We start from the raw sequence: 57671 nt of genomic DNA on the forward strand, positions 1-57671 counted from the left end.
ATAAATACAGTGATAACAAGGCGTAAATTTTGACATGTAGTTGTTCTACTTGAAAAAATTATAACGCAGTTAGCGCTTTATTTAGCTCGCTAGAATGGTTAAATATTTAAGTCGATTGGTATAACTAGGAGTTAGGGTGTATTCGAAGCTTGTCGCTCAAAGCCAGTGACGTTTTACCTAACTTCCTAACCTATCAATGTAAGTATCTTTTCATACCCAGCCACAGCCCATACAATAAACAACACTATCAGTGCTAATGTTACAGCCGCTGAAGCGATATCTTTCGCACGCCCTGATAGCACGTGGTATTCAACACCTACTCGATCTGTTAATGCTTCAATTGCTGAGTTTAGCAACTCAACAATCAACAATAACAAAAAGCTGATTACAAGAAGTGCCCAGTGCTGCAATGATTGTGCTAGCCAAAATGATAACGGCAATAATACTAGCCCTAGCGCAAGCTCAGTGCGAAAGGCCGATTCTTCCTTAAATGCAGCTTTAAAACCTTTAATTGAGCACTTGGTTGCTTTAAAAATGCGCCCAATCCCTATGCCGTTGGGTTTGTTTACTAAATTAATTTCTGGTTTAGTCATTTTATGATCTTTAGCGTATAGCTTTTGCTTATCGGGTGATGGGCCAAACACATTACCTTAATCCATGCCTTGAGTTAATAACTGCCAGGCTGTCGCCATATACTGGGTATATGCTTGCTCTGCCTGCGCATCAACTTCGACAAATTGCGGTGGTGTTGTCGGTAAAAGCTGAGTTTTATCCCGCTCATTGACCCTATAATACTCATAAAGTGCCGATAAATCACCACGCCAAAGCTGCTCATTGTGACGTATTGTTTGAAAACCAAATACCCTTCGATCTGGCGCTGCATTAAATAATGATTGTCCCATGCTATAAAACTGAGTATTTGCTGGCGCAATTAAATCTAATAATGTTGGAGCGATATCCATATGGCTTGCCACTTGTTGTGCTGGCACTAAATCTGCGCTAACACCTTTGCCATAAATCACCATCGGCACATGGGTTAACTCATATAAATTTGGACGCTTGTGAAAGTTACGACGACTATAATGATCCCCTGTAATGACAAATAATGCATCTGGATAGCGTTGCTCCATCTTAGCCACAAACTCACCCAGCATTTTATCTGCATACCACAAGTGCCCTAATACATACGGATCTAATAACTCCCCTTCTAATCTATTTATCTCTGCAGGGTAATCTGCAGCCGACTTATAAGGGTAGTTATATTTGTCTAAATCGAGATTAAACGGGCCATGATAACTACCAGAGAGAATCACATTAAAACTTTTCTGTGTGGTTTTTTCTGCCACTAAATCAAATAACTGACCATCATCAATGCCCCAGACTCCTGCACTACCTTTACCGCCAGCATCGGTAGCTGAATAGACCTTATCAGCACCTTGAGATAGAACGTACTCACCGACATTCTGCCATGATAATAAACCACCATAAAAAAACTGGCTGGTGTACCCTAAATGCTCTAATTGATTAAATAACGATAACTTGCTGCTTGGTTTTTGTGGCCCAATCAAACTCATATTAACCCCTGCATAAGGGATCCCAGATACAATACTGGATAGCGAATTCATAGTACTGCTAGCTGCAGGTAAAACGTTATCTAGGTAAATACCTTTACTAGCTAGATTTTTTAACTGATTGGTTAAATTAAGCGAAGCATACTTCTGTTGTAACGGCCAAGAATCATAGCTTTCCATAACAATCACGAACACGTGTGACGGTGCAGCTAACAAAGGTGCTGTAGTATATTGACTCAATGCGTTTAAAGGTAAGACATCAAGCACTGAGTTATGATTTAAATATGGATTTTCGCCGTCTACGCCATGATTTTGTAGATCGTTGTAATCTTTAATGGCATATAAAAAGCTGCGAAATGGATTGATCACTAAATTATTAATAAATGGGTCCGGCGTTACCGCAGACCACTTCCGTGATGCCGGACGTGACTCAAAAGAACCTCGAATAGCACAGATAAATAACACCACTATGATGCTAATTAACAACGTACGCTTCCATTTACAGTCAGTAAAAATGCGCTGTAAAAAGCTATTCGACTGCTTATCAACGCGATGACATAACTTAAATGCAATTACTAACAGTGTAAATAACCCCAGTAAACTTCCCCATGGCCGATATTGTTCAATCACGGTTAAAGCAATTGCTTGCTGATCATCGTGCAACCCTTCAAACATAAAGTAATTGAATTGACTGCCGTACTCTGAAATATACGTAATACTAGTTATACAGAGTAAAATAGCGACTACAAAAAAGAGTTTACCTGTAAAGTTACGCACCATTCTTACCCAATGACCTAAACGCATCGGCTGTAAAATACAATTTAATAAAAAGGGGATGCTAAAACACACACCACTGGCTGCTGAGTCAAAAGCAAATCCTGTTTCTAAGGTGTTTAAAATGACATCAAGATCTATTGGTGTAGTGATTCGGTCATGAAAGTAGACTAAAAAGAAAATCCGAAAGCTCATAAACAATAAAACACCCGCTAGCCATAATGTAGCGATGCGCCAACTTTCGTTAACAAATGAAAACCAACGGCTTGAGCCTGCAAGTGATCCTGCAAGTGATGAAGCTAACACTATACTGTCCTTAAAGTAGTATGTTCCCAGGGCGGGAATATTACCGATTTAAGTTACAGTAACAATATTTTTTTTGTAATTATTTGTAATAAATATTTAATAAAAAAACAGTAACAAGAAATTAACTAGCCATCTAGATTATGTCGATTGTTAGCATTAATACGCTATTGTTTATTGGCATGACTACAATTGCCAACTTGGCTTACTTGCTGATTTGTTTGATAGGTTTTATTGATTAAGCGTAATTTAAGAGCAAGCAAGTTATGCATCGCACTTTTTAATCCCACTTTATTGCTTAGCCAATAAGGAATTGCACCACCAGGATTGGCGTATATTTCATATGTTATGGTTAACAATGATTGCCCTTCACTGCTATGTTGGGTTAATAACCAATGTGCTTTTAGATCAGTGATACGGATCACAGCTTGGCGCTTTGCAAACTCCCCTGTTTTTGCTGCAATCGTTAACTTCGTCTGAGTGTCGTTCAGTTGTTGGTAGCATGAGTAACTCACCATATCGCGATCAGCGAGCGGCCACGGCGAGTCAAACTCGGTATGTACAATAGTTTCTGAGGGGCTTAGTCGTTCCAACACTTTCACATGGGTAACATTATCAATCCATAACGGCGCGCTGTCAGTATCACTTAGCAATGTCATAAAGTCATTGGCCGTGACGCCTTCAACAGTGATCTCTGCCTGCACTTCAAAAATACCATTGTCATGTTTTTTGTAGTACACACTTGCACCATCATGCTGTTTCCAGAGTTGCCAATGCTGAACATCACTGAGCGCATCGGCACTAAAGAGCAGCATTAGTAATAATACCCGCCGTACCATGTGTATTCCCTATGTACTGGCTTAAAGGCGATTACTGCCAGTAAGGTGATATTTTATATGAAGCTAAACGGCTTTGTTCCATTGCGTCGACCAAGAATTCAGACTTTCTTTCAAGCCAGCTTTGAATTTTTGCCAGCTCTTCATCATCTTGTCCTGCACATAACTGCTTTAGATACTCAAGCGTGCTGAGCTCGTACATGCCGTGTGAAATATCTAACCATGGAATACGAAACTCACTGCGTTCATCTTTTTCGAATAACGAACCTAAACAGTTGCCACTGAGTAAGCTGTTTTCTAAACGCATGCGTAAATCCAAGTAATCCTTAACTGTCAGTGTTTTTTGTTCTGGAAGTAATTGATGAAGGTCTTGCCAATCTTTTTCAAATAATCGATTAGCAATCTCAGCGACTGGTTTTTCAGCTGCTTGAAACTGTACTTGCCCCCAACTTTTACGCCATTGCTTATCCACCAGCCAGGTGGTTAAAGACAATAATAAGCGGTTATAGCGAGCGCTATGAAACAACCGATTAATATCATCAATACTTGGCTGTAGCTCTTTTAAGTCATTAATAACTTGCGTTAACTCAGGTGCACTGTTGATTTTTTTATAGTATGCGTGGCGCTTGGATGTGTAGGTTTTTAGTTGAATCGCGTTTTCAACCCATGCTAATTCACTTAATAGCCATTTTAGCTCGGTGCGTAATAGCTCGGTGGTGCTTTTATCAACAATATCGTCAAACAACCAGAACGTATGACGGATTAAACTAATTCCATCGGTCACTCGTTTCAGAGTTTTTAAACTCGGTTTATCGAAATAACACTGTTCATGTTTTTGTACAAAACGAATACCAAAGCCAATTGCGGCTATAAGTGCTTGCTCTTGTGTTGCATATTTAGGTAACGATACAAAGCCAATTGATTTACTTGGCTTAAGTGGTTTTTCATCCGCAAGGCGATAACCACGAGCCGCTTTAGAATATAACCCTAAACGAATATTACTTTGACTCACTAACTTATCAGCTAAAGCAAATAATTCATCGCGGCTGCCTTCAACCAGTTCAATTTCAAGCTCACAAATTGGCTCCATCAAACCCGATGCAGATACTTCGCCTTTATCTAACACGACCTCAATTTTAGCGCCACTGTCGGTTTCAATAAGCCAAGTACGACGAATAAAGTTAGTACTAAAAATAGGATAAAGATTAGCGGAAATTGCACTTATTTGCATACCATGCGGCCAAATACTGGCATCAAATGCAGTTATATTTGGTCGGCTACTTTCCAGCGGTAAATTATATTCAGGTCGTTGATGCAACCCGCCCATAACTTCTCCAGCAAGCTTGATAGTTTGCTCACATTGATTATCAGCACAGCGGGTACGAAAACCGATATCGAGCGCTCTTAATTCACGGCTTGGCGTGTCAAAATAAGCATTTTGTAAACTACGCGAAGGTTTATTAGTAACCGTTTTTGCAAATTGAGTAATTAACGCGGGGATCAGTGGGATTACGGCGTCTGACACCAAAAACTTCAGTTCTATCTCAGTATCCATTAGGCTTGAGGATTACCTTTAAAATAAATAAGAGCTCAAAATAAACAAAGCTGCTCAACATTGCAAATTTTTTAGCTTATTTGAATCATGAAACAGCAGCCATGATTACAATATCAGTCTTGCTATTAGGGCGCTAAATCCATACTATCTCAATACTTAACTATGAATAATACGATTGCTGTCCCACAGACGGTTACATTAACAGGGTAGATTGATGTTTAAACATTCTTTATTAGCTTTGCTATTCGCGGCGGCCGCATTTATGAGTCACGCAGAAGAAAGCAATTCAGCTAGCGATGCAAACACCGCTTATATAGTCGATAATCTTTATACATTTATGCACTCTGGCGCGAGTAAAAATTACCGCATTGTTGGCTCTGTTGATGCTGGTACAAAATTAACCCAGCTATCTGCTGAAGAAAATGGCTTTGTTAAAGTTATTGATGATAAAGAACGAGAAGGCTGGGTAGAAGCTAAATTTGTTTCTAAAACTCCTGGTATTCACCAACAATATCGCACGCTCAGTGCTGAAATGGCATCAATGCAAGAGCAACTTCGTCAAGCACAAATTGAATTGCCGCAGCTGCAAGAGCAAAGCCAAACTTTAACTGACCAAAATAGTGCTCTATCAGAGCAGATTACTAAATTAAAAAGTACCTTAGAAGTTGAACGCACTGAAAAACAACAAGCCGGTGCAAAAGAAAAACGTCAGCTACTAACTTATGGCGGAGCAATTGCCTTCATAGGTTTATTTTTAGGTATTATTTTGACTATCGTATTATCGCGCCGTAAACGTTACGACGGCTGGGCTTAATCGATAACCACTATATTTGATATTAAAAAAGCACCCTTGGGTGCTTTTTTAATGCGTGGGGTAAACCCGCGCCTACGTATTGGTAGCAGCGAGTTTACCTCGCGACTGTTTATACCTTTACACAAACAAACCTATTTAACCACCGAGGGCATAAAGGCGCTGCGCGCTACACAGAAAAACCAAAGTAAAAAATCACTTATTTCTTCTCTGTGAACTCTGTGTTCTCGGTGGTGAATTAATCACTGACAGAACTTGAATCTATTGCGCGGGGTAAACCCGCGCCTACGCATTGGTAGCTGCGAGTTTACCTCGCGATAAAGCCCATTATTTACCACTGAGGGCACAGAGGCGCTACGCGCTACACAGAGAAACCAAAGTAAAAATCACTTATTTCTTCTCGGTGGTGAATTAATCTCTGAAAGAACTTTAATCTAATTGCGTGGGGTAAACCCGCGCCTACGTATTGGTAGCAGCGAGTTTAAATTTAAGTATCGAGTCTGAGCCCAGTGTCTTGTTTAATTTTTTCGATCACCATATAAGTGTGGTGCGTACCAACTCCCGGTATATCGACTAAATCACCAAGCACTTGACGGTATTCATCCATATCCGAAACCCGAATCTTTAATAGGTAATCATAGCCACCAGCAACCATGTCGCACTCAACAACTTGCTTGATTTTTAAAATATGTTCACGGAACACTTTAAATACCGCAGTATTTGACGTCACTAACGACACTTGCACATGCGCGACTAAGCTTTGATTAAGTTTGGCTTCGCTCAACTTGGCAAAGTAACCTTCGATATAACCTTCTTGTTCAAGCCGTTTTACTCGATCAAGACACGGGCTGGGACTTAAGTTAACCTGCTTTGCGAGGTTAACATTAGAAATTCTGCCGTTTTTTTGCAGAACGTCTAAAATTGCTAAATCGATACGATCGAGCATGCGTAATCTATTCGGACTTGTCATAACAGAATTTTATGCGGATAAGTTTAAAGTATGCCCTGTAAATTATCGTAAAACGCTAAATTTAACCAGCATATTCTGCTGGATTTTAATTAGAATGCACGCATTACGTACATAAAAATCGGGCAGCGAAATTTTTTAGCTGCAAGACTCCATACACCAGAGGGTTGCTTATGTTATTTGACGGCGATTTGACAACAACGTGTCCAATCAGACAAAAAATCCGTGACTTTTATCGCATTGACGAAAATGCTGTAATTGATCATATTTTACCGCTTGCTGAAGTAGGCGTAAAAGCTCGCAGCCGTGCTTGGGAACGTGCTCGCCAGATAGTTCACACTATTCGTCGCGATCAAGATGGTCAAAGCGGTGTTGATGCGCTACTTAATGAGTTCTCACTCTCTAGTGAAGAAGGTGTGGTATTGATGTGCTTAGCTGAAGCATTGCTTCGCGTGCCAGATAAAGCCACTCAAGACACGCTAATTCGCGATAAGTTAGCAAAAGGCGACTGGAGCTCTCACTTAGGCAGCAGCGACTCACTATTCGTTAATGCGTCATCTTGGGGTCTATTAGTGACCGGTAAAATGGTTAACTACACTGATAAAACCAAAGAACAGCAGTTTGGTGTACTGAAAAAAACCATTGGTCGTTTAGGCGAGCCGGTTATTCGTAAGTCAGTAAACTTTGCCATGAAGATCATGGGTAAGCAGTTTGTTATGGGTCGTACAATTAACGAAGCCATCGAACGCGCAGCAGAAAAAGAGCAAAAAGGCTATGTATATTCATACGATATGCTTGGCGAAGGCGCTCGCACCATGAAAGATGCACAGCGTTACTTTAATAGCTATATGAATGCGATTCATGCTATTGGTAAAGCGGCAAATGGCCGTGGCCCAATTAAGAGCCCTGGTATTTCAGTGAAACTGTCTGCGATCCATCCTCGTTATGAGTTCACTCATAAAGAACGTGTCATGAACGAAATTGTGCCTAAGCTTAAAGAGCTGGCCATGGCAGCTAAAAGCTACGATATTGGCTTTACTGTTGATGCTGAAGAAGCTGATCGCCTTGATATTTCACTTGATGTAATCGAAGCAGTATTTAGTGATGATGACCTAGCTGGTTGGCATGGTTTTGGTTTAGCTGTGCAAGCGTATCAAAAACGCGCAATTTTTGTGATTGAATGGTTAACTGAGCTTGCCAGCCGTGTTGGTCGTAAAATGATGGTGCGTTTAGTTAAAGGTGCCTACTGGGATACCGAAATCAAAACCACACAACAAGATGGTTTAGAGCACTTCCCAGTATTTACTCGTAAGGCAACAACCGACGTATCTTACAAAGCATGTGCTATCAAAATGCTAGAAGCACGTGATGTACTTTATCCACAGTTTGCAACCCACAATGCCTACACTGCGGCAACAATTTTAGAAGTTGCTAAAGGTGATAACCAAGGTTTTGAATTCCAACGCCTGCACGGTATGGGTGAATCATTATTCGACCAAATCGTAACTGAAGAAAAAATTCAGTGTCGTGTTTATGCCCCTGTAGGTCAGCACGAAGATTTATTGGCTTATTTAGTGCGTCGTTTACTTGAAAACGGTGCTAACTCATCGTTTGTTAACGCCATTGTTGATACCACTAAACCTGTTGAATCGTTATTACCGGATCCGGTAGAAACACTGCAAGGTTTGCGTAACAAGTACAACACGCAAATTAAGATGCCAATTGATTTATACGGCGCTGAACGTGCTAACTCAAAAGGTATGGATTTAACCGATATCAATGTGATCACGCCATTCAAGGAAAATCTTGATAATTGGTTTGCAGAGCACCGTATTAGTGAAAGCGATATTCCTGAAGGTTCAATTGCAGTTAAAAACCCTGCCAATCATCAAGAGATTATCGGTCATATCAAGCTACAAAATAGCGATGATATGCTCACTCTACTAAGCAATGCAGAAACCGCCTTTGAGTCGTGGTCACAAACGCCAGTTAAAGAGCGCGCAAACCTATTACGCCGCATTGCTGATATTCTAGAACGTCATCACGACGAACTTGTGGCTATCTGTATCAAAGAAGCCGGCAAAGTAGCACAAGATGGTATTGACGAAGTACGTGAAGCGGTTGATTTTTGTCGCTACTACGCTGCTCGCGCCGAAGAGCTAAGTGAAGATGAGCGTTTTGAAGCCCGTGGTGTGATTTTATGTATCAGCCCATGGAACTTCCCACTAGCAATCTTCTTAGGTCAAGTTGCTGCAGCAATCGTAACTGGTAACACTGTTATTGCAAAGCCAGCTGAACAAACTAGCTATATTGCACTGCGTACTATTGAGCTTATGTTATCTGTTGGTTTACCAGAGCATGTGGTACAGCCTGTTATCGCACGTGGTAGTGAAGTAGGAAAAACCATTGTTCCTGATGAACGCATTCAAGCGGTTATGTTCACAGGCTCTACTGAGACCGGTACCATCATTTCTCAAACACTTGCTGCACGTAATGATCTTCAAGTACCGTTGATTGCCGAAACAGGCGGTCAGAACTGTATGATCGTAGATTCAACAGCACTGCCAGAGCAAGTCGTTGACGATGTGATCAGCTCTGGTTTCCAAAGTGCTGGTCAACGTTGTTCTGCACTGCGTGTATTGTTCATTCAAGAAGATATCGCAGATAGCGTAATTGAAATGATCAAAGGCGCGTTAAAAGAGCTACACATTGGCGATCCATCATTACTATCAACCGATATCGGCCCTGTAATTGATGAAAAAGCCTTGAAGAACTTAAACGAACACGTTGAGTACTTAAAAGGCAACGCAACACTGCATTATGAGTGTGATATTCCAGATAACAGCGAAAACGGAGCGTATTTCTTTGCGCCACGTTTATATGAAATCAAAGATCTATCTGTACTGAAACGTGAAGTATTTGGCCCATGTGTGCATATAATTCGCTTTAAAGGCACAGAACTTGATAACGTGATTGACCAAATAAATAACACTGGGTTTGGTTTAACCATGGGTATCCATTCACGCATCGAAGAGCGTTGTGAATACTTAGCAAAAATGTCGCGTGCCGGGAACGTCTACGTTAACCGTAATATGATTGGCGCGATTGTTGGCGTACAACCGTTTGGTGGTCGTGGTTTATCTGGCACCGGACCTAAAGCAGGTGGCCCTAACTACTTAACTCGTTTAGTTAAAGAAAAAGCATCGCCTGAAAACGTGCAAATGACTAACTTGACGCCAGACGAGCTTGACACTCACCACTATTCAGGTGCTGCTGAGCAAGTCGAGAAGTTAATGGCAAATTCAATGCGCGATGAAAAAATTTGGCGCGCAACACCACTGAACGATCGTGTTTCAGCGGTACGTCAGCTATTAGCTAAAGTTGCCACAGTCGATATTATCGATGAACTAGCCGACGATTTAGCATTGACACTTGCCGATGCACGTGCCCAGCTTAATCGCCTTGAAAAGCACATGCGTAAGTTTACTACTTTGCCGGGGCCAACAGGTGAATCAAACACCCTTCACCTTGAAGCGCGTGGTTGTGTGGTTTGTTATGCAGATAAGAGTACCTCGTTTAACTTCTGGGCTATTTCGATCATCACAGCTCTTGCTGCTGGTAATACCGTGATCACCGTAGCATCTGAGTTATTCTATGACGAAGCGGTAGCCTTTAAAGATAAATTTATCTCAACTGGTATTGCTGAAGGGGTATTCCAAGTAGCTAAGCCGAATCAGTTACAAGCTATTTTGGCGCACCCTCATTTAGCAGGTGCTGTTGTTGCAGCGCGCTCATCGCGCTTAGGTTACTTCAGTCAACAGCTGGCACAACGTAAAGGAGCTATCTTGCCAGTGATCAGTGCTGAGTACTACGACACGCTAATCAAACGCTTAGTAACAGAAAAGACCATAAGTATTGATACAACTGCTTCGGGCGGTAATACATCACTAATGACTTTAGTTGAAGATGACGAGTAGAGTTTAAGTAGATATTAACAAAGGGCGCTAATTAGCGCCCTTTTTACTACTTATCCAGTAAAAAGTTTGCTAGTTTTGTAGTACGTTATTTATTATGAAGTAAACACATTGAAAATTATCCCAATCGATCAGCTTATGCCAGGTATGTTTGTGCATAGCGTAACTAAACAAACTGGTAAAATTAAAATCAAAAACCAAGGTTGGGTAAAAACGCAAGCAGGCGTGCAGCAGCTTATAAAAGCCGGTATCTTAGAAATCGAAATTGATCCTGATAAAACCATCGTTGAACTCACTCCTACAGCCACAACAAACGATATAAAGGTTGAACCGCCTAAACAACGTGATCCTTGGTCTACAACACACAGTGTTGAGCAAGAGATGGACAAAGCATTTAAGCTCTACAGCGAAGCAAAACAACTGCAAAGCAAAGCATTTACCGATATAAAAGCCGGTAACACTATAGATATTGCCCCCTTTAAAGAATTAGCTAGCGGCTTTATTGATTCGGTATTTCGTAATCAAGATGCCCTAGCATGCATCACCCGTATGCGTGAAAAAGACGCCTACCTACTAGAACACTCGATCAACGTCTCGATCTTAATCAGTATTTTTGCCAAACACTTAGGTTTTGAACGAGCGCTTATTGAAGAACTTGCCACCGGTGCGCTGTTACATGATATTGGTAAAATTCAGATACCGGATGACATTCTTAATAAGCCGGGTAAGTTAACCGATCAAGAATATAAAGTGATTCAGGATCATGCGCGCTTTAGTAAAGAAATTTTAGAACTGGCGGGCCTTAAAGGCATTGCTGTCGATATTGCAGGCTTTCATCATGAGCGACTAGATGGCACGGGTTACCCGTTTGGCAAGCGAGCTGATGAAATAAGCCAGTACGTGCGTATGGCATCGATTGTTGATGTCTATGACGCACTTACCGCAGAGCGTGTTTATAAGGCCGGCATGGAGCCAATCAAGGCCTTTAAAATACTCAAAGACGGTTGTCCAGATAGCTTTGATGGCGAGTTACTGACTAAATTTATTCAGTGTATTGGCGTTCATCCAGTTGGCACGTTAGTTAAACTGTCGAGTCAAAAAGTCGGCCTAGTGACCAAAAGCAACCCTAGCAGCCCTCTTAAACCTCAAGTGAAAACTTTTTACAATGCAAAACACGCTCACTACACACAAGTTCAAGATATAGATCTGGCGCACAACCGAACTCAAGATTCGTTAGAATCCGCCATTAAACCAGCGGATTTCAACATTGATTTAATTAAATTTTTCAAAAATTCAATTTTGCCGTAATAATCGCCGAAAACGAAATTGGCCTGCGCGAAGTAGCTATCTAATCTTCACTCGGGCCAATCTTGCAGCGCTTTTAAGCTAAATTCATAATCATCAAAGCTCAGCACCGTTTGCTCTGGAGTGATCTCTAATACTCTTAAGTCCCCAATGCTATCCCCCTCATACAACTCCCGATTATTGAGCTTAACCCAACGTTTATCAGGTGATGATGAGTAAATATGCGCTTGGTATTTAATTTCTGGCATCAATGCCAACAAAGCATCAGGTAGTAACTCAATCGGCTCAGCATAAGATGAATTTTTAGTGCCTTGCGTTACTTGATGAGATTGGGTGCTTTGAGTATCTTCGATAGCGCGAGCAAAGGCATTTTTAAGCGCCGTTGGCACAGTTTCAAGTTCTTCATCGCTTACCGTTGCAACCGGCTTTGATTTCTCACTAGTCGGTTCGCCAAGAGGCTTCCCCAATACTTTGTATTTACTCATATCGATATTGCTAGCGCTATTGTTAATCATTGGCTGCATTTGCACTGCATTAGGATTATATTGCTGCTGAGGCGCTGCATATACTTGCTGATAACCATTAGGAGTTTGCACCAGTATTGGCTGACCTTGCGGATAAGCTGGTGCAGTATTTACTGGCACTTGCACCCACTGATATTGCCCTGTTGCTTGTTGGTATTGCTGAGGTTGAACAAATTGCGGCTGAGACATCGGCTGCGTGCTAGCAACTTGCGCTGGGCTAGTTTGTACTGGATTTGTTTGCACAGGTATCGATTGCTCAGGCTTCACTGTGGCAGGCACAGGTGTTTTGTCACCAACAGGCTCCACTGATTGATCCTGAACACTCGTTACCATTTGTTCAGGGGTATTTAAATGATTTTTTTGTAACCATTTACCAATTGAAAACCCTGCCATCAAGGTCAGTAAAAAAGCAACCAACAAGCCAAGCGAAATCGCAATAAAACGATAACGCTGTAGTTCTTGCTGCTGTTTTAATTGCTCAGCGTTTCTGTCATGTGCTGACGCTTCATCATGTTGTTCTGATTGTTTTAAGGCATCTAATAAATACGACATATATGACCATTAATTAAAGAATGAACGACAAACCAATACCCAGACTGAGCACAGTTAAAAATGCCAACGGATAGAGCCAATTAAACGACGACTGCTGCTCTATGCTAACGGAACTTAATGCACTCGGCGGTAACGCTTCTTGTGCTGAGCGCATTACTATATCACTATCAATCATCGTTAGCTGCTTAGAAAAAGCTCCCATTAAACAGCGTTCACATAATAAATTTACTAAACGCGGAATACCTGCAGTAACTAAGTGAATCGTTTTTAACGCATCATTTGAGAATAGTCCCCGATCACAACCTGCAACATACAAACGATGTTTAACGTAAGCAAAAGTTTGTCCTTCAGTTAACGGTAGTAAATGATAACGAGCAGTGATCCGCTGCGCTAACTGACGCAACTCATTACGCTTTAATAAAGCCTGTAATTCTGGCTGACCAACCAATACTATTTGTAGTAATTTTTTATGATTTGTTTCTATGTTAGTTAATAAACGAAGCTGTTCTAGTACGTCAGGGGCTAAAAGCTGAGCTTCATCAATAATCAAAATAGTGTGGCCACCAGCTTGATGATTTGCTTCAAGATGCTTTTTAATTGCATCAGTTAAGGTTTTTAACGTCGCATTTTGCTCGTCATAAACAATATGAAATTCATCGCAAATACTCGCTAACAGTTCCAATTGTGACAGTGCTGGATTATGGATCAACGCCACTTGTGTGTTTTCAGGTAACTGCTCTTGCAAACTGCGGGTTAAGGTCGTTTTCCCTGTTCCCACCTCACCGGTTAACAATACAAACCCACCGGCTTCACCTAAGCCATAAGTTAAATGCGCCAACGCCTCTTTATGGCGTTCGCTTAAAAATAAGTACTGTGGATTTGGCGCGATTGAAAACGGTTTCTCTGACAAGCCAAAATAGCTTAAATACACCCTAAATTTCCTTACTGATTAAATCACGGCCTATAATGGCAAAAAAACAGCGTAAGTGAAAACCTTGTTAGCGTTTTATTAGCTAAATAACGTAAAATAGTTTGCACAGTTAATATTCAGGGGAAATTATGCAAGTTTATTTGGTCGGTGGAGCAGTTCGTGATGAGCTATTAGGGCGAATCATCAAAGAGCGCGATTATGTGGTGGTCGGTGCAACTCCTGAGCAACTGATCAAACAAGGCTATCAACAAGTTGGTAAAGACTTTCCCGTTTTTTTACACCCAAAAACTAAAGAAGAATACGCACTAGCTCGTACCGAGCGAAAACAAGGCCAAGGTTACACGGGCTTTGTCTGCGAGTTTTCAGCAGATGTTACCTTAGAAGACGACTTACGCCGCCGCGATTTAACCGTTAACGCTATTGCAAAAGCACAAGATGGCAACTTAATTGATCCTTATGGCGGCAAGCAAGATTTAGACAACCGCATTTTGCGCCATGTATCTGACGCATTTAGCGAAGATCCACTACGTATATTACGCGTTGCCCGTTTTGCAGCTCGTTATCATTATCTTGGTTTTACGATTGCCGAAGAAACCCAGCAATTGCTAACACAGATGATCAACCAAGGTGAGTTACAAACACTCACCGCAGAACGGATTTGGCTAGAATGTGAAAAATCATTAACGGATGGCGCATTTGCTGAGTTTTTGAATATTTTAGCGCAGTTAGGCGCGCTTAGTGCAATCAGCCCTGCCTTAGCAGGTAACTGGAGCGATGAGTTATATCAACAACTAAAAAACCGTTACGCTTACGCACAAAGCCAAAATATAACCGATCAGGCATTATTGTTTGCACAAGCCACTGCATCATTGACGCAAGAAGAGATTAAAATTCTCAGTCAAACTATTCGTTTACCAAATGACGTACGCGATTTGGCATTACAACTTAATGCCCACCAAGCAACCTTAAGTAGCCAAACAATCACCGCACAGCAACTACTCAGTTGCTGCAATCAACTCGATTTATGGCGCCGCCCTGAACGGTTCGAGGCAGTTCTTAAAGCCGTTGAGATTAACCAAGCAGCATCACTGGCTAATCAAAAATTATTAACAGCAACCAAAGCAGCTAAAGCAATTAACCCTCAGCAATTTATTACGCAAGGCATTAAGGGCGCAGCAATAAAAACCGCGCTAGAACAAGCGCGGTTAGAGATATTGCAGCAGTATTTCAATTAACTAAGCTAGCTACTTTTCATAACGTACAAGGCGTAAATACACGGATGACTCTTTAGCATGCAAACTGTTAAAGCCTCTGCCAAAGGTGTATACCCAAGCTGAAGTTTTATCGGCAATACCTGAAGTATTTGTCCAATAGTTTTCACTTTTATTACCTAAAAATACAGACTGATTAATACTTGGGGTAACACAGCTGTGCTCTAAAATACTAGCAAGCTCTTTATTATTAGGTACTTGCCAATCTGTATATGCACCTGTTCGGTCATTCACTGCAGCTCTTAGCGCCTCTTGCCAATTTACTTTTACAGCACTATTAATACAGCTGTTGGTGGCAACATCATAACCTTGTCCATAACTACAGGTTTGCCACATTAGCCCGGTTGCACTGTCGCTAACGGTGCCATCAACACTAACTGTAAAACGGGTTGCGGGTGTTGTTTCGGTCACTCCAGTGTAACAAGTCTGCACAGCCATCACGGCAGGACTAAGTAGCAGTAAGCCAACTAATAATGATTTCATTGCGATGCTCCTGCAGTTCTAACCAAGCGCACAAACGCGGTATTACCTTTTGGATAAGCCAGATCATTGCCGTTACTCATATCAAAAACATACGCTTGCGATAAACTGGTACCATCGGCCGAAGTTTGTGAGGTCCAATAAATTAGTCCATCCTCTAATAAGTTGCTATTAGGCGTATTAGGAAAATAATTCTCATCAAGCAATATTGATTGTCCATGCTTGCCATAATTAAGTAGCGTTAATAGCTCTGTGTAGCTAGGCACTCGCCAGTTGGTACCACCACAATAATCGAGTGTATTGACGGCATTAATATACACCTGCAAATTACAGTTACTACTACTTGGGCAAGTACTATTCGGTGTCCCTTGTACACTCCCCGTTTGTACGCCATCGCCACTATTTAAATACCATGTGTAGTGATTTTGACCTTCACGCAACGCCGTATTTGGCAAAGTGCCTGTATTAGGGCTTTTTACTTCCCAAATCAAACCCGTTACGTTATCGCGAACACAACTAAAATTAGCGGCGCTATCTAATAATTCATCGGCAAACTGGTTAAGTTTTGTAAAATCAAAAGCCTGTTCACCTTTACCCACTTTCTCGATATGCGAGCCAACCCCACTATCGCGGCCAACAGAAGCATCTTGGCGAGGAAAGTCAGGGCTCGTACAGGCTATTTCTTGGGTGTTGTTGTAACATTTATCCATACCGGTATCATTGAGCAAACCAAGCGGTTTTGATTTAACCACGATATTGACGGTGTCTGTATCTGTGCGCCCTTTGCTATCAGTCACGGTTACTTCAAAGGTATGCGTGTTAACCGCTTCGGTCGCTGGTGCAGTAAAAGAGGTAATGCATTGTTGCTGATTATCAAGTATTGCATTGCCAGATATTTGTTGCCAATAGCATTTAAAGGTGTCTGTTACTGTTTCTGAACCTGTAGCATCTAAGGTCACTTTTTCCAGCTCAATAGCACTCTGATCAATACCAGCATTGGCAATAATCACATCGCTGGTTTTATTTAAGGTATGTGAATATTGCGTGCTTGCTTCTCCCCCCTCATCATCGACAACTGTTAACAGCCAAGTGATCTGCGTGTTGGTATCAAGTAACGGATGAGTGAAACTAATTGTTGCATTGCTATTACTATCTACAGCAAGCGTTGGCCCTGCAATTTGTTGCCAGTTATAGCTATTAATTTGGCCATTTTCATCCGGATCAACTGAGCTGGCACCACTTAAGGTAATTGTATCTTTATAATCAGAAGGCAGTGTTTCGGGTGAAGTTTGAGTAACAATAACCTGAGGAAGCTGATTATTTGACTCAATTTCGATCAGTAAGTCATCACTTACTAATTGGCCATCTGTGGTTTGATAACTAACACGCAATAATAATTCGCTGTTTGCTTTAATATCGGGGGCGGTAATTGTTTGTAGTGCACCATCAAGGGGGAAACTGTCAATAATTGGTCCACTTACTCGCTGCCACGTAAAAGTACCATCAACAGGCGAACCTTTGGCTTCAATAGTAAATTCACTTTTTTCAATAATGCGCTGATCATCGCCAGCAAAAACGGATGCTGCAACCACGGGATTATCGTTGCCGCCTCCGCCGCCACCGCATGCTGTCAATACAGCTAATAACGGTAAAACTATCAAGGGGGATTTCATGCACTGATTCCTCATTTAAAACTGAAATTACATAGCCTTAATGTTAATAGCCACGCCAATCAATAAATTAAGCAACAACAATGCCAGATACAAAAGAGAGGATGTTATAAATAGCTATCTTGGTGAATACGGACAAATAACTTTGTGCCTATTTTACTATAATCTATCTTATACTCACGGCCATCTAACGCCTGAATAAACAGTAAACGCTTCTCTTCACCAAATACGTCTACACTGCCAACATAGACCATTTCTAAATAGCGTTCTTTAGCTTCACGACGGTTTTTTGGCAACTCTTCTTTGAATGGTTCTAAACCATGTTGAGTTACCTTTATTTTTGGGTGCACTTCAGAATTCACGATCACTAAATCGAGTTTTTTATCTTTATGGATTATGGTATTTCTGCCACTTTTAATAAAAGATCTATCTTGACTCATCGCTTCATCCTACTAACTAACGCCTATTTTCAGGCGTCTTACTCTCTAATTGAGATTCAATAAATACTACTGGGTTATTCCGCCATGCATTTAAGCTGTGGCTAAAATCCCAAATACTTCTATCCAATACACTTGCTGGTAACAGTAAGTCATATCCTGTTAATTGTCGTAGATGTCGCATTCTATTAGCAAACATGGCTATAAGGCCATTAAAACTGCGACCATTCACAGAAGTGTAATGATTATCCTCAACTAACCATTCTGATGGGCAATTGCCATTTTTGCAATGTTTTTGAATTACTTGCATAAATAAATGTCGTTGTTCGATCAATAATTTACCTGCAATTCTTGGTCCTAGTTGTAATAAAAATTCATCGGTGTCGTTAAGTTTGATACCTACAGCATTTAACTCAAGTTGCTCAAGTTCTTGTTCTACTTTAGGAATACCACTGTAATTTAGATTTTCTTGCTTAACACACCAGCAGCCATACTTATGCTGGTAAGTAAGCTCCTTTTCTGTAATAACTAAACTGTAAAATGGCTCTTGGGTTTTTAAAAACCCAACAAAAATGGCAGCCAAACATAAACTCACCAAGAAAATTTCGAAAATGCTAATTTCGTCGGGCCGCAGTAAATTAACTAGCATTATAAATAAAAGCCCAACCGCACCGACAGTGAGAGTTTCGATACCATTGCGCGCACCTTGCGCACGCAATTTCAAAACAGCGTTTTTGCGTTTAACCATAACGATAAAAAACAATATAAAAAGCGTACATAATTATAGCCCAAATTATCAATTTACGTATTTTCATACAACGCGGACATTTGCTCGTTAACTTCATAACTCTCTCACACACAAACATAAAATGGGAACAAAATGAAAAACAACTGAACTTTTACGCCTAACCGACAGATTTATGAGATACGCGGCCGCCAATTCACGCTGTAATTTTGTACACTAGAGGCAATTAATTCTCCGGTATTTTTAACAATGTATGCAAAGCAATCTGGCAAAGCGCTCTTTCCATTTATTATTACTCTACTTTTGGGGCTATGTGTTTATCTTTATTTACCAAGCAGCCAAGGTGAGCAATCTGACTTCACAGTTAATGCAACGCAAGTAACCGCTCACACTGTTGCAAGTGAAGAAAATGCTGTCCTCATTGAGGCTATCGGCAGTGCCCGCGCTAATCAAGCAATTTATATACAAAGCGCACAAAATGATTACGTAACTGACATTTATTTCAAAGACGGTGATTTAGTCAGTAAAGGTCAAAAGCTCGTACAATTACAATCGCAGCAAGAAGAGCTCACTGTTAAAGAGCTGGCAATCAACTTACGCGAAGAAAAACGTCAACTTGAACGCTTAACAGAGCTTTCTCGCTCACAAGCAACTGCAAAGTCATTACTCGAAGAGCAACTTTCTCGCGTTGATGCAACCGAAGCTCAGCTTGAAAACGCCAAAACAAAATTATCTGAAATGACTATTACCGCGCCTTTTTCAGGTATTTTAGGTAAGCGTCAGATCTCAGTAGGTGCGTATGTAAATAACAGCACAATTATTACAAGCTTAGATGATATAAGCATTATTAAAGTCGATTTTAAAGTCCCAGAAAAATACCTTGCGCAATTAAACGTTGGCATGAAAGTAATGACCCAAAATGATGCTTACCCTGAAAAAACCTTCACCGGTAAAGTAACGCACGTTAGTGCTCGGATTGATTCAATCACCCGCAGTGTTGAAGTCACAGCAAGCTTCGCGAATAAAAGTGGTTTATTACGCCCTGGCATGTTGCTCAAGACCGCGTTACAACTTAGCTCGAATCAAGCGATGATGGTGCCAGAGAAAGCGGTGATCCCACAACAAGATAAACATTATGTTTTTCAAATTGAAGACGGAATAGCAACTAAAGTAGAGGTTCACGTTGCAGGTCGTCACAATGGCTGGGTTGCCATCGATGAAGGTATTAGTAATGGGCAACAAATTGTTACTGAAGGAATTATTAAAATTCGCTCAGGCAGCAAAGTTACTGTGAAGGGGTAAACTGTGAAAATTACTGATACCAGTGTCAAACGTCCCGTTTTTGCAATTGTAATTAACCTACTGTTACTAACCTTTGGCTTAGTGGCTTTTTCGATGTTACCGCTGCGCGAATATCCTGATATTGAATCACCCATAGTCAGTGTAAGCACTGAATATACGGGAGCGTCAGCCGAGATCATTGAAACAAAAATTACCCAAGTGCTGGAAAACCGTATTTCCGGTATTGAAGGCATTAAAAGCATTAATTCATCAAGTAGAAATGGCCGCTCAAATATTACCATTGAGTTTAATATCAGCCGTGATATTGATGCCGCATCAAACGATGTCCGTGAACGTGTAGCGCGCGCACTTGATAGTCTACCTGAGCAAGTACGCCCGCCAGAAGTATCTAAATCGAACAGTGATGAAAGCCCTATTGCATGGTTTTTACTCAATAGCGACACAATGGATTCATTGCAACTGTCTGATTATGCACAGCGCTTTATTGTCGACCGTTTAGCTGTGGTAGATGGTGTTTCCAATGTACGTGTTGGTGGTGAACGTAAATATGCCATGAAAATTTGGCTCAACCGCCAAGCAATGGCTGCTCGTGGCATAACCAGTAGTGACATAGAAAACACCCTACGAACTGAAAATGTTGAGCTACCTGCAGGTGAGATAGAATCTATCGACCGTGACTTTACAGTTCGAACAGCGCGTAGTTACAAAGAGCAGCGTGATTTTCAAAACCTAGTAATTAAACGTGGCGACGATGGTTACTTAGTTCGTCTTGGTGAAGTCGCTGATGTAAAATTAGAAGCCGCTGACGATGAAAGCTTATTCCGAGGTAATGGCCGCAATATGGTTGGCCTTGGTATTGTTAAACAAGCTAAAGCGAATACACTTACCGTGGTTGATAATGCCCGTGCTGAACTTGAAAAAATCAAACGCAACCTGCCAGAAGGCACAACTATTCAAGACAGCTACGACTCGTCAATATTCATTAAAGAATCAATTAACGAGGTTTACAGAACCTTGGCTATTTCTATGGCCTTGGTGGTATTAATTATCTTCTTATTTTTAGGGAACATTCGCGCCACCTTGATCCCAGCGGTAACAGTCCCAGTTGCGCTGGTCGGTAGCTTTATGTTCTTATTGGCGATGGGTTACTCAATTAACTTATTGACACTACTGGCGCTGGTGCTAGCAATTGGCTTGGTTGTTGATGACGCGATTGTAATGCTAGAAAACATTCACCGGCGTATCGAACTGGGCGAACCTGCCCTACTAGCCGCTTATCGTGGCGCCCGTGAGGTTGGCTTTGCAATTATTGCCACCACCTTAGTGCTGATCTCGGTGTTTGTCCCCTTGGTATTTATGGATGGCCGTATCGGCGCATTATTTACCGAGTTTGCGATGGCCGTCAGCGCCGCGGTATTCTTCTCAAGCATTACCGCATTAACACTCTCGCCAGCGTTGTGTTCATTAGTACTTAAACCATCCTCAAAAGAGAGTAAATTCAGCCAATGGATGGACCGTATCTTTAGTAAGATTGAGCAAAGTTATAAAAACTCTTTACGCTCAAATATGACGCGTTCAGGTGGTTTAACAATCACCCTACTGCTGGCTGGTTTTGTTAGTTATTTACTGTTCCAACAAATTCCTTCAGAACTTACGCCAAAAGAAGACCGTGGTACTTTCTTTATCATGATGAGTAGCCCTGAAGGGGCAAGTTATGAAAATAACGCCGCCAACATGGCAAAAATTGAAGAACGTTTAATGCCTTATTCCGAAGCGGGCGAACTAAGTCGAGTGCTGGTACGCGTTCCTGGCTGGGGTGGCAGCGGTGGTGTGGCAATTGTTGGTATGGCAGACTGGGATGAACGTAAACGTTCAACTTGGGAAGTAATGGATGAGATCAGTGCAAAAATGACTGAAGTCACCGATGTGCGCGCGTTTGCTATTATGCGCCGTGGTATTGGTGGCGGTGGCTCATCACGGCCCATTGAGTTTGTCCTGCAAGGTAATGATTATGCACAATTAGCTGATTGGCGAGACCGGATCATTGAACGTGCAGAGAAAAACCCAGGACTGGTGCGTATTGACCATGACTACAAAGAAACCTTCCCGCAGTTTTTGATCAGTATCGATAAAAACAAAGCGGCGGATTTAGGGATTTCAGTTTCGGATGTTGGCCGCACCCTTGAAACCATGTTAGGCCAACGCCGTGTTACCACCTTTATTGACCGTGGTGAAGAGTACGATGTGATCTTAAAAGGCACTAAAGCTGACTTTGCTGATCCTACCGATATATCAAATATTTACTTAAAATCACGCAGTGATGAACTGGTTCCTCTAGATAGCTTAATTAGCTTAAAAGAAGAAGCCACTGCATCAAGGCTAAATCGTTACAACCGAATGCGTGCTATTACTTTGAGCGCTAACCTCGCCGATGGTTATACCCTTGAAGAAGCGCTTAACTTTTTAAATAAAGTGGCAATGGAAGAAAACGAAATTGATGGCGCCATTGATTATAAAGGTGAATCGCAATTATATTATGAAGGTGCCTCAGCGATGACGTATGTTTTCATTCTAGCGCTTACTGTTACCTTCTTAGTTTTAGCCGCTCAGTTTGAAAGCTTTATGCACCCCTTTGTGATCATGCTCACTGTGCCACTGGGTTTGATGGGCGCAATGTTTGGTTTATGGGTTGCAGGACTAACCATAAACATTTACAGCCAAATAGGCATTGTAATGCTGATTGGTCTTAGTGCTAAGAACGGTATATTGATTGTCGAATTTACCAATCAATTGCGCGATAAAGGCGTAGAGTTTAGTGAAGCTATTTTACAAGCAGCAACCCAAAGATTGCGACCAATTATTATGACCTCTTTGACTACGGTAATGAGTGCGGTGCCACTAGTGCTAGCCTCAGGCCCTGGTGCAGAGAGCCGTATGGTAATTGGTGTAGTGGTGTTTACTGGTGTTATTGTCGCAACCATACTTACGCTATTTGTTGTTCCTGCGGCGTACTATGCGCTGGCTCGCAATACTCAGTCTCCTGAGTTTTTACAACAAAAGCTCAACCAACAAGAAGCTGAAAGGCCGCTAAAAGAGCTTTAATCTCATCGTAGCGTTGCAAACCCATAGCAACGCTACTTTTCACTTCAACACACTTCCCTGCCGTAATTAAATGAAATAATAAACCTCCTTGCTCGTTCTTCTGTTACGCTAGATAATCCGTGTAATTTAACAGCTTTAAGGAACAACTAAATGAGTATAACAAATGAAACTGCAACATTTGGTGGTGGCTGCTTTTGGTGTATTGATGCCGCGTTTAGGCGCGTGAAAGGCGTTTTACAAGTAAGCTCTGGCTATACTGGCGGCGAAACAACTGAGCCTACGTATAAACAAATTTGCACTGGCCTCACCGGCCACGCAGAGGTTGTACAGATTAAGTTTGACAGTAGCCTGATAAGCTACGAAACCTTACTGGCGATGTTTTTTACCCTGCATGATGCCACTCAGCTAAACCGCCAAGGTAATGATATAGGTACCCAATATCGAAGTGTGATTTATTATCATGATAGCGAGCAGCAAGCACAAACTAATCAATATATTGCAAAATTACAAAGCCAAATACGCGAAGATATCGTCACTGAAGTTAGCCCTGTAACCACTTACTACCCAGCAGAGCAGTATCACCAAGACTACTACAACGAAAACCCTGAGCAACGCTATTGCAGTTTATTGATAGCACCTAAGCTGAAAAAGTTTGAGAAAGACTATAAACAGTTTTTAGTAAACTAAGCAAAGTGCTAAATAAGCATTTTCATCTGAATATAAAAAAGCCCGACAAACAAAAGTGTCGGGCTTTTTTATTTAAGCTAGAACGAGATCAGAGCTGGTAACTTGCGCCAACAAAGAAGCGACGGTCAACTGTATTGTAGTAAAACACTTCGCCAGTTGCATAATCCATACTTGAATCAACCGCGTTGTATTGCTTATCAAATAAGTTTTCAACACGAGCAGAAAATGAAAGCGCACTGTTAAATTGATAATTTGCAGTTAAGTTCCATAACGTATAAGAACTAAGCTCTGTTACTTTACCTTGACGATCACTACGGTACTGCATATCAAAACCGGCATCAAAATCGCCCCACTGCTTCGCAACAGACCAGTTCACAGTACGTGGTGAAACATAAGTTTGTGCTACACCCGTTTCGGTATTTTCAGCATTTAAATAAGTAAAATTAAACTGATTATCAAAACCAAGTACTGTATTGGCAAAGCTAAACTCAACCCCCTCATGGCGTGCTTCATTTATATTTTCTGGCTGCCATTTACCAGCTGCATTAGGTGCCCATGCAATTAGGTTTTCAATATTATTTCTGAATATTGATATATCAAGCTTTGCCTGAGAAAAGTCTAAACTCAAACCTAACTCTTGGTTAGTTGATGTCTCTGGTGCTAAATTTGGATTACCTGGAGATAAAGGGTCAGGAAAATAAAGATCATTAAATGTTGGCGCTTTAAAGCCCGTGCTTTGGCTCAATCGAAGTGTTGCACGCTTATTTAAGTGATAACCAACAGCTGCGGCGTAAGTTGTTTCATTACCAAACTGCTCATCATCATCTAAACGCAATGCTAAATTTGCAATGAATTTATTATCATCAAAATAGCCCCCAAGAAATGCAGCTTTAGCTACTTTGCTATCCGCTAGATAAGCCTTACCATTAGTAAATATTTCATCTTTATACCAATTAAGCCCGCCATTAACGGTTAAAACTTGGCTTGCATTATAACTGCCGTGGTAATCAAATTGTTTACGTTTTGTTTTATAACTATTAGTAATAATCGCACCAGTGTAATCATAGCCTTTGTTGTCAGAATCATCGGTTGCAATAGCAACATTAATTGAGTGCTTATGATCGGTAAAGGATTTATCCCAATCCAGCCCTAGCTGATAATTTTCAAATTCATTATTTTCTACGATACTATCAATAGGCGAGAAAGCATTGTCGTATTGTGCATTACCTTCACTGTATTGACCCAGCGCTTTAAGCTCACCTAACAGCTTATCTGCATAGCGAATATTAAATCCTAAATTTTTGTTCTCATAACCATCTTCATCCGATGCTACGCCTTGCAATACGTCAAAGCCATCCGTTTTTTCAAACCCAGCATTAAACGACGCTTTAACAGCATCAACTACCGTTGTACCTGCAACTTGATAATTTTGATAAGCATCAGTACCAAATGTTGCATCTAGGCTGACGGATTCCTTTGTACGAGTAATAATATTGATCACACCAGCGAGCGCGTCAGACCCATAAACTGCAGCACGAGAACCTTTAACAATTTCAATGCGCTCTATTGAATTAAGAGGAATATTACTAATTGATTTATAACCAAGGGTTGCAGAGCCCGTACGTACGCCATCAATCAAAATAAGTGTATGTCGTGAGCTTGAACCGCGAAGTGACACGCCAGAACTTTGCCCAAAGCCACCATTGGAATTTATTTGAAAACCAACTTGGGTTGCTAGTAAACTCGGTAAATCACGGACATTACTTGTTTCAATATCACTGCGCTCAATAACAGTTACACTGGCAAGTACATCAGTAATTGATTGCTCAAATTTATTAGCGGTTACCGTCAGGCGTTCTATTGATTGCTCTGCAGACACAGAAAAAGACAACGCAGCGGCAATTGCTACGCATAGAGTAGATTTGTTTAACATGATATCCCCTGACCCGCGCCCACCGCACAAGTGATAGTAAATTGACTTCAAGGCCGGTCTCCGGACTTAACATAACTTGCTAATAAATTTAGCTAAAAGTATGTATCACCGTTGCGGGGGCAGTGTTGGACTTCGTTTATATCCTATAAACGCCACCAACTTCCCGATTATCTTGCTTTACTTAATCAACAACCTTGAAAAGTAACCACAAGCACCTTGAAAATAGGTCGCTATTGTGATTATTTTAAGCACAAAAGTCAATGGACGGCTATACATCTAAACACTCTAGGTTCTAGGAATAATCATAAGTTCTAAACTAAAAAAGCCAAACTACATTGCTGCAATTTGGCTTTTTCTAGCACCTAGAAACCTAGCTCCTAGCTTTCTAATCTCTAAAGTTTTTAAACTGAAATGGTTGCCCTAAATCAGCACTGCGTACTACTTGCATGGCTTCTTGTAGGTCATCACGTTTTTTGCCCGTTACACGTACTTCTTCGCCTTGGATCGCGGCTTGTACTTTTACTTTAGAGTCTTTAATGGCTTTAACGACTTTTTTAGCCATATCTTTTTCGATACCTTGCTTTAGCGCAACATTACGGTAAACATTTTTTCCCGCACGTGAAATATCTTGCAGCTCTAAACTTGATACGTCCATACCGCGTTTTGATATTTTGCTCGCTAAAATATCAAACAACTGCATAACCTGTGAATCAGCTTCTGCTTTTAGTTTAATGGTTTTATCATTAAGCTCTATTGACGCATCAACGCCTCTAAAGTCAAAGCGAGTTTCAAGTTCACGGTTAGCGTTATCAACAGCATTTTTTGCTTCGTTCATTTCGACTTCCGAAACAATGTCAAATGAAGGCATAAGTCTCTCCTAACAAGATATTTTTAATTCAAATTTATATTGTCGATAATTATACTATATAAATTTTATAAATCTTTACACTTTTCTATGCTTTGTTCAGGTGCGATACGAAATTTGTTTGATATACTGCGGTTCTATTTTTAAACGATTTAGGATTTTTCGTGACTCGGCGTGTTTATCAAACTCTATTTTTAATCAGTATTCTGGTATTTACCTTTTTGTTTGCCCGCGATTTTAGGGGCGTTGGGGTATCGTCACTGCCTCATCTAGATAAGTTAGTGCATTTTATTATTTTCTTTGTTCTGGCAGCCGTCATGGTCAGAGCGTTCAAGCTACCTGTATTCGTTCACCTCGTGTTATTAGCATTTTATGGCATCGCTATTGAGCTAATGCAAAGCACAATCCCTTATCGTAGCGCATCTGTTGCTGATGTTGTTGCTGACTTTTCTGGGGCTGCTAGTTTCTTTTTGTTGTTCGGTATTTATTCTCGTTTTAAAAAGAATCAAAATGGCTAATATATTCGTCGTTGGCGATGGTGCCATTGGGCTGCTCTATAGCCATTATTTGAGTCAACAGCACAGGGTTACCCTACTTACCAAGCATGCTATTGACGAACCTCGTTTTTATCAACAAGCAAACGCGCCAAAACAAGCAATTAATTGCCAACTGACAAACCTGACTCAATTATCTGAGCACGGCCAAGTCGATGTTGTTATTTTTACTGTTAAAGCATATCAAGTTGCCACCGCATTTAGGCAACTAAAGCCTTTTTTAAGCGCTCAATGCCAATTGATTTTATCTCACAATGGCATGGGTAATGTAGATGAAATAAATAGCGAACTTACAAAACAACAAGGACTATACTTTTTAACAACACGTTTAGCGGGCTACAAAGATACACCTTTTAGTGTGTTGCATACTGGTATCGGGAGCAGCATTTTAGGTGATTGTAACCAGCAAGCAAAAACACAACTCGCTGAAGTTAAAAATCTACTAAACGCTATTCCTGAATTAACAACCACAAATAATATACAACAATTACGCTTTGAAAAATTACTCGTTAATATTGCTATTAATCCACTCAGTGCGCTGCACAATGTGAAAAATGGCGCACTGACTGCACCACAGTTTAGTGGCATAATTTTAAATATCTTAAACGAAGCGTGTACCGTAGCAAATAAACTAGGTATCAATGTGCGACTTGCTGAAGCATTGGCGAACGCCTACCAAGTGATGAGTGATACCAAAAACAATTACTCATCAATGCATCAAGATGTCGCCCATAATCGCATCACAGAAATTGATGCGATGTGCGGTTATATTTGCCAAAAAGGCAATCAACTCGGTATTAATACCCCTCACAATCAATCTTTACTCGATGCTATCAGACATAAAAAAAGCGCGATTTAACTCGCGCTTGTTATTAATAACTATCAACCTTACGGACGATAAACTTTGACATTGGCTAAGCCATTTTCATGTAAAATAAGCGCCTGTAGCTGACTCATTACACCTCTAGTGCAATATAAGTAGTAATCTTTGTCTTGTGGTAGGTCTGCAAATTTGGTCGCTAAGCGGAAAAACGGCAAATGCACAACTTCTATCCCATCAATTTCAAGCGGTGCTGCATCTTCTTCTTCCGGCGGACGAATATCGACAACAACTGCATCAGCTGGTAAATCAGAAACTGACTCGGCCTCTTTTAGCTCTTGTTTGGCTTCGACGTCAATGTCACGAATATCCATAATACGTGCGTTATCAATAACAGTATCGAGAACATCAAAATCAAACTTCTGCTCTTCAGCTTCGACTACGGCAACTTTAGCTTTAACTGTAGGCTTTTTAGAGATCACACCACAGTATTCTGGCATAGTTTCGGCCATTTCTGCGGTGCCGATTTTACGAGCGATGTTTATAATTTCTTGTTTGTCGTGTTGGATCAGCGGGCGTAATATAAGCGTTTCGGTAACACGGTCAATCACACTTAGATTGGCTAATGTTTGACTTGAAACTTGGCCTAGACTCTCACCGGTAACAAGTGCTTGAATCCCCATTTTTTCAGCTATTTGGCTGCCTGCACGCATCATCATACGTTTGAGGATCACACCCATTTGACTGTTTTCAACATTTTCTAAAATTTCGGCAACAACGGGCTCAAAGTCAACACTGATAAATTTAACTTTATGGGTTGAGCTAAACTGCTTCCAGATATAGTAGCTGGCTTGTTTAACTCCAATCTCGTGCGCTGCACCACCTAAATTGAAGAACAAAAAGTGCGTACGAGCGCCTTTACGGATCATTTGATAACTAGCAACGCCCGAGTCAAATCCACCTGACATTAACGACAAGACATCTTCTTGCGTTGGTAATGGGAAACCGGCCATACCATGATGGGTGTGCGTTACTACGTAAGCTTTATCATCTTTAATTTCAAGGCGAATAGTTACTTCAGGATTTTTCAGTCTTACGCTGGCGCCATCGACGTGTTGATTTAACCCACCCCCAACATAACGCTCTACATCGGTAGAAGTGAAATCATGCTTACCTTGGCGTTTACAACGCACACAGAATGTTTTGCCAACAACAGTGTGACCAACCATATCTAGCGCTTTTTCGTAAATATCGTGCAGGTTTTCGTAGTTAGTTTCGGTCACTTCAATAAACTGCACGATACCTGGGATCCGTTGTAAGCCATCGATAAAATCAATACGCATTTGCGCGTCATCTAATTTAGTTACGACGGATATATTGTCCCAGTTATTTTGTACTTGTACTTTTTCGTCAAGCTTGCGTAATACAATTTTAATGTTGTTCTCTAACAACTTAGTAAAACGTTTTCGCACAGAACGGCTTTTAATGGCTATTTCAGGATGGAGTTTGACGATAAATTTAAGCATAGTTTACTCGTTAGACAATATTTAGGATTCACGCACCCACGTGTTGGGCGCGGGATTATAACAAAAAATCTAACGTCTAGGAAATAAACAACCGCTGCGTTTAATTAAACGGCACCTGCCTGTGCCGCTAATTTACTGTATTTTTCGCGTAACAAGTTAATTTTTGGGATGCTTTGCTCTGTACCAAATGCTTTAAAAAGTGCTAACACTTTTAAGATACCATTATAAATATCTTGCTGAATTAACTCACCGCTTAACCGTCTAGCTTTAATGTAAGGAGTCCAAAAACTGACAGTAATTTTTAGCATGTGAGCAAGCTCAACAGCATCTTCATCGTCAATTGCGATCATACCAACTTCACGCAGGCCAATTACAATTTCGCGCACTTGGCTTAACAAAGCTGCTTGGAACTCAATATAGTCTTTTTTCAGTACTTCGTCGCGAGATAAAATATCACCCAAATTGTCATAGAAAAAATGAAAACGCCACATCAACTCAAACAAAGCATCAAGATACCCAGTTAAGTGTGTCAGTGCTTCATCCTGCTTTTCCATTGGCACAAACTGAGTGTGCAAATGCTTACTATATAATGCAAAAATATGGCGAATAATGTCTTCTTTATTTTTAAAGTGATAATAAAGATTACCGGGACTGATGCCCATGTGAGAAGCGATATGATTGGTTGTTATCGCGCGCTCGCCATGTTGGTTAAATAGCATTATGCTAGTTGTAATTATTTTATCCTTGGTACTCATATCCTGCGACTCTGATTATTTTTATTAGAGTAAATGACCATAATTCACTCAGTATTATTAGCCGCGCAGTATATACAAATATAATCCAATAAAATACTACCTTGAAAATTTCTAATCCATAATTCGTAGTTATTGTTTCTTATTGAAATAAACTCATTTACAAATGAAAATATGCAGTCGCAATTTGCAGGCTGATCTGGACAACAAAGACTGTTAATATAACCCTCAAAATAACACTAAGATGATATTTATGAAAGTCACCGCAATTTACCCTGGTACCTTTGATCCATTAACCAATGGACACACAGATCTGATCCAGCGGGCAGCTAAAATGTTTGATACTGTAATTGTTGCAGTTGCTCACAACCCTAGTAAAAAACCCTGCTTTAGCCTTGATGAGCGGGTAGCAATTGCCAATAGTTTACTCACTCATTTAGATAACGTCAGTGTTATTGGCTTTTCTGGATTATTAGCTGATTTAGCACGCGATCATAGTGCTAATGTGTTGATCCGCGGTATTCGTGCTGTGTCTGACTTTGATTATGAGTTTCAGCTTGCCAATATGAATCGTCGTTTAAATCCTGATTTAGAGAGTGTTTTTTTAACCCCAGCTGAAAAAAACTCATTTATCTCTTCAACCCTCGTTAAAGAAGTCGCCCGTCATAAAGGCGATGTCAGTGAGTTTGTACACCCTATTGTAGTAAAAGCATTGCAGGAAAAGTTACACGGATGAAGTTAAATATCTATTTAAGCGCCTTAATTGCCATTGCTACACCGGCGTTTGCAACACCTTGGATTGAAAGTGACGACCCTTTATTACGCGCTTCAATTGAAATGCTCTTTAACCAAGGTGTGATTAAACAACCGATCAATAGTTATCCCCTAATGTGGCAAGGTATTGCCAGAGATTTAAGTACAATTGAAAGCAGCAGTTTATCAACACAGAGTCAATTTGCTTATCAACACGTAAAACATGCTTTAGATAGAGCTAAACAAGGCAGTAGCTCTGGTGTCAGGCTTAACTACAATAGTGAGCCAGCTTTGCAACAAAGCTTTGGTAAGCGCGATCAACAAAAAAGTGGTATAAATAGCTATGGCTCTATCACTGGCGACCGTGTTAGCGCCAAAGTCAGTGTTAATTACGCTGATGAGGCACTAGATGATGAATACACAAATTATCACGGCAGTTATTTAGCAGTATTAATCGGCGGCTGGTCTGTCAGTGCAGAGCAAGTAAGCCATTGGTGGGGACCCAGTAACGATAACGCACTACTGCTATCAAATAATGCAGCACCAATGAAAGGGCTACGGATAAACCGCGCTAACACCCAATATGTAGGTCCAAGCTGGCTCTCCTTTATTGGTAATTGGCAGTTAACCGGGATTTACGCGAAACAAAAACCGCATTTAAGTAATGGTGAAAAAGGCGACTACTGGGCTATGCGCTTTGCCAGCACACCACTTGCGGGGCTTGAGATTGCATTTAGCTCAGCGGGCTCTGATTATTTAACCAGCACAGAAATAGCCCCCAATTCGCTCGAACTGATAGCAACTAAGCAACGCTTAACCAGTTTAGATGCTAAGTACTCAACCAGCATCGCCAATCAACCGATTGCTTTTTATACTGAGCTAATGGGTAAAAATGACAGTGGTATTGCGCCCAGTGATCCTTTTTATACCCTTGGTGTAGAGAGTTTTTTTGGTGATCAAAAACAGTTATTAAAAACCTATTTTGAATATTCAAATACCCAACAAGATTGTACGGCCCAACTTAGCTGTAATGAGGCTAATGAAAGCTTTACGAACTATGCCCAAGCCTATAATCATAAAGACCGCTTAATTGGCTCTGCAACACCACAGCAAAGTAAATCAGCAGTATTAGGTGCGCATTATCATACTATGAACGGTTATGGCGGCTATGCGAAGTTACGTTGGTTTAAAACTGACATCACCGACTTGACTCAAGTCGCTGAAACGTTTGAACGCTTACAATTAGAGCTTGGTTATCAGCAGGCTATTTTTAGTGGTTTATGGAAGATCAGCGGCTCAGTGTATAAAGACGAACTTGCTAACGAGTCTGATACCAACAGCGCATTAAAAACCAGCTGGGAATATCGGTTTTAAGTGTTCTAAACAAGGGCCTGATGTTTATTTAGGCCTTTGATTATCAAAGCCTTTCGTAATAATTTGCTTAAGCCTAAAAAATCTTTATTTATAGCTAAGGCTGTTATCATCATCACATCGCATATATTAACGCCAAAAGAATAAACTGACCAAAGCCACCAAGGCTCAGAATTTGATCGCACATAGATATCGCAATAAATTGCTGTAATTAAAATGGCATTTAAGATAAGTCCACACACAATATAGCAATTAACTGGAGAGGGGCTAATCTTTTGATATCGGATCAAAAACCCAATGCATATAAGAGTGAGCAAATCGTATATAAACCAGTTCAAATAAGTAATAGATACTAAAGGGAAGAGTTCACTCGTTATATAAGAAAGCGCCATTATAAATGAAAATAGTACTATGCTTTTATTAGGGTTATTTATGTACAGTACCCAATTTAATAAAAAGACCATTAAGAATCCCCACTCGATAAATACACCGATGTACGGACCAACTACGTCATTTATAAACATAAGCTAAATGGAGTGTTTTACATGATGTGTTTTAAATAATGCTTTAATTGCATTTTTAAGCCTAATCAAACCTAAAATGTCACGATCAACAATCAAGGCTACTATCATTGTAAAATCAATGATATTCACACCGAAAGAATATATATCCCACAGGAACCAAGGTTCTGTATTTTCAATAATATGAAGATCGTAATACATACAAAAGAAAAGAAATGTATTCGTTGAAAGACCTGTTATAACATACGTAAATGCTGCTGACTTTAAGCCTGAACGAGCCAAAAGAGCACCAAATATAATTACTGCCAATGTTGCAATATCATAAAGCGCCCATTGAAGATAAATTCCCGAAGTTTCAAACCAAGTAAATAGATGATCACTTATAAAATAAGATACAAAAGCAACAAAAGATGTAATTAATAAAACATTATCTCTTTTTAAATCAGCTACCCATAAAAAAAGATTGAAAAAGAAAGCCATCATGAAACCCCAAACGACAAGGGCACCTAAAGATAAACCAAAATGTTCTGTTAAATACATCTGTCACTCATAGTTATCTATCTAGGGCGTTTATCAGGATCTAATACGATAATCCCGCCACCGCGTTGAATTTCAGCTTCGCCTTTTGATGCTAACAAAGCCTCATTAGATATAGACACTGTATCAGATTGTAGGGTTTTATTACTAGCGCTTTGTTCAAGTGCTGGCTTTGATTGTTGCATATTATTATATGCTTGCATTTGTAATTGGCTGTTAGCTGTAACTTGCATAAGATTAATCCTTTCAATAAATGTTGAATAAAATGACTTATTAAATAAGCCACTGTTTTTAACGCTCTGATAACTGCTTGGCGCTTTTAAAGATGAACTCACGCTGAGCCATCTTACACCTAAGTAATAAGCAATTACTGATCCAACATTTAAAAAAAACGATCTTTTTTGATCTTTTATTTGCTACAGCTAACCAATACAACAGGTCATACCAGATGTAGCAAAACATAAAAAAACGCACAGGGATAACCGTACGCTTTTTATATCCAGGGATTTTAAGCCACGTTTTTACACGGGATCTCCGTACTCGTACTTAGCTTTAAAATAAATTCCATTGCGACTTCGTCACAATTGTCTCTGCGTAAACACAGTTCACAATCTTTCATTACCTTTTCCGGTAAGCTGTCTTTAGTACAGAATGTGAAACCTTGTTTTTCAAAGAAATCAGGTACTCGCGTCAAAACAATGATGCGATTGAGTGCCAATTTTTTGGCTTTAACTAATAAATGTTCAACTAACTGACGACCTTGCCCTGTAATACCTGTTTCAGGATCTATACCTAGTGAACGAATTTCAGCAAGACCAGTATCATAAATATACAATGATGCGCAGCCCGCGACTTCTCCAGCAACTTCGGTAACTGCAAACTCATTGATTGAATGTACCATGTCGCTTTTAGCACGCGGTAAATTTTCACCTACTGTAGCCCAGTGCTGGATCAATTTAGCAATTGACTCTACATCGTCAAGATTAGCGTCACGAACTGTTATTTGCTGTTTTTTTTTGGCATCTTTAACTGCAACTGTAACTTGCTCTAAAGATGTACCACCAAGTGCTTGGCGCGCTTTTATACATGCGTCTATCTCTAGTACAGCATATACGTCCTGTGCAAAAATACTATGCACCGATTGGAATTGTTCTAAACTTAAATCTTCTAAGTTATTCCCTTGTGCGATAGCCATTTGTACCAACACACCAACAATATGATGACCTTCCCTAAAAGGGATCCCTTTGGCGACTAAATAGTCAGCAAGCTCTGTCGCATTTGAATGCCCGCCCTTAGCAGCGGCTAAAGTACGATCGCCATTTACTTTTATACCTTTGATACACGCTTGCGCCATATGAATACAAGCTAGCCACGTTGGCATGGCATCAAATAAGCCTTCTTTATCTTCTTGCATATCTTTATTATAGGCAAGTGGCAGTGCTTTTAACGTCATCATCATGGCACTAAAGGCACCAAATACACGCCCTGTTTTGCCGCGGATAAGCTCTAGCGCATCGGGGTTCTTCTTTTGTGGCATCAATGATGAGCCTGAAGTAACATTATCTGCTAACTCAATGAAACCCGCTTCACCCGAATTATAAAAGATCAAATCTTCTGACATACGCGATAAATGGATCATAGAGATTGATGCACAGCTTAATAGCTCAACCACAAAGTCACGATCTGATACGGCATCTAAACTATTTTTAGTCGCAGCGGTAAAACCTAACCCCACGGCAAGTGCTTGCCGATCAATTGGGTACGCAGTACCGGCAAGTGCCCCACTGCCCAAAGGGCAAAAATTCATTCGCGCTTTAGCATCTGCTAAACGGCTTTCATCACGTTCGATCATTTCCACGTAAGCCATACACCAATGACTAAACAACAATGGCTGAGCACGTTGTAAATGGGTATAACCAGGTAAGATAGTGCCCAGCTCACGTTCAGCTAAAGCGATAAACTCACCTTTTAACTGACCAAGCGCCGTAAGTATGTGAGCGGCGGTATCACGACACCATAAACGAAAGTCAGTAGCGACCTGATCGTTACGACTACGTCCGGTATGTAATTTTTTAGCTAAGTCACCCACTTTTTCGATCAATGCAGCTTCAACATGTGAGTGAATATCTTCAGCTCCTGACGTTGCCACAGCTTGTGGATCAGCTTTTACTTCGTCGAGTAATTCATATAACGCAGCGACTAACTTTTTGTGTTCATCACTACTTAATACGTCAACCTGCTTAAGGGCACCTGCCCACGCTACAGAGCCAACTATATCTTGCTCTGCGAGTTGATAATCGAAGGGAAGTGAGTCGTTAAATTGTTTAAACGCCTCATCTGGACCCGTAGAAAAACGTCCGCCCCATAATGCCATGAAATCTCTCCAAACCCTGAAATTGCCCCGCCTTATTGTTACGAGGCTGTAGTAAAATTACTTCTTCGCTAGTGCTGAAATTCTGCTTGAAAGCGAGAATAAACGAATAAAGCCTTCAGCATGCGATTGGTCGTAAACATCATCTGCACCAAACGTAGCAAAATCTTCGCTGTATAAGCTATTAGGTGATTTTTTCTGAACCGCTGTTACTTGGCCTTTATAAAGCTTAAGAATAACTTCACCAGTAGCAACTGTTGATAACGCTTCTGCGCCCGCTAAGATTGAATCTTTAAGTGGTGTAAACCAACGACCGTCATAGACTAAATGTGAAAACTCGCCGCCCAGTACTTCTTTCCATTTGCGGCTTGCTTTATCAAGTACTAACTCATCAATCGCTTGTAATGCCGCCATGATCACTGTGCCACCAGGGGTTTCATAACAACCACGGGATTTCATGCCCACTAAACGGTTTTCAACGATATCAACCCGACCAACACCATGCGGGGATGCAATATCATTAAGTTTAACTAGACAGTCATACGGTTTAAGCTGCTCGCCATTGACAGCAACAACTTCACCTTCAACCACGTTTAAGGTAACAAATTCAGGCTCATTGGGTGCTTGCTCTGGTGAGTTAGTCCAAGTCCACACTTGCTCACTTGGTTGGCACCACGGATCTTCAAGCTCGCCACCTTCATGAGAAATATGCCATGCGTTTGCATCACGGCTGTAGATTTTAGTTGCCGATGCAGAACATGGAATATTACGCTCTGCCAAGTAATCAAGTAATGACTCACGGCTTGATAAGTCCCACTCACGCCATGGCGCAATAACTTGAAGATCAGGCGCAAGGGCCGCAAAACAAGATTCAAAGCGCACTTGGTCATTACCTTTACCAGTACAACCATGAGAAAGTGCATCAGCACCTACTTTACGAGCAATCTCAACTTGCGCTTTAGCAATAATAGGACGTGCCATTGACGTACCTAATAAATAAGTACCTTCGTAAATTGAACCGGTTTTTAACGTTGGGTAAATATAATCACTTACCATTTCGTCTTTTAAGTCAACTACATAACATTCAGACGCACCAGATGCGATCGCTTTTGCTTCAACGCCTTCAAGTTCTTCAGCACCTTGACCTACATCGGCAACAAACGCGATAACTTCACAACCGTAGTTTTCTTTTAACCATGGCACGATGGCTGACGTATCTAAACCACCAGAATAGGCTAATACAACTTTTTTAATAGAACTCATTGGTGATACCTTACACAAAATTTGGATTTAATAATGAAACAAGCAATGCGTTTTGCGCATGCATACGGTTTTCTGCTTGTTGTATAATTTTTGACGCCGGACCATCCATTACCTCAGAAGTAATTTCAAATTCACGGTGTGCTGGCTGGCAATGCATTACAGTGTCAGCCCCAGTCTGTTTAAGCAACGCCGCATTTAATTGATACGGCATGTACTTTTCTTTTACTTGTTCAAGTGGCGTATCATCGCCCATTGATACCCATGTATCGGCATACACTGCGTTAGCGCCTACAGCCGCTTCAACACGATCACTCACCATCACTGATGCACCATTCATTGCGGCAATTTGCTCAGCCTGCTTTAAAATTTGCGAGTCTGGTGAACTGCCTTTAGGGCATACGGCAACAAAATCTGTGCCTAAAGTAGCCGCAAGTAACATCAGTGAATGCGTTACGTTGTTGCCTTCACCTAAATAAGCTAATTTTAGCTGGCTTACATCGCCATATACTTCTTGCAGTGTTAGAAAGTCAGCAAGTGCTTGGCATGGATGATATAAATCGCACAAACTGTTGACCACAGGTACGCTTGAAAATTCAGCAAGTGTGGTTAATGTTTTATGCTGATATACCCGCGCCACAATACCGTCAGCCCAACTGGCAATGTTCAATGCAAAGTCTTTTACTGATTCACGTGCGCCCATGGCGCCATTTTGTGAATCAAGATACACCGCATGTCCACCTAACTTATTAATACCTATATCAAATGACAAACGCGTACGTAAGCTTGGTTTTTCAAATAAAGTAACCACCGATTTGCCAGCCAGTGCTTGACTAAAATCAGCGGGGTTTGCTTTAATTTTTTGCGCTAAGTTAAGTAATTTAAGTGCGCCTTGTTGGTCTAACTCTAGACCCGATAAAAAATGATTAAACATATAAAACCTATGGTGTAATTTTTGTTCCGACGTGCTCACCCGCGAGTAGAGCAATTAAGTTTTCTGGCTTTTGCCAGCTCGAAATGTAAACGCCACGTCGTAAGTGCTGGGCAGCAAGAAGGCTGGTCTTTACTTTGACCTCCATCCCACCCAAAATTACTCCTTCTGCAATTAAAGTATTGATCTGGTTTGTGTCAAGTTGATGTAACGGCTGTTTATTTGCATCAAGTACAGCTTCTACATCAGTCATAAAAATAATTTCCGCATTAAGCTCTTTAGCTATTGCCGCCGCCGCTTCATCAGCGTTTACGTTATACCAAAGGCCATCTTCACCAAAGCCGATAGAGCTGACCAGAGGTAAACGACCGAGTTTTAATAACTCCGGTATCACACTTTGCACACCGCCGTCACAATTACCAACTTGACCAAGTGCTTTGAGTTTTTGTGACGAAATAATGCCCGCTTCGTATAAACTAAGCCCGACGGGTTTATGACCTGCGATAATTGCTTGGCTCATTAATTGTTTATTAGCACACCCAGCAAGCGCGCCAACAATATAAGGCATTTGCTCTTTTGGACTGATGCGTAAACCTTGATGTTTCGCACTAGCAAAACCAGCCTCAGTCAACCAATTATCAACTAGTGAACCGCCACCATGAACGATGACAAATTGTGCTTGAGTTTGCGATGCAAGCGCCTCAAATAACGCTTTAGCCGCGTCTTCTGTATTGAGTACTGCACCACCGAGTTTAATGACCCATGTTTGCATTACTAACTACCCTTTTAAACCTGTACTATGGGCAATACCCATGGCTAAATTAATGCACTGCAATGCTTGCCCTGCAGCACCTTTTAATAAGTTATCAATAGCTGCCATCACAATTAGCTGCGTACCTTGCTGCTGCCATGCAATATCAACGTAAGGCTGCTTTGCAACTCCTTTAATTGATGGCATTTTATTACCAAGCAATCTGATCAGTGGCTCATCAGCAAGCACTTGATAAGCTTGTGTAACTTGCTCTGGTGTAACTCCAGGTTTCAATTGCACATAAATAGTTTCTAAAATACCGCGTGGAAAATTACCTAAATGCGGCGTAAATAACACCTTGTGACCTAAATGCTGCTCAATCTCAGGACTGTGTCTATGATTAAACAATCCATAAGGTGCTAACGACACTTCACAAAAATGCGTGGCTACACTAGCTTTACGCCCCGCACCGGTTACACCCGATACAGCATTAATAATAATGGTTTGATAGGCTAATAAGCCGGCTTGTTGCAAAGGTTTTAACGCATTCAGCGCTGCTGTTGGATAGCAACCAGCCACAGCGACTAACTGCGCTTTAGCGATTGCTTCACTATTCCATTCAGCCAATCCGTAAGCCGCTTCACTGAGTAATTCCGTATGTTGATGCTCAAAACCATAATAAGTTTGATAATCTTCATTACTGCTTAAACGGTAGCCACCCGATAAATCAAATACTTTTTTGCCCATGCTTAAAAAACGTGGCGCTAAGTCAACACTCACTTTATGATCAGTACACAAACATACAAAATCGGCCGACTTTTCAATATCGTTATAAGCGCTATCACTAAGAGGCAATAAAGGAGAATCAAGCAAACCTAAATGCTCAGGATACAAGTCACTTAATAATTTACCCTTATCTAAGCTTTGCTCAGATACATAGCAACCAGCTAAGGTTAATTGCGGGTGTTTTACTACCAAACTTGCTAATTCTGCGCCGCTATAGCCACTTGCGCCAATAATCACTACTTTCATTCGTTACTCTTTTTGGTTTTTTGTTACTACATATATATTCAAATCGGGTTTAACAGTGCATAAAACACTATTTTATGAATGAAATCTGGTTATCGTCGTTTTATATTCATTGCGTCGCTTTAATATATTTATGCTTAAAAAGTGAATTGATATTCATCATAAATACTTTTATATTGTTATGCAATTAGATTGAATACTTATTTTGGATTTTTTTATGTCATTACCGTCTTTTTTATCTATGTATCAGCAATTGATTGCTGCACCTTCAATTAGTGCCATGGATGAGTCATTGTCTATGAGCAATAAAGGGGTGATCGATTTATTAGCTACTTGGTGTACAAGTCTTGGATTTGAATGTGAAATTACTGAGTTGTCGGGCCCTAAAGGTCGTTTTAACTTACTCGCAAAACGTGGCCAGGGAGATGGTGGTTTAATGCTTGCCGGTCATACCGATACAGTCCCATTTGATGATAGTCGTTGGAACTATAATCCGTTTAAATTAAGTGAAGATAACAATAAATTATATGGTCTAGGCAGTATTGATATGAAAGGTTTTTTCGCTTTTGTATTACAGGCAATCAGTGAACTAGATAAGAATATTCAAACACAGCCAATTTTGATTCTAGCTACTGCCGACGAAGAAACCACCATGGCCGGTGCACAGCAAGTTTGTCAGCATAAAAACTTAAAGCCAGCTCGGTGTATTATTGGTGAACCTACTGATATGACACCTGTTTTCACACATAAAGGACATATGAGCAGCGCGATTCGCGTAGTCGGTCGTTCCGGACATAGCTCTGATCCTGAACGTGGTTTAAATGCCATTGAAGTGATGCATAAAGTTATTGCAAAACTGTTAACTTTAAAAGAGCAATTAAAGAATAAATATGCAGTTGAGCATTTTGTTATTCCTTACCCTACTTTAAATCTAGGACACATTCATGGTGGCGATAATGCAAATCGCATATGTGGCTGCTGTGAAATGCATATTGATATGCGCCCTTTACCGGGTCTAAGTGTGCAAGAACTGCAAATGATGCTGTTAAAAATAGCCACAGAGATCAATAACCAATATCCAGATTCAGTCAGTGTAATGGATATGCACGAGCCAATCCCCGCTTTTACTGGCAGTACTGATTCGGCATTAGTTAAACTGGCAGAAAAAATATCAGGAGAGCAAGCAGTTGCAGTGAACTACTGTACTGAAGCGCCATTTATTCAACAATTGGGTTGTGAAACGATTGTGATGGGACCGGGTTCAATTAATCAGGCTCACCAACCCGATGAATTTTTGGCGATGGAAAAAATTAAACCATCTCAACATATTATCACTGAAATGATCAGAACATCGTGTTTTAGCTAACAAAGAAAGTGCTGCTTGCGTTATCCCCACGCAACCTGGGAATAACGCAACTGTTACTGCTCAGTCCATGTATTTCTTAAGATATTTCTTAAATACAGGATCTGTTTTAGCCAGCTCTTTTTGCTCAGCAAGTATATCTTTTAAAATACTCTCTGATGTCAGCGGATTTGCAAGTACGACTCGAAATACCACTGTAGGTTGATGATCATACTGCGCGGGAGTTAAACGGGTACGGGACACAAATGAACGACCGGCTTCACGTTGGCGTTTTTGCATACTGGCAGTAAAACGATTTAACGAGGCAAAGATATCCAAACGCGTTTGTTCATCTGCTTGAGCTATTTTTTGTTTTATCTGTTTTGGCACATAACGGTATGTCAGTAAACATAACTCAGGTTCTGAGATCAGCTCAAAGTCGTCATCTGCTTTCACTAAATCAGCAAAGTAACGGGCTTTTTCAATCCCTTTATCTATTAAGATTTCGTAGCCTTTACGGCCAATAACGCGTAAGCAAGCATGCACTAACATAGCCATACCAGGACGACTACCTTCAAGTGTGTGGCTGCCTAAATCTTTAGAGCCTTTACGTAAAATATATTCTGCATGATGTTCTATAGCATCCGTAGCTGTAGGATCTTTAAATAGCACTAACCCAGCGCCCATTGGCACATACATTTGTTTATGAGCATCGATGGTAATTGAATCTGCTCGCTCAATACCTTTTAGTAACGAGCGGTATGTACTAGAAAGCAGCGTAGCTCCTCCCCATGCTGCATCTACATGAAAATGGCAGTTAAGTTCAGCGCTTAAATCAGCCATAGCATCGAGAGGATCAATATTACCGGTTTCAGTCGTGCCAGCGACCCCAACAATGGCCATCACTTTTATACCTTGCGCTGCTAGCTCATGGGCTTTGGCGCGCATTGCATCAACATCAACCTTATTGTTATCTGCAGTTTTAATGGCAATAAAGTTATCACGACCAATGCCAAGTAAATCAGCTGATTTTCCTAGCGAGTAATGGCCACGTTCAGAAATAAGTACTGCAAGGCCTTTATATCCATAATGCAACATTGCACTGATCAAACCTTGTGAACCAATCCCTTTAAATTCACCGTCCGCTTTCAGTAAGCGATTACGAGCAATCCACAATGCGGTAATATTGGCGATTGTGCCACCCGAACAAAAAGCACCTAGCGACGTTTTCGCACTGTGCATCCATTTGCTATAAAAACTGTCATCTTGCCCGTATGCCAAATGATGCATCATACCAAGCACTTGGCGCTCAAGTGGAGTAAATGCTTTGGAGGTTTCTATTTTTACTAAGTTTTGATTAAGGCCAACCATCAACTTAGAAAGTGGCAATACAAAATGCGGTAATGCTGACGTCATGTGACCAATAAAGCTTGGCGCAGCGGTATGCACTGAATGAGCGACAAGTTGCTCCATAATATCTTGCGCATAAGCAGATACAAAAGTCGGATCTTCTGGGATCGCTGCCGATTGAAAATCTTTTTCAATCTCATGCAATGGCTTTTCAATTGCCGCTATGTTCTCATTCAAAAAACCTGCTAAATTGCTCGAGATCTCAAGTTCGATTTTACTCAAAGTTGAGTCTGGTGCTTCAGGCACAGTAAATATACGCATCAGAGTTTCTTTAGAGGCGACGGCACAACGCTTTTGATCCATCTTTATACCCAGTGAATGTAGCTTTGTTTAGCTGAAGATCCATATCAATGAACTCCATCGCTAATAACGCCAAAACTACAATGATTCTATGAAATGCGTTAACTTTACTGTAATAGAGTAGAAATGTCTCGTATAAAGCCACAAAAGTAGCCAATTGCATGACAAATTAATGATAAGTTGATTAATATTTATCATTAATTTGGCTAACTATATTTTTATAGGCGATACAGCCTTTTTTTGTATAATAGAAGGGCTAATAAATCAAGGAAGAGCATGATAAATACAAATTTACGGACAAATTGGATAATCGCGGGTTTCATACTGTTTTTTATCAGTTTATTAAGCTACATCTATTACACCTACAACAGCACCCGTAACGATATTATGCACAGCGTCGATACTCGATTACTCAATGCCGCATTAAGTGTCAAGCATATACTTGGCGATGACTATCATCAAAAAATCAATGCAGGCCAATATATATCATCAACCGAATACCAACAAAAAAGTCGGCAACTTTCAGAGTTTGCTAATGCGTTAAATATCGCTTATGTGTACGCCATGATATTAAAAGACGGTAATGTACATTTTAGTGCATCGAGTTACACTCAAAACGATCAAAATACCGGTAGAATCACCCAATTACTCGATCTTTACCCTGAAGCAACTGCCGCTAATATTGGCGCATTTTATTCAACAGAGCCGGTGTTTGAAATATCAAAAGATCAATGGGGACATTTTAAAACAATTTTTGTCCCTTTCGTTGATGCCAATGGAGTCACCTACTTAACAGGGGCCGATATCACCATATACGATCTCAATCAGCGATTAGCGCAAAGTGTATCTAAAGCTGCGGGCATGGCCATTTTTTTCTTTTTTATTGCTCTGTTGGTAGCCGGTATTTATGTGTATTTATTGAAACGTGCAATTTCAACCGATACCAGTAGTGGCTTTGCCAATCATATTGCACTTGAATATTATATTAAAAACTCCCCTAATCATCATCTGCAACTTGCTGTTATTTGGGTAAATGAAGTTGAAGATATAAGCAGTTTTTATGGTACTGAAGTAGGCGACCGCGTTATGAAAAACTTGTTGCAACACTTCAAAAAGCGCCGCCCTGCGGGTAGTCAGATGTTTCGTCTAACGACCAACAAAATAGTCCTCATCGCTCCTTTGGGTAAAGATAATGCAGGTTTTCTCGAGGTGATCCAAGCCTATAATTGCAGTACCCCATTACTTACCGACCCTTTTATATACATCACCTTGTGCGCAGGCATCGCCAGTGGCAATAAATCAATGTTACTTGAAAATGCCCATATTGCCGCATTACAAGCCAAGCAGGGACGCCACACTGTGGTCAATTACTCCAGCGCACTACATGATGTAAAAAACCAATATCAGTATAATGTAGCAATGGCAAAAGAAGTACGTGAAGCATTTGAGAACAACAGAATTGTGCCTTATTTTCAGGCAATTTATGATAATGAAACGAATGCCATTATTCAGTATGAATGTTTGGCTAGAATGATCACCTGCCATGGTGAAATTCTTAAACCAGAATCGTTCTTAGATGTCGTTAATCGCTCTCGCATGGATGGCATGCTCACCCGCACTATGCTCACACAATGCTTTGCACGATTTAGAAAAACCAGTACGTGCTGGAGCATCAATATTACAGCCCAAGATATGCTTGATCCAAGCCTTGCTGAATTTTTGGAAAACGAATTTAAACGCTATCCACTACCGAGTAATATTACCTTAGAACTATTGGAAACCGAAGCTATCGCAAATTTTTCTGAAGTAAAAGCATTTATAACCATGGTTAAAAATCGTGGTATACGGGTAATAATTGATGATTTTGGTACAGGTTATTCGAATATCTCTAATGTACTAAAATTAGAAGTAGATGGTATTAAGCTTGATGGTAGTTTGATCAGACAGATCATTCACGATAAAGACATTTATCTATATGTTGAGCATATTGCCAACTTTGCAAAGCAACTCAACTTACAGCTAATTGCTGAGCATGTAGAGAGTAAACCTATCGCCAACGCGCTTAAAAAAGCAAATGTGACGCTAATGCAAGGCAATTACTTTGCCGAGCCTGTGCCACATATTACTGCAAATAAAAATCAACCGTATCCAATCTCTTAACCTGAACTCAGGTTAAGAGATATACGAAAACATTAACTTATAAAACACTTAATTTTTATTTCGAGCCAGCATTTAAATTAATCACTAAACGGTGACTTTGTTGACCACTTGCCCAATATTTACGTTCAAATGGCGTAACTGCCAGGTCATTTTGATAAAGTTCGACTGTGCAGTCGTGTCCGGTGAGCTTCAGTGCTTGAGCAAACTCTTTAACATAAATATCCCAATTGCTGCGAACTTCTAACAGCCCACCTAATTTAACGATAAATGGAAAAATAGCAGCGCCATGCCAGCGACGTTGAATATGCTTCGCTTTTGGCCACGGATTTGGATACAGCAAATAATGATGTGTGGGTTGCCAATTAGCCGCCACTGCGAGTCGCCAAAAGTCATTTAAATCGGCTTGCACTAAAATGTACTGACCTGAATCGGTTTGTTTATATTCAATATCATGCTTATCCAAACGATGCGATGACTTATCAATTCCTATAACTAACGCATCAGGGTGTCGTTTAGCTAAATTAGCCGTGCTTTCACCTACCCCACAACACGAATCTAAAATAATGGGCCCATTAAAAGCCTGCACTTTTTCATTTACTTGATCAAACGCCGTTTGCGTATGAGCTGCAATGGGTTTTTTAAACTGGGCAGTTAAATGCTTGTTAACTATATCATCCAGCTTTTCATGTAAGCCTTGTTGATTCGATACAATACTTCGTGAATTTGCATCACTCATTAGTGTCTTAACCCCACACCTTTTTTAATTAACGTTAAAGCTAATATAAATAAGGCTGTAATAAATAATAACAACACGCCAAATGCGACAGTTAAATCAACATCCGACACGCCTAAGAAACCATACCTAAAGGCATTAACCATATAAATAATTGGATTAACCTGCGATACGCCTTGCCAAAACTCTGGCAATAAAGTGATTGAGTAAAACACACCACCTAGATAGGTCAATGGCGTTAAAATAAAGGTCGGAATTATACTGATATCGTCAAAGCTATTAGCATAAATAGCATTGATCAAACCGCCTAAAGCAAATACCGCAGAAGTTAAAATTACTGTCGCGATGATCACAAAAATATTATGGATTTGAATATCAACAAATAATAACGACACACACGTAACAATTAATCCTACCAGCATGCCACGGGTCATGCCGCCACCCATATAGCCAAGCACAATAATATAATTAGGCACGGGTGCAACTAACAGCTCTTCAATGCTTTTTTGAAACTTGGTTGAATAAAAGCTTGATGCCACATTAGAATACGAATTAGTGATCACCGACATCATGATAAGACCCGGTACAATAAACTCCATATAACTAAAGCCCCCCATATCACCAATACGAGAGCCTATAAGATTACCGAAAATCACAAAGTACAAACTCATAGTGATTGCCGGCGGCACGAGTGTTTGTACCCAGATACGCAAAAATCGAATGCACTCTTTAAACCATAAACTCTTTAAGGCTACGCCATATTTAAACATCTACTTGCCCCGCCCTTGCTCTAGTAAACCTACAAACAACTCTTCTAATCGATTAGCTTTATTACGCATGCTAAGCACGGTATTGCCCTGCTCGGTTAATGCTGTAAATACTGCATTCAAGCCCTGTGATTTGGCTACTTCAACCTCAATAGTATGATCATCAGCCATAGTAAACTTATAACCATCAAGCGTAACGGTAACTGGCTGTACAGGCTGTTTTAAATCAAGAATAAAAGTTTCTTTATCTAATTTGGCAAGCAGTGCTTTAATGGTGGTGTTTTCAACGATAATGCCGGAATCAATGATCGCGATATTTTTACACAGCAGTTCGGCTTCTTCTAAGTAGTGAGTGGTGAGAATAATCGTCACCCCCTGCTCATTAATTTGTCTTAAAAAATCCCACATCGAGCGGCGTAATTCAATATCAACACCGGCGGTTGGCTCATCTAAAATTAGCAGTTTTGGTTCATGCATTAACGCGCGAGCAATCATTAAACGACGTTTCATGCCACCTGATAGTGTTCGTGCTTGTTTGTCTTTCTTTTCAAGTAAGCCTAATTGAGCTAAATATTTATCCGCTCGTTGATGCGCCACCTTACGGGGAACTCCGTAATAACCCGCTTGATTTACCAGTATTTGCGTCAACGTTTCAAACTGGCTAAAGTTAAATTCTTGTGGCACTAAGCCTAGTTGTGATTTAGCGGCTTCTAAATCTGAATCGATGTTGTGACCAAACACCTCTACTAAGCCTTTGGTTTTATTAACCAATGATGAGATCACGCCAATGGTAGTTGACTTACCCGCGCCATTTGGGCCTAACAAGGCAAAAAAATCACCTTCATATACTTTTAGATCAACGCCTTTAACGGCTTCAACACCATTTTTATATACTTTGGTAAGGCCTTCAATATTCAAAGCCAATGCTTTACTCATGATTTACCCTCCCCATAACCCCAACGTTTAGTTAGCGTATGTTCAATATTTAAATGATCTAAAATACGTGCAACCATAAAATCAACTAAGTCGTTAATGGTTTGCGGTTGATGATAAAACCCCGGTGCAGCTGGCATAATTGTTACCCCGAGCTTTGCGAGCTTTAGCATGTTTTCTAAATGGATTTCACTAAATGGCGTTTCTCGTGGCACTAAAATTAACTGACCACGCTCTTTAATCACGACATCAGCGGCGCGCTCTAATAAATTATCAGAGGCCCCCATCGCTATTGCAGAGACCGAGCCTGCACTACACGGGCACACGACCATTTTTTTCGGCGCTGCAGAGCCAGATGCCACAGGGCTAAACCAGTTATCTTTACCAAATACTTGTAACTGGCCTGGCTGTGCTTTAAATAAGCTACTTAATTGTTCGGTGGCTTTATCTTCATTGGCTGATAATTTAATGTTTGATTCAGTATCTAGCACTACACGCGCCGCGCTTGAGATCAATACATACACGCGAAACTGCTGCGCGAGCAATACTTCAAGTAATCGTAAGCCATATGGCGCGCCTGACGCACCACTAAAGGCCAGCGTTATGGTTTCTTTATATTGCACTGTCGCTCCGGTTTATTTCTGGATAAATTTATGCTGCAAAGCTGTTATCAATGAGTCATGAAGGCCATTAAAGCCACCATTACTCATGATCAAAATATGTTGTTGCGGTTGCGCTTGGGAGACTACTTGTTCAACGATCTCATCTGTATTACTCAAGCATACCATGCCTGCCTGTTTGGCTTGCTCACTTAACGACCAGGTTAAATTATCTGGCTCGAATAAATACACATCATCAGCATCAGCTAATGACGCCAATAACGTATGTTGATGCACGCCCATTTTCATAGTGTTTGAGCGCGGCTCTAATATCGCAATAATTTTTTCATTGCCTACTTTTGCACGCAACCCAGCAAGCGTTGTAGTGATAGCTGTTGGGTGATGAGCAAAGTCGTCATACACTTTAATATTGGCAATATCGGCTTTTAGCTCCATCCTACGTTTAGGACTAATAAATTCCCCTAACCCTGCAATGCTATGTTCAATTGCAATCCCGACATGGCGCGCGGCAGCAATAGCCATAATAGCGTTTTTAACATTGTGCTCACCAAACGCTTGCCATTTTACTGAGCCTTGGTATTCATCATTGAGTAACACTGCAAATTCACTGCCATCGGCATTAATCAGCTCATATCCCCAATCAGCGCCCAGTGTTTCACTTTCGCTCCAACAACCTTGGTTAATCACATCTTGCACAGCATCGTCTTGTTGTGGCCAAATAACTTTGCCGCTACTTGGTAGTGTACGCATCAAATGATGAAATTGTTTTTTAATAGCGTTTAAATCTTCAAAAATATCAGCATGATCAAATTCAAGATTGTTTAAAATCAGTGTGCGCGGTAAGTAATGAACAAACTTACTGCGTTTATCAAAAAATGCAGTGTCGTATTCATCAGCTTCAATAACAAAAAAAGGCGTTTCGCCAACCCGTGCCGACAAACCAAAATTTTGCACGATACCACCGATCAAGAATCCTGGCTTTAAACCCGCAAATTCTAAAATCCATGCCAGCATACTTGCAGTGGTGGTTTTACCATGAGTTCCAGCAACCGCCAGTACCCAGGAGTTTTGTAATAAATTATGCTTTAACCATTCAGGGCCGGAAGTATACGCTAAGCCCTTGTCCAATACATATTCAACACATGGGTTACCACGACTCATTGCATTGCCAATAATCACCATATCTGGTGCAGGTTCTAACTGAGAGACATCATAGCCTTGGGTTAATTTAATACCAAGCTCTTCAAGTTGCGTGCTCATTGGCGGATATACGTTTAGATCCGAGCCCGTGACTGTATGGCCTAGCGACTTAGCTATCGCTGCAATACCACCCATAAAGGTGCCGCAAATGCCTAAAATATGAATATGCATATTATTCCTTTGCCGCCACACATAGCTTACGCAGCACTAAAAAATAGATAATAGATGAGGTGCCATAATGCCAAAAATAGCGTTCAGTTACCATTGCCATCTAACACAACACTTGTGCTAAATGACAACGAATAAGTATATAAGTTAAATAGTTCCCTTACTTATGCCTAACCGCTCAAGTATTGCGCGACACTTTTTAAACAAAATTAACTTTAAAGCTCATTTTACAAACAAAATAATTGATAGTTAATTGCAAAATAGTTAATGAGCAAGATAACTCAATGTTATGAAAATACTAAAAACAAAAAACGTAAAGCTATGAATACAAATAATATAATTTAAAATCAAGATGATACCAACAAATACCCATAATAAAAACAAAAAACACTTTTTAGCAACAAAAGACATATTTGCCCCACAAAAGACTCTATTTGGGTACTGTGATAAAACATCGCACTAAATTACATTTGGTTACATTGAAAGGCATATATTTAACCTCAAAGTTAATATGGCTAACAATGTAAGTCCTTTGTGAATTCCATCAAGTTAAATTACCCACAGGGTAAACCTTGTCGAAATTAAAAGGTGTTATGTTGAAAAAATTAAATCTTATTACAGCTGCAATTAATGCAGTATTAATTACTGGTACTGTTGGTGCTGCCAATGCATTTGCACAAGAAGCAACTGACGTAAAACCTGTCGAGCGCATTCAAGTAACAGGTTCGAAAATAAAGCGATTTAACCTTACTTCACCGACACCAGTTACGGTGATCAGTGGCGTTGAGATGGAAAATGCCGGCATTACTAACGTTAATGATTTATTAGCTGAGCTACCGCAAGCAACGGTTGGCCTATCTCCGGAAACCACTACTAGCTTTATTTATGCATCAGGATTAAACACCACCGATTTACGTGGTTTAGGGTCTGAGCGCACACTGGTATTAGTAAATGGTCGCCGCTTTGTCGCAGGTTCAGTAGGCAGCACTGCGGTAGATTTAAATAATATTCCAACAACTCTGATCGAACGAGTAGAAATCGCCACAGGCGGTGCAGCAGCAGTATATGGTGCCGACGCTGTAGCAGGTGTCGTAAACATCATCACAAAAAAATCATTTGATGGCATTGAAATTGATGCATCTACGATTCGTCCAGAACAAAGCGGTGGCGAGCAAAACTTTTTCTCTATCACCGGTGGTATGGAAGGTGACAAGCTATCGTTTATAACGTCTCTTAACTACTCAAAAACAGATAGCTATAACAAGTTAAGTCGTGATTTTTACCGTAATCCTGTAACTTCATACGCAAATCCAGCTAATAAATCTGGTACCGATGGTATTCCTGAGCGCGTTATATTAGGTAAGCAAAGTACCCTTGGCTATTACTCTGAAGGCGGTGACTTTTTCAGTAAAACAGGCTCGCTAACTGACGATCATTACAACAACCATCACTGGGCATTTGATAATAGCGGTAACGTACAAGCATTTGATTATGGTCTAGGTCGCGTAGAAAACTCTGGTGTGCCTAACGCATCAGCTAATAACCGTTATTACGCAGATGCTAATAACCCAGGCGATGGTGTTTTTAGTCATGGTTACAAAAGCTATTTTCAAACTCCATTAGAGCGCGCTATTTTATCAACGTATGGTACATACGAAATTAATGACGACCATGCTGCAACATTTGATTTTACTTGGTCTGACTCAAAAGCAACTACTGAAAGCTCGCCAGCTTTCTTTGCTCACACGATTCGTCGTGATAATGCCTTTATCCGCGATGATATGGCTAAGATTATGGATGCTAACGGGTTAGATAAAGTTACTTTGCGCCAAGCTAACGAAAATCTATGGGGTGATCGCGCCTATCAACAAGATCGTTCGGTGATCCGTGCATCTCTTGGTTTTGAAGGCATTTTAAACGATGACTGGGGCTACAGCACCTATGTGCAGTATGGCCGTATCGAACAAGATACCTTATGGCGCGGTGAAGTATTAGAGCAAAATTTAGTCAATGCAATAGATGCTGTAGAACTTAATGGCCAAATCGTGTGTGCAGTTCGTGATGCCGATGGTAATGTCACAGGTGAACGTGAAGGGTGTGTTGCTTTTAACCCTATGGGCGCACAAAGTGCTTCTCAAGCACAGCTTAATTATATAGCAACGAATGCTACGCGTACTGCCAAACAAGACCAGCTGGTTGTTGCTGCAACATTTGATGGTTTATTATTTGAATTACCAGCAGGTGCTGTCGCTGCCGCATTTACCGTTGAACATCGCCGAGAAAGCGCCGAGACTCATCCTGATCACGCAATGCAAAATGGCCTTATTTTTGGGAACTCAAGCTTGCCAATGAAAGGTGATATCGATGTAAATGAATTCTCAACAGAGATCTCAGTGCCATTGCTTGTAGATCATTTTTTAGCAACTGACTTAACCTTTGAAACTGCGTACCGTTATATGGATTACTCGGTTACTGGTGGTGATGATGCGTGGAAGTTATCATTAAACTGGGGCGTTACAGACGAAGTACGTGTGCGTTTAAATCGTTCAAAATCAGTACGTGCACCAAGCCTAAGTGACTTATTTACGCCAAGCTCACAAACGTTTAATTCAGGCCGTAAAGACCCATGTCGTGCTGATGAAATTACCAGCTCAGGTAGCGAATATAAAGCAAATGTAATCGCTAACTGTCAAGCGGACGGTTTAGCTGAAGGTTGGATGCCAACTGCCGATTGGCAAGCCGCTGGTAGCCTGCCAGGTTTTGTACAAGGTAACCAAGCACTAAAAAACGAAACATCAAACGATTACACTATAGGCTTGATCTACACTCCTGAATTTATTGAAGGCTTAGATTTAACTCTTGATTACTGGTCATTTGAAATTGAAGGTGCGATTCAATACTTTGGACGTGATAGCGTAGAACTATGTTATGAGTCATCATCGCTAGACAACCCATTTTGCTCAAACTTCGTACGAAATAAAGAAACGGGCGACATCATTAACTATTATGAGCGTCCAATTAATGCTTCTATCATCGCCAAAAAAGGCCTAGATATTGAAACAGCTTACCGCACAGAATTAGGGAATGGTGATTTAGCAATTAAACTTACTGCAACTTACCTAGAAGAAGACAGTGAAAACCCAACCGGTCGTACGGCAGATTTCCGCTCAAATGTAGGTGAAATGGCAGATCCTCGCTGGAAAGGTCGCTTTAACGCAATCTACTCACATGATGATTCAAGTTACATTTTAACGGCTAATTACCGCCATAGTAGTGTAGAAAGTAATGAATGGAACATTGAAGATAATAACTACAATGATATCCCGTCTTACACAACGTTCGATTTTATGTACAAAACTTATCTATTAGATGAATTACAAGTACGTATTGGTGTAAACAATATCCTAGACCGTGCACCACCTCGTAATCCATTCACTTATGATAATGGTGAGTTCTTTGACGTTAAAGGTCGTCGCTTATCGATGGGTGCAAAATACACTTTCTAATTGAAGGGTATATTGGCTTATAAAAAAACGCCTTAGCTCATTGAGCTAAGGCGTTTTTATTTATCTTTAATAAACGCAGTGCTACATCATCAAAAATACAATTAAACCTACGCCCAATAATAATCGATAGATAACAAATGGCATCATCCCCATACGTTCAATTATTTTTAAGAACAGGAAAATACACGCATACGCAGAGATAAACGATAAACCGGCACCTAAAATTAACGTTGTCCAATCAACTACATGATCCCCTAATGCCAGCTCAATGGTGTAATACAAGCCCATCATTGAGATCACTGGAATTGCGAGTAAAAATGAAAAACGCGCAGCGCTTTGTTTATTCATCCCCAGTATTAAACCGGCGGTCATAGTAATACCCGAGCGTGACGTACCAGGGATCATCGCCATCGCTTGCGCCATACCGATCATCAGTGCTGATTTCCAAGTTAATTGATAAATTGTTTTAGTTTGCTTACCTTTTACGTCGGCATACCAAAGTAATAAGCCAAACAAAATAGTGGTGATTGCAATTACCCACGCACTGCGTAAATAGAGCTCGATTAAGTCTTTAAAAATTAAACCCAGTACAGCGGCTGGTATAGTGCCTAAAATAATCCACCAGCCAAGTTTACTATCATCTGTTGCACCTTGTGCACCAAATGATTTAAACCATGCCGCAAGTATTTCTACCACTTCTTTGCGGAAATAAATCACCACCGCAATCAAGGTACCAACGTGCACCGCAACATCGAAGGCAAGGCCTTGATCTTGCCAACCAAGAATTTGTGAAGGGAGAATGAGATGAGCTGAGCTTGAAATAGGTAAAAACTCAGTTAATCCCTGGATCAGGGCTAAAACAATAATTTCGATAATACTCATGGGTTAGTAAACTCCACCTTCCATAGTTTTTGCTTAGGGTTGTTGTAAGTATTCCACAACTGGGCAATTGTTTGCTTTGCTGTAGGATGATAAAAATCGGGGGCTATTTCTGCCAATGGCTGCAGGACAAAGGCATTTTTGGTGATTTCATCACGGGGTAACTGTGCAGGAGAATCACACACTACATCATCGTAAAACAGTAAATCTAGATCGAGTGTACGCGGGCTAAATTTTTTATCGTTATTTGTACGACCATTCTCTCGTTCAATCTGTTTGAGTAACTGACATAACTGGGGAAGCGGTATCTGTGTTTGTGCACCAATGACTGAGTTGTAAAAGTTATTACCTGCAAAGCCAACTGCTTCGCTTTCAAAGACACTGGAATGCTCGAATTCTACAAGGTGTGCTTTTAGGGCGATTAACGCTTGGCGGATATAATGTTCTTTATCAACATTAGAGCCAAGGCTAATATAAATTTGCGCCATCTTAACGTGCCTTGAGTCGGGTAATTTCAACACCTACAGTGCGTGCTTGCGCGACGGCTGCGGGTTTACTAACTCGAATGGTAACTTGTGTTGTAGCAAACTCGGTTAAAATGATAGCCGCTAGTTGCTCTACTAAGGTCTCCAATAACTCAACAGGCTTTGCTGTCGTGTGCGCGATTACTCTCTCACTTACCTTTGCGTAATCAAGTGCTAAGGCAATGTCATCGGTTTTTGCTGCGGGTTTAATATCACACAGCATCTCGATATCAAAATACAAACTCTGTTTAGTTTCTTTTTCAAAATCGTACACGCCTATGATAGTGTCAACATGTAGTTGCGATATAAAAACCTTATCCATAACTGCTCCAACTGGCAAAAACTTAAAACTCATTGACTTGAGTCTACATCGGCTATAATTTGCATTTATAGCCTTTATACACTTTAACTGTGTTTTATTATGTAAAAATTACCCATATGATATAAGCGTATAGATACATTATGTATCTGCTATTTGAACCACGAAAAGTATGAATGCAATTTTTGCGGCCAATGATAGCCGAAAAACTGCGATTAAAAAATAAGGAAGCGCGTGATAGCCGTTTTAATGTTAGTTTTAGCCTATTTACTCGGGTCGATTTCATCAGCCATTTTAGTGTCTCGGCTATTTAAACTACCCGATCCTCGCAGCAATGGCTCAAACAACCCTGGCGCAACTAATGTTTATCGTCTTGGTGGCGCTGTTCCAGCCTGCTTAGTCTTAGTGTTTGATATTCTCAAAGGGACTATTCCTGTCTGGGGCGCTTATTTTTTACAACTTGAACCACTAATGCTGGGATTGATAGGGGTTGCTGCGTGTTTAGGACATATGTTTCCGGTATTCTTTCACTTTAAAGGCGGTAAAGCAGTTGCAACTGCATTTGGAACATTGCTTCCCATTGGCTTGTTGTTAGGCGGGTTATTAATTTCAACCTGGGTGGCTGTTGTTGCTATTACACGCTATTCGTCACTTGGGGCATTAGTCGCCGTTTCTTTAGCGCCATTATACACTTGGTGGATCAAACCGCTTTATACCTTACCAGTAACATTTTTAACTATTTTGATTATCTTTCGCCACCACGCCAATATTAAACGTTTATTTAGTGGCAAAGAACCTAAAATTGGTGACAAAAAAACGCCACCAACTAAAGATGATAACAATACTTAAATTTAAATAGCCTCTAAACTATCTATCGGCCAACGTGGTTTCGTTTTCATATCAAGGCTGGCAAACTGCCCAGCCTTTAAGCGCTGCATACCCGCATAGGCGATCATGGCACCATTGTCAGTACAAAACTCTGTGCGCGGATAATAAACCTGTCCTTTCATGCCTTGCATTACACGCTCTAGTTGCGCACGTAGCTGTATATTGGCGCTTACACCACCGGCAATTACTAAGCGATTTATACCCGTTTGCTTTAAAGCACGCTTACATTTAATAACTAATGTATCAATAACTGCGGTTTGAAACGCATGAGCGATATCGGCTTTGGTTTGCTGATCATCGTCATTATTACGAATAGTAATTGCAGCCGCCGTTTTCAAGCCGCTAAAACTAAAGTCAAGGCCCGGTTTATCTGTCATTGGTCGTGGGAAAATAAAGCGCTTAGGAACACCTTGCTCAGCAAGTTTAGCTAACCGTGGCCCACCAGGGTAATCTAAACCAAGTAACTTAGCTGTTTTATCAAATGCTTCGCCTGCAGCATCATCTACCGATTCACCCAAGACTTCATACTGACCAATCCCAGCGACTTTAACCATCATGGTGTGTCCACCTGATACGAGTAAAGCAATAAACGGAAATTCAGGCACGTTTTCTTCAAGCATTGGCGCCAGTAGATGGCCCTCCATATGATGAACAGCCACTGCTGGAATATTCCACCCATAGGCAAGTGAGCGTCCAATTGAAGTACCCACTAATAATGCTCCCACCAGTCCTGGGCCTGCAGTGTAAGCAATGCCATCGATATCTTCAGGTCCGCAACCGGCCTGTGCAAAAGCAGCATCGATTAATGGCAAGGTTTTACGAACATGATCTCGAGATGCAAGTTCAGGCACTACACCGCCATAATCTGCATGCACTTTTACTTGGCTATAGAGTTGATGAGCAAGTAGACCTTGTTCATCATCATAGATTGCAATTCCCGTTTCATCACACGACGATTCAATGCCTAAAATTCGCACTGCAGTTTTCTCCCATGCCCTTTGGCACTTTTAAATTCTTAAAATAAATCTCTTAATCAGAGTTTTGGTTACTTAAAGTGTAATACCAATGTTTGTTTGTCCATCAGCGATAGCATGTTGCTTTAACGCTTTCACATTTTCAGCTGTTACTCTGCCCATCTGCTCAACAAAATCAATTAACTCGCCTAACACTTCAATTTCGTATTGCATTAACGGATGTTCACGTACCGCTGTATTATCAGCCAGCTCACCTTCAACCGTTAATTGATATTCAATAAAACGCGCAACAGTCGCCTGAGAGATTTTACTAATGCTGATAAATTCTTGCTCATCTTTGGCAATTAAACCATGCATTAAACCTAATAAGGCAGTGGCGGCATCTATAGCAGGATAAGTACCGAACATATCAAAATCAGCGAGTTCTGGAACATTAGGCTCTATTTTCTCAATTTGCTTTTCAAGGCTTATTTTACTTTTCGGCAGTAAGATTTTTTCCCAACACAAATTAAGTGCACTGCGTAAAATAGCTTCGTCACCAAATCCTGTTGCTTCACTAAATAAACCATAATTAGGTAGCATGCGTTCAATTAATGCTGCTGCCAATACCGCTTGCTGCAAATAGTTAAGCTCTCTTATACGCTGAAAATTATTCGCTTTAGTCATTATTTGGTGTCCTACAAGACCAACAAATTTCAAATGTTGGCCCATTATGCTCATTACAGTTGGGGCATACCCAATCAGGAGCGGATTGTTGTACTTGAGTGTAGTTTACCAATATTTGCCGCGCCTGGCGCTCTTTAATCACAAAAACCTGCACTCTCACTTGAGTTTGATCTAAAGGTATTTCGCCAGCAGCTCCTTGCAAGGACTCACCAAGTAACTGGCACTCAATATTGCTGTTAAGTAATAACCCTTTGACAATGTTTGCCTCTACCGCATTTGCAGCGCAATAGATTGTTAACCATTGAAATGGTGTTTGCTCTGTATTGTTGTTATTTATTCTATTTTGCAATGACAACCTCTTTTACTTTGCGATTAAATTACCCTAAGCTACTCTAAGCGAAGTAATTGTTATATAGGAAATAATCATGACCCTCACAACACCTGGACTGCTGTTCCCTGCAATCTCTTTGTTGTTATTAGCATATACCAACCGGTTTTTAGTGCTAGCACA

50 protein-coding genes and 1 riboswitch (1 of these 51 running past the window's edge) are annotated in these 57671 nt (G+C 40.6%); of the genes, 16 read left to right on the plus strand and 34 right to left on the minus strand.

Going from position 1 to position 57671, the window contains the following annotated elements:
- Positions 1–185: 185 nt before the first annotated feature.
- From H5163_RS13265 to H5163_RS13280, 4 genes are all read right to left on the minus strand, one after another.
- Positions 186–593: a diacylglycerol kinase gene (locus H5163_RS13265; RefSeq protein ID WP_182731772.1), complete on the minus strand. Its 408-nt coding sequence runs from the start codon at positions 591–593 to the stop codon at positions 186–188.
- 57 nt (positions 594–650) lie between these two features.
- Positions 651–2651, minus strand: coding sequence for a sulfatase-like hydrolase/transferase (locus tag H5163_RS13270; protein ID WP_310736647.1), 2001 nt, complete (start codon positions 2649–2651; stop codon positions 651–653).
- A gap of 164 nt (positions 2652–2815) precedes the next feature.
- Complete coding sequence (locus H5163_RS13275) at positions 2816–3487, minus strand: START domain-containing protein (RefSeq protein WP_259399819.1); 672 nt, start codon at positions 3485–3487, stop codon at positions 2816–2818.
- Positions 3488–3518: 31 nt separating this feature from the next.
- Positions 3519–5039: a CYTH and CHAD domain-containing protein gene (locus H5163_RS13280; RefSeq protein WP_145235177.1), complete on the minus strand. Its 1521-nt coding sequence runs from the start codon at positions 5037–5039 to the stop codon at positions 3519–3521.
- 214 nt (positions 5040–5253) lie between these two features.
- Between H5163_RS13280 and H5163_RS13285 the strand changes: the two genes are divergently transcribed.
- On the plus strand, positions 5254–5853 hold the full coding sequence (locus tag H5163_RS13285) for a TIGR04211 family SH3 domain-containing protein (RefSeq protein ID WP_145235175.1): 600 nt from the start codon (positions 5254–5256) through the stop codon (positions 5851–5853).
- A gap of 484 nt (positions 5854–6337) precedes the next feature.
- Here H5163_RS13285 and H5163_RS13290 read toward each other — a convergent pair whose 3' ends face one another.
- Positions 6338–6820, minus strand: a complete 483-nt coding sequence (locus H5163_RS13290; RefSeq protein ID WP_145235173.1) for a winged helix-turn-helix transcriptional regulator — start codon at positions 6818–6820, stop codon at positions 6338–6340.
- 170 nt (positions 6821–6990) lie between these two features.
- Here H5163_RS13290 and putA point away from each other — a divergent pair, with 170 nt between their 5' ends.
- Both putA and H5163_RS13300 read left to right on the plus strand, forming a co-directional pair.
- Positions 6991–10794, plus strand: coding sequence for a bifunctional proline dehydrogenase/L-glutamate gamma-semialdehyde dehydrogenase PutA (gene putA / locus H5163_RS13295; RefSeq protein ID WP_145235170.1), 3804 nt, complete (start codon positions 6991–6993; stop codon positions 10792–10794).
- A gap of 108 nt (positions 10795–10902) precedes the next feature.
- Entirely contained in the window at positions 10903–12099 is a 1197-nt protein-coding gene (locus H5163_RS13300) for an HD-GYP domain-containing protein (protein WP_182735342.1), read from the plus strand.
- Positions 12100–12146: 47 nt separating this feature from the next.
- On the opposite strand, the gene H5163_RS13305 is transcribed toward H5163_RS13300, so the two are convergent.
- A complete protein-coding gene (locus tag H5163_RS13305; protein WP_182731767.1) occupies positions 12147–13172 on the minus strand; it encodes a general secretion pathway protein GspB in 1026 nt (341 codons plus the stop codon).
- A gap of 13 nt (positions 13173–13185) precedes the next feature.
- Positions 13186–14103: an ExeA family protein gene (locus tag H5163_RS13310; protein ID WP_145235164.1), complete on the minus strand. Its 918-nt coding sequence runs from the start codon at positions 14101–14103 to the stop codon at positions 13186–13188.
- Positions 14104–14231: 128 nt separating this feature from the next.
- On the opposite strand from H5163_RS13310, the gene H5163_RS13315 reads away from it, so the two are divergent.
- On the plus strand, positions 14232–15338 hold the full coding sequence (locus H5163_RS13315) for a tRNA nucleotidyltransferase (RefSeq protein ID WP_182735343.1): 1107 nt from the start codon (positions 14232–14234) through the stop codon (positions 15336–15338).
- A 9-nt stretch (positions 15339–15347) separates the two neighbouring features.
- On the opposite strand, the gene H5163_RS13320 is transcribed toward H5163_RS13315, so the two are convergent.
- The 4 genes from H5163_RS13320 to H5163_RS13335 all read right to left on the minus strand — a co-directional run bounded on the left by H5163_RS13320 (position 15348) and on the right by H5163_RS13335 (position 18709).
- A complete protein-coding gene (locus H5163_RS13320) occupies positions 15348–15857 on the minus strand; it encodes a DUF1566 domain-containing protein (protein ID WP_182735344.1) in 510 nt (169 codons plus the stop codon).
- Positions 15854–17527, minus strand: coding sequence for a DUF1566 domain-containing protein (locus H5163_RS13325; RefSeq protein WP_182735345.1), 1674 nt, complete (start codon positions 17525–17527; stop codon positions 15854–15856). Before H5163_RS13325 ends, H5163_RS13320 begins: the two co-directional genes overlap by 4 nt.
- Before the next feature lie 104 nt (positions 17528–17631).
- Positions 17632–17964 carry a hypothetical protein gene (locus H5163_RS13330; protein ID WP_145235156.1) on the minus strand — a complete coding sequence of 111 codons (333 nt, stop codon included), beginning with the start codon at positions 17962–17964 and terminating at the stop codon, positions 17632–17634.
- Between the two features lie 16 nt (positions 17965–17980).
- Positions 17981–18709, minus strand: a complete 729-nt coding sequence (locus H5163_RS13335; RefSeq protein WP_145235154.1) for a DUF2982 domain-containing protein — start codon at positions 18707–18709, stop codon at positions 17981–17983.
- A 246-nt stretch (positions 18710–18955) separates the two neighbouring features.
- Here H5163_RS13335 and H5163_RS13340 point away from each other — a divergent pair, with 246 nt between their 5' ends.
- The 3 genes from H5163_RS13340 (at position 18956) to msrA (ending at position 23797) form a co-directional block, all read left to right on the plus strand.
- Positions 18956–20008, plus strand: a complete 1053-nt coding sequence (locus tag H5163_RS13340; RefSeq protein ID WP_182731765.1) for an efflux RND transporter periplasmic adaptor subunit — start codon at positions 18956–18958, stop codon at positions 20006–20008.
- Between the two features lie 3 nt (positions 20009–20011).
- Entirely contained in the window at positions 20012–23110 is a 3099-nt protein-coding gene (locus tag H5163_RS13345) for an efflux RND transporter permease subunit (protein WP_182735346.1), read from the plus strand.
- A 150-nt stretch (positions 23111–23260) separates the two neighbouring features.
- Entirely contained in the window at positions 23261–23797 is a 537-nt protein-coding gene (gene msrA / locus H5163_RS13350) for a peptide-methionine (S)-S-oxide reductase MsrA (protein WP_182735347.1), read from the plus strand.
- Between the two features lie 88 nt (positions 23798–23885).
- On the opposite strand, the gene H5163_RS13355 is transcribed toward msrA, so the two are convergent.
- A complete protein-coding gene (locus tag H5163_RS13355; RefSeq protein ID WP_182735348.1) occupies positions 23886–25730 on the minus strand; it encodes a TonB-dependent receptor domain-containing protein in 1845 nt (614 codons plus the stop codon).
- A 33-nt stretch (positions 25731–25763) separates the two neighbouring features.
- Positions 25764–25942: riboswitch (cobalamin riboswitch) on the minus strand.
- Positions 25943–26115: 173 nt separating this feature from the next.
- Complete coding sequence (locus H5163_RS13360; protein WP_145235145.1) at positions 26116–26598, minus strand: YajQ family cyclic di-GMP-binding protein; 483 nt, start codon at positions 26596–26598, stop codon at positions 26116–26118.
- 161 nt (positions 26599–26759) lie between these two features.
- On the opposite strand from H5163_RS13360, the gene H5163_RS13365 reads away from it, so the two are divergent.
- Positions 26760–27113 (plus strand): VanZ family protein, encoded by a 354-nt coding sequence (locus H5163_RS13365; protein WP_145235143.1) that lies wholly within the window; start codon positions 26760–26762, stop codon positions 27111–27113.
- Positions 27106–28008 (plus strand): ketopantoate reductase family protein, encoded by a 903-nt coding sequence (locus H5163_RS13370; protein WP_182731762.1) that lies wholly within the window; start codon positions 27106–27108, stop codon positions 28006–28008. The genes H5163_RS13365 and H5163_RS13370 overlap by 8 nt, the downstream gene beginning before the upstream one ends.
- A 29-nt stretch (positions 28009–28037) precedes the next feature.
- Here the strand turns inward: H5163_RS13370 and thiI are convergent, their stop codons facing one another.
- Positions 28038–29495: a tRNA uracil 4-sulfurtransferase ThiI gene (gene thiI / locus H5163_RS13375; RefSeq protein ID WP_182735349.1), complete on the minus strand. Its 1458-nt coding sequence runs from the start codon at positions 29493–29495 to the stop codon at positions 28038–28040.
- Between the two features lie 104 nt (positions 29496–29599).
- Complete coding sequence (locus H5163_RS13380) at positions 29600–30250, minus strand: TetR/AcrR family transcriptional regulator (protein WP_145235136.1); 651 nt, start codon at positions 30248–30250, stop codon at positions 29600–29602.
- A 250-nt stretch (positions 30251–30500) separates the two neighbouring features.
- On the opposite strand from H5163_RS13380, the gene coaD reads away from it, so the two are divergent.
- Positions 30501–30983, plus strand: coding sequence for a pantetheine-phosphate adenylyltransferase (gene coaD, locus H5163_RS13385; protein ID WP_145235133.1), 483 nt, complete (start codon positions 30501–30503; stop codon positions 30981–30983).
- Positions 30980–32374, plus strand: a complete 1395-nt coding sequence (locus H5163_RS13390; protein ID WP_182735350.1) for a capsule assembly Wzi family protein — start codon at positions 30980–30982, stop codon at positions 32372–32374. The genes coaD and H5163_RS13390 overlap by 4 nt, the downstream gene beginning before the upstream one ends.
- 524 nt (positions 32375–32898) lie before the next feature.
- On the opposite strand, the gene H5163_RS13395 is transcribed toward H5163_RS13390, so the two are convergent.
- The 7 genes from H5163_RS13395 to argC form a co-directional block, all read right to left on the minus strand.
- The gene (locus H5163_RS13395; RefSeq protein WP_182735351.1) at positions 32899–33432 is read right to left on the minus strand and encodes a hypothetical protein; all 534 of its coding nucleotides are present in this window, start codon (positions 33430–33432) and stop codon (positions 32899–32901) included.
- 17 nt (positions 33433–33449) lie between these two features.
- Positions 33450–33662 (minus strand): hypothetical protein, encoded by a 213-nt coding sequence (locus H5163_RS13400; RefSeq protein WP_182735352.1) that lies wholly within the window; start codon positions 33660–33662, stop codon positions 33450–33452.
- Between the two features lie 275 nt (positions 33663–33937).
- The gene (gene argH, locus H5163_RS13405; protein WP_182735353.1) at positions 33938–35803 is read right to left on the minus strand and encodes an argininosuccinate lyase; all 1866 of its coding nucleotides are present in this window, start codon (positions 35801–35803) and stop codon (positions 33938–33940) included.
- A 57-nt stretch (positions 35804–35860) separates the two neighbouring features.
- Positions 35861–37063 (minus strand): argininosuccinate synthase, encoded by a 1203-nt coding sequence (locus tag H5163_RS13410; protein WP_182735354.1) that lies wholly within the window; start codon positions 37061–37063, stop codon positions 35861–35863.
- Between the two features lie 10 nt (positions 37064–37073).
- Complete coding sequence (locus tag H5163_RS13415; RefSeq protein ID WP_182735355.1) at positions 37074–37994, minus strand: ornithine carbamoyltransferase; 921 nt, start codon at positions 37992–37994, stop codon at positions 37074–37076.
- Positions 37995–38001: 7 nt separating this feature from the next.
- Entirely contained in the window at positions 38002–38763 is a 762-nt protein-coding gene (argB, locus tag H5163_RS13420; protein ID WP_145235118.1) for an acetylglutamate kinase, read from the minus strand.
- Between the two features lie 6 nt (positions 38764–38769).
- A complete protein-coding gene (gene argC, locus H5163_RS13425) occupies positions 38770–39774 on the minus strand; it encodes an N-acetyl-gamma-glutamyl-phosphate reductase (RefSeq protein ID WP_182735356.1) in 1005 nt (334 codons plus the stop codon).
- A 214-nt stretch (positions 39775–39988) separates the two neighbouring features.
- Here argC and argE point away from each other — a divergent pair, with 214 nt between their 5' ends.
- Positions 39989–41137 carry an acetylornithine deacetylase gene (argE, locus tag H5163_RS13430; protein WP_182718378.1) on the plus strand — a complete coding sequence of 383 codons (1149 nt, stop codon included), beginning with the start codon at positions 39989–39991 and terminating at the stop codon, positions 41135–41137.
- Between the two features lie 60 nt (positions 41138–41197).
- Here argE and panP read toward each other — a convergent pair whose 3' ends face one another.
- Positions 41198–42826, minus strand: a complete 1629-nt coding sequence (gene panP / locus H5163_RS13435; RefSeq protein ID WP_182735357.1) for a pyridoxal-dependent aspartate 1-decarboxylase PanP — start codon at positions 42824–42826, stop codon at positions 41198–41200.
- A gap of 273 nt (positions 42827–43099) precedes the next feature.
- On the opposite strand from panP, the gene H5163_RS13440 reads away from it, so the two are divergent.
- Positions 43100–44983 carry a bifunctional diguanylate cyclase/phosphodiesterase gene (locus tag H5163_RS13440; RefSeq protein WP_145235110.1) on the plus strand — a complete coding sequence of 628 codons (1884 nt, stop codon included), beginning with the start codon at positions 43100–43102 and terminating at the stop codon, positions 44981–44983.
- A gap of 55 nt (positions 44984–45038) precedes the next feature.
- On the opposite strand, the gene H5163_RS13445 is transcribed toward H5163_RS13440, so the two are convergent.
- From H5163_RS13445 to mpl, 5 genes are read right to left on the minus strand one after another with little or no spacing between them, the layout of a single operon-like run.
- Entirely contained in the window at positions 45039–45719 is a 681-nt protein-coding gene (locus tag H5163_RS13445; RefSeq protein WP_145235108.1) for a tRNA (guanosine(46)-N(7))-methyltransferase TrmB, read from the minus strand.
- Positions 45719–46486, minus strand: a complete 768-nt coding sequence (locus H5163_RS13450; protein WP_145235106.1) for an ABC transporter permease — start codon at positions 46484–46486, stop codon at positions 45719–45721. Before H5163_RS13450 ends, H5163_RS13445 begins: the two co-directional genes overlap by 1 nt.
- Positions 46487–47419: an ABC transporter ATP-binding protein gene (locus H5163_RS13455; protein ID WP_145235104.1), complete on the minus strand. Its 933-nt coding sequence runs from the start codon at positions 47417–47419 to the stop codon at positions 46487–46489.
- Positions 47416–48039 (minus strand): flavin prenyltransferase UbiX, encoded by a 624-nt coding sequence (locus H5163_RS13460; RefSeq protein ID WP_182735358.1) that lies wholly within the window; start codon positions 48037–48039, stop codon positions 47416–47418. Before H5163_RS13460 ends, H5163_RS13455 begins: the two co-directional genes overlap by 4 nt.
- A 12-nt stretch (positions 48040–48051) precedes the next feature.
- The gene (gene mpl, locus H5163_RS13465; RefSeq protein WP_182735359.1) at positions 48052–49407 is read right to left on the minus strand and encodes a UDP-N-acetylmuramate:L-alanyl-gamma-D-glutamyl-meso-diaminopimelate ligase; all 1356 of its coding nucleotides are present in this window, start codon (positions 49405–49407) and stop codon (positions 48052–48054) included.
- A gap of 590 nt (positions 49408–49997) precedes the next feature.
- Here mpl and H5163_RS13470 point away from each other — a divergent pair.
- Positions 49998–52910 (plus strand): TonB-dependent receptor domain-containing protein, encoded by a 2913-nt coding sequence (locus H5163_RS13470; protein ID WP_182735360.1) that lies wholly within the window; start codon positions 49998–50000, stop codon positions 52908–52910.
- An 81-nt stretch (positions 52911–52991) separates the two neighbouring features.
- On the opposite strand, the gene H5163_RS13475 is transcribed toward H5163_RS13470, so the two are convergent.
- The 3 genes from H5163_RS13475 to folB are packed head-to-tail and all read right to left on the minus strand — an operon-like array spanning position 52992 to position 54635.
- Complete coding sequence (locus H5163_RS13475; RefSeq protein WP_182735361.1) at positions 52992–53792, minus strand: undecaprenyl-diphosphate phosphatase; 801 nt, start codon at positions 53790–53792, stop codon at positions 52992–52994.
- Complete coding sequence (gene folK / locus H5163_RS13480) at positions 53789–54277, minus strand: 2-amino-4-hydroxy-6-hydroxymethyldihydropteridine diphosphokinase (protein WP_145235095.1); 489 nt, start codon at positions 54275–54277, stop codon at positions 53789–53791. Before folK ends, H5163_RS13475 begins: the two co-directional genes overlap by 4 nt.
- A 1-nt stretch (position 54278) precedes the next feature.
- The gene (folB, locus tag H5163_RS13485; RefSeq protein WP_145235093.1) at positions 54279–54635 is read right to left on the minus strand and encodes a dihydroneopterin aldolase; all 357 of its coding nucleotides are present in this window, start codon (positions 54633–54635) and stop codon (positions 54279–54281) included.
- A gap of 231 nt (positions 54636–54866) precedes the next feature.
- Here folB and plsY point away from each other — a divergent pair, with 231 nt between their 5' ends.
- Complete coding sequence (gene plsY / locus H5163_RS13490; protein WP_145235091.1) at positions 54867–55481, plus strand: glycerol-3-phosphate 1-O-acyltransferase PlsY; 615 nt, start codon at positions 54867–54869, stop codon at positions 55479–55481.
- A 2-nt stretch (positions 55482–55483) separates the two neighbouring features.
- Here the strand turns inward: plsY and tsaD are convergent, their stop codons facing one another.
- The 3 genes from tsaD to H5163_RS13505 form a co-directional block, all read right to left on the minus strand.
- Positions 55484–56497: a tRNA (adenosine(37)-N6)-threonylcarbamoyltransferase complex transferase subunit TsaD gene (gene tsaD, locus H5163_RS13495; protein ID WP_145235089.1), complete on the minus strand. Its 1014-nt coding sequence runs from the start codon at positions 56495–56497 to the stop codon at positions 55484–55486.
- A 72-nt stretch (positions 56498–56569) separates the two neighbouring features.
- Positions 56570–57160, minus strand: a complete 591-nt coding sequence (locus H5163_RS13500) for a YjaG family protein (protein WP_145235087.1) — start codon at positions 57158–57160, stop codon at positions 56570–56572.
- Positions 57153–57509, minus strand: a complete 357-nt coding sequence (locus H5163_RS13505; RefSeq protein WP_145235085.1) for a DUF2007 domain-containing protein — start codon at positions 57507–57509, stop codon at positions 57153–57155. Before H5163_RS13505 ends, H5163_RS13500 begins: the two co-directional genes overlap by 8 nt.
- Positions 57510–57585: 76 nt before the next feature.
- On the opposite strand from H5163_RS13505, the gene H5163_RS13510 reads away from it, so the two are divergent.
- Positions 57586–57671, plus strand: the 5' portion of a protein-coding gene (locus tag H5163_RS13510; RefSeq protein WP_145235083.1) for a DUF2721 domain-containing protein. It continues 322 nt past the right edge of the window; only the first 86 of its 408 coding nucleotides appear in the window; its start codon is at positions 57586–57588; the stop codon falls past the right edge of the window.

The sequence above is a fragment of the Pseudoalteromonas sp. SG44-8 genome (assembly GCF_014164125.1).
Classification (GTDB): Bacteria; Pseudomonadota; Gammaproteobacteria; order Enterobacterales; family Alteromonadaceae; genus Pseudoalteromonas; species Pseudoalteromonas rhizosphaerae.

Excerpts from the sequence above, each read along its gene's own strand:
- H5163_RS13265 (WP_182731772.1), bottom strand. The coding sequence starts at position 593 with ATGACTAAACCAGAAATTAATTTAGTAAACAAACCCAACGGCATAGGG.
- H5163_RS13275 (WP_259399819.1), bottom strand. The coding sequence starts at position 3,487 with ATGGTACGGCGGGTATTATTACTAATGCTGCTCTTTAGTGCCGATGCG.
- H5163_RS13280 (WP_145235177.1), bottom strand. The coding sequence starts at position 5,039 with ATGGATACTGAGATAGAACTGAAGTTTTTGGTGTCAGACGCCGTAATC.
- H5163_RS13285 (WP_145235175.1), top strand. The coding sequence starts at position 5,254 with ATGTTTAAACATTCTTTATTAGCTTTGCTATTCGCGGCGGCCGCATTT.
- H5163_RS13290 (WP_145235173.1), bottom strand. The coding sequence starts at position 6,820 with ATGACAAGTCCGAATAGATTACGCATGCTCGATCGTATCGATTTAGCA.
- putA (WP_145235170.1), top strand. The coding sequence starts at position 6,991 with ATGTTATTTGACGGCGATTTGACAACAACGTGTCCAATCAGACAAAAA.
- H5163_RS13305 (WP_182731767.1), bottom strand. The coding sequence starts at position 13,172 with ATGTCGTATTTATTAGATGCCTTAAAACAATCAGAACAACATGATGAA.
- H5163_RS13315 (WP_182735343.1), top strand. The coding sequence starts at position 14,232 with ATGCAAGTTTATTTGGTCGGTGGAGCAGTTCGTGATGAGCTATTAGGG.
- H5163_RS13320 (WP_182735344.1), bottom strand. The coding sequence starts at position 15,857 with ATGAAATCATTATTAGTTGGCTTACTGCTACTTAGTCCTGCCGTGATG.
- H5163_RS13325 (WP_182735345.1), bottom strand. The coding sequence starts at position 17,527 with ATGAAATCCCCCTTGATAGTTTTACCGTTATTAGCTGTATTGACAGCA.
- H5163_RS13330 (WP_145235156.1), bottom strand. The coding sequence starts at position 17,964 with ATGAGTCAAGATAGATCTTTTATTAAAAGTGGCAGAAATACCATAATC.
- H5163_RS13335 (WP_145235154.1), bottom strand. The coding sequence starts at position 18,709 with ATGGTTAAACGCAAAAACGCTGTTTTGAAATTGCGTGCGCAAGGTGCG.
- H5163_RS13340 (WP_182731765.1), top strand. The coding sequence starts at position 18,956 with ATGTATGCAAAGCAATCTGGCAAAGCGCTCTTTCCATTTATTATTACT.
- msrA (WP_182735347.1), top strand. The coding sequence starts at position 23,261 with ATGAGTATAACAAATGAAACTGCAACATTTGGTGGTGGCTGCTTTTGG.
- H5163_RS13355 (WP_182735348.1), bottom strand. The coding sequence starts at position 25,730 with ATGTTAAACAAATCTACTCTATGCGTAGCAATTGCCGCTGCGTTGTCT.
- H5163_RS13360 (WP_145235145.1), bottom strand. The coding sequence starts at position 26,598 with ATGCCTTCATTTGACATTGTTTCGGAAGTCGAAATGAACGAAGCAAAA.
- H5163_RS13370 (WP_182731762.1), top strand. The coding sequence starts at position 27,106 with ATGGCTAATATATTCGTCGTTGGCGATGGTGCCATTGGGCTGCTCTAT.
- thiI (WP_182735349.1), bottom strand. The coding sequence starts at position 29,495 with ATGCTTAAATTTATCGTCAAACTCCATCCTGAAATAGCCATTAAAAGC.
- H5163_RS13380 (WP_145235136.1), bottom strand. The coding sequence starts at position 30,250 with ATGAGTACCAAGGATAAAATAATTACAACTAGCATAATGCTATTTAAC.
- coaD (WP_145235133.1), top strand. The coding sequence starts at position 30,501 with ATGAAAGTCACCGCAATTTACCCTGGTACCTTTGATCCATTAACCAAT.
- H5163_RS13390 (WP_182735350.1), top strand. The coding sequence starts at position 30,980 with ATGAAGTTAAATATCTATTTAAGCGCCTTAATTGCCATTGCTACACCG.
- H5163_RS13395 (WP_182735351.1), bottom strand. The coding sequence starts at position 33,432 with ATGTATTTAACAGAACATTTTGGTTTATCTTTAGGTGCCCTTGTCGTT.
- H5163_RS13400 (WP_182735352.1), bottom strand. The coding sequence starts at position 33,662 with ATGCAAGTTACAGCTAACAGCCAATTACAAATGCAAGCATATAATAAT.
- argH (WP_182735353.1), bottom strand. The coding sequence starts at position 35,803 with ATGGCATTATGGGGCGGACGTTTTTCTACGGGTCCAGATGAGGCGTTT.
- H5163_RS13410 (WP_182735354.1), bottom strand. The coding sequence starts at position 37,063 with ATGAGTTCTATTAAAAAAGTTGTATTAGCCTATTCTGGTGGTTTAGAT.
- H5163_RS13415 (WP_182735355.1), bottom strand. The coding sequence starts at position 37,994 with ATGTTTAATCATTTTTTATCGGGTCTAGAGTTAGACCAACAAGGCGCA.
- argB (WP_145235118.1), bottom strand. The coding sequence starts at position 38,763 with ATGCAAACATGGGTCATTAAACTCGGTGGTGCAGTACTCAATACAGAA.
- argC (WP_182735356.1), bottom strand. The coding sequence starts at position 39,774 with ATGAAAGTAGTGATTATTGGCGCAAGTGGCTATAGCGGCGCAGAATTA.
- argE (WP_182718378.1), top strand. The coding sequence starts at position 39,989 with ATGTCATTACCGTCTTTTTTATCTATGTATCAGCAATTGATTGCTGCA.
- panP (WP_182735357.1), bottom strand. The coding sequence starts at position 42,826 with ATGGATCAAAAGCGTTGTGCCGTCGCCTCTAAAGAAACTCTGATGCGT.
- H5163_RS13440 (WP_145235110.1), top strand. The coding sequence starts at position 43,100 with ATGATAAATACAAATTTACGGACAAATTGGATAATCGCGGGTTTCATA.
- H5163_RS13445 (WP_145235108.1), bottom strand. The coding sequence starts at position 45,719 with ATGAGTGATGCAAATTCACGAAGTATTGTATCGAATCAACAAGGCTTA.
- H5163_RS13450 (WP_145235106.1), bottom strand. The coding sequence starts at position 46,486 with ATGTTTAAATATGGCGTAGCCTTAAAGAGTTTATGGTTTAAAGAGTGC.
- H5163_RS13455 (WP_145235104.1), bottom strand. The coding sequence starts at position 47,419 with ATGAGTAAAGCATTGGCTTTGAATATTGAAGGCCTTACCAAAGTATAT.
- mpl (WP_182735359.1), bottom strand. The coding sequence starts at position 49,407 with ATGCATATTCATATTTTAGGCATTTGCGGCACCTTTATGGGTGGTATT.
- H5163_RS13470 (WP_182735360.1), top strand. The coding sequence starts at position 49,998 with ATGTTGAAAAAATTAAATCTTATTACAGCTGCAATTAATGCAGTATTA.
- H5163_RS13475 (WP_182735361.1), bottom strand. The coding sequence starts at position 53,792 with ATGAGTATTATCGAAATTATTGTTTTAGCCCTGATCCAGGGATTAACT.
- folK (WP_145235095.1), bottom strand. The coding sequence starts at position 54,277 with ATGGCGCAAATTTATATTAGCCTTGGCTCTAATGTTGATAAAGAACAT.
- folB (WP_145235093.1), bottom strand. The coding sequence starts at position 54,635 with ATGGATAAGGTTTTTATATCGCAACTACATGTTGACACTATCATAGGC.
- H5163_RS13500 (WP_145235087.1), bottom strand. The coding sequence starts at position 57,160 with ATGACTAAAGCGAATAATTTTCAGCGTATAAGAGAGCTTAACTATTTG.